Source organism: Aeromonas sp. OTU364 (assembly GCF_038440395.1).
Classification (GTDB): domain Bacteria; phylum Pseudomonadota; class Gammaproteobacteria; order Enterobacterales; family Aeromonadaceae; genus Aeromonas.
This window is the reverse complement of sequence record NZ_JASATR010000026.1, coordinates 1-48,397: the sequence shown is the minus strand read 5'-3', so window position 1 is coordinate 48,397 and position 48,397 is coordinate 1. Positions and strand designations below refer to the sequence as shown.

Sequence of the window (48,397 nt, the reverse complement as noted above, 5' to 3'; positions counted from 1 at the left end):
CCCCTGCCTTGCTCAGGCATCCAGCTCGAAGCGGCTGATGGCCTCGGTCAGCTGGCCCGTCTCCCGGGTCAGCCGGGCGGCGATCAACTCCCCCTGCTGGCTGTGTTCGCTGGACTGGTGGCTGAGTCCGGCGATCTCCTCCACCGTGCCCGCCACCTCCTGGGCCACCCTGGACTGCTGCTCGGTCGCGGTAGCGATGGCGGCGAGCTGGCCGCAGAGATCCTGCACCAGCGCCGACATGGCCGCCAGGGTCTCGGTGGCCGAGGCCACGGCCCCCCTGCCCTGCTCCACCAGCAGGGTGCCGCTGCCCACGGTATCCGCGGTCTGCCGGGTCTGCTGCTGTATGCTGGCGATGGTCTGGTTGATCTCCGCCGTCGACTGGCTGGTGCGGCTGGCCAGCTGGCGCACCTCGTCCGCCACCACGGCGAATCCCCGCCCCTGCTCCCCGGCACGCGCCGCCTCTATGGCGGCATTGAGCGCCAGCAGGTTGGTCTGCTCGGCTATGGTGGCGATCACCTCGGTGACGCGGCCCACCTGCTCGCTCTGGCTGCTGAGCAGCGTCATCGCCTGATTGGCCTGGGTGATCATGGCGGCAATCTGCGCCATGGTGCTCCCCATGCGGGCGAGGGTCTGCTCCCCCTGCCTGGCCTGCTGCTCGGTCTGCCGCGCGGCGCCAGCCGCATCGGCGATGTTGCCCGCCACCTCCCGGGTGCTGGCGGACATCTGCTCTATGGCGGCCGCGACCGTATCCAGCCGCTGATTCTGACTCGCCAGATCGTCCACTATGGCATTGGTGGTCTGGCCCACCTCGCGGCCGGCCCCTTCCACCTGCGCCACCGCCCCCTGGATCTCCCCCACCAGCTGGCGCAGCTGGCTCGACATCCGGTTGATGGAGCCGGTCAGCCCGCCCAGCTCGTCCTGGCGCAGCACCGGCAGGGGCGCACTCGGCAGGCGGCCATCGGCGACCTGCCCGGCACGGTTCACCAGGCTGGCGATGTCGCGGGTCAGGCGGCGGCTGAACAGCAGGGCCACCAGGGTGCCGAGCAGGATGACGCTGGTGGTCGCCAGCAGCAGGGTGCGGTGAATGGCCTGACTGGCACCGGCCAGCTTGCCCGCTATCTTGTCCACTTCTCCCCGGGTCTGGGTCACCTGATTCGCCAGCTGATCGGCGAGCCGGGTCAACGCAGGTTCTATGTCGGTGGCCATCAGGTGGTTGGCCTGATCCCAGTCCGGCGCCTGCCGCCTGGCGATCACCTGCCCCACCAGCTCGGCAAAGGGCGCAGACATCTCCTCAAAGAGCGTCCACAACCCCTTCTGCGCCTCGGTGAAGTTGCTCTGCTGCTGTTTCAGCTCGGCCACCCGCTGCAGATGGAACTGGTAGTAGTCCTGGTACTTGTCGCGATACTCCTTGTCCCCCGAGATGAGGAAGTCCCGCAGGGCGGAGAGGGCATTGGCCAGCCCGTTGTAGGCATCCCCCACCTGCTTGAGCAGCAGGCGGCGATCGCCGGGCAGTGCCTCCTGAGGGGTCGCCACCTCTTCGTTGGCGATGGATTGCAGCTGATCGAGTGCCGCCTCCGCCAGGGGGCCTGCCTCCAGCAGCATCAGGGTGTGGGCCGGCAGGTTATCTTCGGTATGGGCCAGGGCCCACACCTTCTCCTGCGCCCCCTTGAAGCTCTTGAGGGACCGGGTCAGGTCAGGCGTGAATCCCTGCTGCTCTATGGCGTGCCAGGCCTGCTCCCACTCCTGCTTGATGCGCGCACCTTGCGCCGGATCCTTACCGAGGATGAGGTAGGCCCGCAGGGAGGAGACGGTGGCGATCAGGGCCTTCTGGCTCGCCTCGTCCCGTTGCAGGGCGGGTAGGGCCTGGGCCAGCAAGGCCTCCTGGGAGGCTTCAATCCGGCCGAGCTGATGGTAGACAAGGGCGGAGGAGAGAATGATGAGCAGGTTGATAAAACAGAAGCTCAACAACAGCTTGCTTGATATTTTCATGACCATCCTTGTGTCGCAGGGGCATCCTGCCCTTGATTAGCGCCCGATCAATGCGGGCAATCGTTCGCGCCAGGTGTCATGCCAGACGAGCAACTCCTCGCGTGGCATGGGGCGTGCGGAGAAGAATCCCTGGCACTGATCGCACCCCAGCCTGGCCAGTAGCAGCCAGGTGGCCTCGTCCTCGACCCCCTCTGCCACCGATTTTAACCCCAACTTGCGCGCCAGTTCGATACTGGATTCGATGATGGCGAGGCGGGAGGGATCTTCATAGCAGCGATCGACGAAGGATCTGTCCAGCTTCAGCTCGGTGAACGGCAGCAGGGCGAGCTGCTGCATGGAGGAGTAGCCGGTGCCGAAGTCGTCGATGGAGAGGCCGAAGCCGTGCATCCGCAAGCGGGTCAGCACCTCCAGGGACTTGCCGAGATCCTTGACGAAGGCGCTCTCTGTCACTTCCAGGGTGATGAGCTCGGGGTTGATGCTCCAGCGCTGGCAGTGATTGAGCAGGGTATTGCACAGATCCCCCTCGATCAGCGACGTGGTGGAGAGGTTCATCGACAGGTTCAGGGAGAGCCCCGTCTTCTCCCACAGGTGGCCGTCGCGCAGTGACTTGCCGATGATCACCTCGGTCAGCGGATCCATGAGCCCGTTGTGCTCCGCCAGCGGGATGAAGCGGGCCGGCGAGATGAGCCCATACTCGGGGTGCTGCCAGCGGGCGAGCGCCTCCATGCCGACCCACTGACCGTTTTCAAAGCTCACCTTGGGTTGATACCAGGGCAGCAGCTGGTCCTGCTCCAGGGCCCGGCACAGCTCATCCAGACTCAGGCTGTGGCCGTCTTCCTCCTGGCTGCGCGCCTGCTGGGGCTGCCAGGCGCCGATCAACTGGGCGATCTGCTGATGGCTGGCGGGTTTGTCGATGCGCCCCAGCACCTGCAGGCCGTAGGCACGACTCATGCGCAGCACGGCGTCGACCACATCGTCCTCCAGCGCGCTGCACAGCACTATGCCGCCGCGAAAGCCGCCGAGGGAGAGGCGACGCAGCAGGGCCATGCCATCCATGCCCGGCATCCGCAGATCGCAGAACAGGATGTCAACCTGGTGGTGCTGGCACTGGGTCAGCGCCTCCTCCCCGTCCTGGGCTTCCAGCAGGTTGCCGTAGCCAAGCCCGCGGATCTGGTGCATCAGGGCCTTGCGCTGGAAGTTGTGATCCTCCACCACCATGATCGCCAACTCATGCCGTGCACTATTCATCGAGCCATAACTCCATTTCACCTCTGATAGAGTCCATCAATGCCTGTACCGTCTGGACCAGCTCGTCGAGCCTGTCCAGTTGCTTCAACCTGGCCGCCGCCTCCAGCTGGGCGGCCTCGGTCGCCAATGCCTGCTGCCCCACCATGCGGGCGGCCCCCTTGATGCGATGCGCCGTCTCCACCAGCGCCTGGGTATCCTGCCGGGCCAGGGCCTGCATCATGTCTTCGCCATCCTGGCGGTTGGCCTCCAGATATTCGCTGGCCATGCTGCGCGCCACCCCCTCGTCACCAAACAGGGTCAACCAGCATATTCCCGGAGCCTGAACCTCTGCTTGCCGAGGGGCCACTGCCTCCTGTTGCGGGCTGGCCGCCGGTAGCCAGCGAGCCAGGGTCTGGCGCAGGGTTTCCAGGCTGTAGGGCTTGAACAGCATGTCGTTCATGCCGGCCTCCAGCATCTGCTGGCTGGCCTCCTCAGAGGTGTCGGCGGTGACGCCTATAATGGGCGCCTCGTCACCGGCCGCCCGCAGGGTGCGCGCCAGGGTATAGCCATCCATCACCGGCATGTGGCAATCGGTGAGCAGCAGGGCGAACTCCTGCCCTTGCCAGGCGCGCAGCGCCTTCTCCCCATCATCCACCACCTCGGGCTCTATGCCGAGGATGGCGAGCTGGCGGGTCAGCAGCGCGCGGTTGACGGGATGATCATCCGCCACCAGCACCCTGCCCCTGAGTCGCTCGCCCTCCATCTGCATCGGCTGGCTCGACCGCTCGCTCGACAGCTGGCGGCAGGTCTCCAGCAGCAGATCCGGGTAGATGGGGGACTGGCCGATCCGCCACCAGGCGTCACTGCCCATGCGGCCACGCAATGCCTCATGGGGGGAGAGTACTATGCCCTTGAGGGAAGATTGCTGCAAATGCTGCAACCAGCCACTGCCAAGGGCCTGCTCCAGGCGGCTCTCCTGCGCCAGCAGGCAGCCCTCAAGGGGATGACGCCACTGCTCGGCGCTCATGGGGTGGAGCGTGGCGCCGAGCTGTTCCATCACGGCTTGCAGCACCTCGTCCTCCCCGAACCACCACCAGTGCTGACCCGCCAGCGGCGGAGCATCCCAGCGGCACTCGGCCAGGGGGATGGCGAAGGTCACTGTAGTGCCGACCCCCGCCTCGCTCTCCAGCACCAGGCTTCCCCCCATCTTCAGGGTCAGCTGATGGCAGATGGCGAGCCCGAGCCCGGTGCCGCCAAAACGCCGGGTGATGTCGGACTCCACCTGCTTGAACGGGGTGAACAGATTGACCTGCTTATCCCGGGCTATGCCGATCCCCGTATCCCGCACCGTCAAGGTCAGCTGATGGGCCTGATAGCCCACCTGGATGGCAATCTCCCCCGCCTCGGTGAACTTCACCGCGTTGTTCAGCAGATTGGAGATCACCTGACCCACGCGCACCGCGTCCAGGCTGGCCTGATCCGGCACCTCCTGTCCCCACGCCAGCGTCACGTTGAGCCCCTTGCCATAGGCCAGGGTGGCATGACCCCGGATGACGTCGCAGATGACAGAGGTCAACCGGCAGGGATGGGGATTGAGTTGCAACTGCCCCGCCTCCATCTTGGAGAAGTCCAGGATGTCGTTCACCAGATAGAGCAGGTGATTGGTGGAGGTAGAGATGTTGCGCAGCATGTAGCGCTGGTCGTCATCGAGGGCGCTCATCTGCAGCAGCTCCAGCATGCCGTGCATGCCGGAGATGGGGGTGCGCAACTCGTGGCTCATGGTGGCGAGGAACCGGCTGCGCACCTGGGTCGCCTCCTCCGCCACCCGTCTGGCCTCGCGCAGCTCCAGCTCCTGGCGCTTGAGCTTGGTAATGTCCTGCACCACCCCGTTCAGGATGACCCCCTCCAGCCCCTCCTGTCGCACGAAATGGCCCCGGATCTGCAGGTAGCCCGCTTGTCCCTGACGCCTGATCTCCACCTCGAGATCCAGCGGCTGCATGGTCAGGGCATGGCGCTCCACCGTGGTCACGAAGTCATGCAGGGCCTGCCCCGTCAGCCCCAGCAGGGTGTCGTCGGCCGCCTCGGACCCCATCATCTCCTCGAGCCCCTGGGAGGTGTAGAGGAAGCTGCCGTTGCCCGGCCCCAGCCAGTGATACTGATAGACCAGTCCCGGCATGCTGTCGGTGATCTGGGTCAGCCGGGTCTGCGCCTCCTGCGCCGCGGAACGCGCCTGCCTCAGTTCGGTGACGTCGGTCAGTACGGTCAGGATCCCGAGCCGCTTGCCGTCGGGACCGACGAACAGCCGCTTGGTGTAGATCATCTGATGCTCGGCACCGTCGGCGAGCCGGATCTCGCCGCGGCCGTGCAGCTCCTCGCCGCTCTCCCAGACCCTGGCATCCTCCTCGATCACCCTGGCCCGGATGGCCTCCGGCAGCCTGTCCTTGAGCAAGCGCTCGTACGAGCCGCTCAGGTTCTCGCCCCCCAGGAACATCTGCCGGTATGCCAGGTTGGTCATCGCGATTTCATAGCGCTCATTGGTCAGCACCACCTGGTTGGGCAGGGCATCCAGCATCATCTGGACGAACACCAGCTGCTCTTCGAGCCGGCGCTCCGCCTCCCGCCGCTGACTGATCTGGCGGCGCAGGGTCCGGTTCCAGCCCACGAACAGCAGCAGGAAGAGCAGAAAGATCCCCCCGCCCAGGGAGGACCAGAGCAGCACTTTGCGCGGATCCAGCCCCGTCTGTATGGTCAGGGAGAGCCACTTCTTCTCCAGGGCAACCAGCTCCTCCGGGGGGATGGAGAGCAGCACCTTGGTCAGGATCTGCTGCAGCATGGGATCCTGCAGGTGGGCCGCCATGGCGACGGGAACCCGCAACTCGCTGCCGGAGAAGACCACCTGATAGCGATCGCTGAAGCCCCGCTGCAACGACTGCTCCAGGGTGGTCATGCTCATCAGCACATAGTCCACCTTCTGCTGATCCAGAAGCGGCAGCAGCTCGGGATCGCTTGCGACCGTCACGGCCTCGGCTCCCACCTCGCTCAGCAGGGATTTCTCTACCGAGCCCCCCACCATGCCCACCCTGTATCCCTTCAGCTCCCTGGGACTGGTCAGCTCCGCCATGCCCTGCCTGCCCACTATCACCCGGTTGAGAGAGACATAATTGGGCGTAAAGCGGGCAAACTGCTGGCGCTCCATGGTCGGGGTCATGGCCGGGATGAGGTCCAGCTGGCGAGCCTGAAACAGTTCCAGGGTCTGGGCCCAGCTTCGGGTCTGCACCAGGGTGAACTGCAGGCCGGCGCGCTGGTTCAACATCGCCAGCAGATCGGCTACCAGCCCCTTGAGCCGGCCCTTGTCGTCTATCTCGCTCATCCCGGGCCAGTTTGGGGCGATCCCGTACTTGAGCACAGGGTGCTGCTGCAGCCACGCCTGCTCCGGCGCGCTGAAGACGACCTCCTTGCTGCCCTTCACCAGCTCATAGTCAACTATGCCCCCCGCCTCCAGGATGCGGCGGCGCTCGCCGGGCGAGATGTCATCCAGCGCCCGCTCAAGCAGCCCCTGCAGGGGCTCGTTGCCCGGCGCCACCGCCATGGCGAGGGAGGTATCCCTCATCCAGTCCACCGTGGTCAGCGTCATGCCCGCCATGGCCTGCAGGCGGCTCAACATGGGCAGCTCGGCCAGATAGGCGTCCGCCTTCCCCTCCTTGAGCATGAAGATCGCCTCATCCCGGCTGTCCACCGTCACCAGGTTCGAGATGCCAAGGCGCAGCAGCTCATCGCAGGCGCTGACACCGAAGACGCAGACCCAGCGCACCCCGTAGGCCTCCTCCAGGGAGAGGCTCTCCCGCCCCCCGGTCAGCAGCACGGCGCGGGGCAACGCCATCAGCTCCGAGGTAAACAGCATCCGCAGCTTGCGGATCGGGCTGGGGGCCACGCCGATCACCATGTCAATCTTGCCGTCCAGCAAGGCCTGCTGGACCGCCGTATTGTTGGCATAGGTGCGATAACGCAACTCGAGGCCCAGGCTGCCCGCAATCTGCGAGGCAAAGGCATCCAGGGGGCCGGTGAAGTTACCCCGGCCATCGGTATAGATATAGGGGGGCCAGGCCGTCGCCGGCATGCCGACCACCAGCTCATGGTGGGTGAAGAGCCATTGCTGCCCGGATGGCGCGAGGGCGCTCCTGTCCAGCAGCGTCTCGACCGCCGTCGCCCCCTGGCTACAGCAGGCCAGCCAGCACAACAGGATGAGGCGATAGCAGCGGCAAAGCATAGGTGACTCCCGTATGGATAGGAGGGGGATCATAATGTGTCTGGCTCAATGTGCGACAACAAAATTGAGAGAATGCTCATCAGCAAAGAAAAATGGCAGGCCCAGGCCTGCCATCCAGGAGTCGGGGGCCAAGGCCCCTCGCCTCAGGTTATTCGATTCCCGAGTCGGAAACCGGTTTGAAACTCCCGCTCACGGACATGAGCGACCTGCACATTTTGCCCTTCCAGCCCGATGTCCTTGAGCAGGGCGGGAGAGAGATGCAGATAGCTGACGCGACGCTCCAGCCGGGTGATCCGTTTTTGAACCAGGGTTTCGACGCGGCGCAGCAGGGCGAGTTCGATAGACATAATATTCTCCAGTTGAACGTGCGGTTCTCCCGGAGAGAGGCATCACCCTGCGGGACAACCGCGGGTGATGAAAAAGCAGGTGTTACCTGTTCCCTCCACGCGGTAAATAAAGAGCACGAGTCTTCGCGCTGCCATTGCAGCGATCGAACGCAACGTTGAACATGGAATGTTGCATGATCGTCTCCTTACCGTGTGAAAGTTGAACAAGTTGCCACAGTCTAAAAAAACACCGAATTTTACGCAATATCACCCCCACCCATATGGGTGGAATGCGGCCACAACCGGCCCCGGTCAAATCCCGGACAACAGCCTGAACTCCTCAAGCGCATAGGTATCCGTCATGCCGCTGACATAGTCGAGCAGCAGCCGCACCCTGTAGTACCACTCCTGCTCGGCGCCATTGTCAAAGCGCGGATCCCGGCTGACCACCGCCAGCCGGTAGGCCTTGAGGTGGCGGGCCGACAACCGGTGGAACAGCCGCCGGGCGAAGAAGAGCTCGCTCCCGCCGTTGCCCGCCAGCAGTCGCTCGAACTGGGCGGCGGGCAGGGCCAGCAGGCAGGCGTAGGTGGAGAGCACCCCGCGCAGGGCGGCATAGCCCTCCAGCTCCAGCGCCTCGACCTCGGGGCGCATGAAGACCTGCTCCCTCGCCACCCCCTTGAGCACATCCAGCACCCGGGCCGCCGGGGCCTGACCGTGCAGCAGCGCCCTGGGGTAGGCCCCGCTCAGTATGGCCTCGTGGTCGCTCACATAGGTGTGGGCCGCAAGCGCCACCAGATCCCGGGTCAGATGCTGGCGAAAATGGGGGAAGAAGCCCCGACCGGAGGCGAGCGCCTCCTCGAGCAGGCTGGCCATGTAGTCCCCCTCATCGGCACTGCGCAGCGCCGCCAGCAACTCCCCCTGGGTGAGGATGCGCCTGTCCACCGCGTCCTCCAGATCGGCGATGCAGTAGGAGATATCGTCCGCCGCCTCCATGATGTAGACCAGCGGATGCCGGCACCCCGGCGCCAGCCCCAGACTCTGGCCAAGGGCGCGATAGAGGGGTTGCTCGCTGAAGAAGATGCCGCGCTTGCTGGTCCAGCCATGGTGCTGGCCATAGCCCTGGGGACTGTGCAGCAGGGGCTGCTGCGGGTATTTGCACAGGGCCGCCAGCTGGCCCAGGGTGAGGTTCATCTCGTGCAGGCTGTGCACCAGCCGCAGGCTCTGGGCATTGCCGTCAAACACCAGCAGGTCCTGGCGAAGCTCGGCCCACTGCGGGCTCGGCAGCTGATCATGGGCGCTGGCGAACAGCTCATCCAGCGACTGTGCCAGCCACTGGCTCATCACCTGCTCGCCGAAGTGGCCGAACGGCGGGTTGCCGACGTCGTGCAGCAGGCAGGCCATCTCCACCAGGTTGATGAAAGCCCCTTCGCAGACGGTGCCCGCCGGCAGGGCCGCCAGGATGCGCCGGCTGATCTGGCGACCCGTCTCCTGCACCTCCAGGGAGTGGGTGAGACGGCTGCGCACCGAGGCCTTCACATCGAGCGGGAAGACCTGGGTCTTCTGCTGCAGGCGGCGCACCGGCGCCGCCTGTACTATGCGGGCGCGATCCTGCTCGGTCGCCTCCAGCAGCTCCTCGCTGCCCCAGGGGTGAATGCGCGCCGGGGTAATCAGACTGTCATACATGGTGCGGCTCCTTGCCTGCGACGTCCGTCAGGTTCACGACAGCAACCAGCGCCGCAAGCGGGCGATGTCGCCGGGATATTCACGACGCAGCGTCTCAATCCAGTCCTCCACGTTCTCCCACCAGGCGGGGTGATCCGGGCTCTGGATAAGCTGGGCCGTCTGCTGCAGGCGGCGCAGGCCGATGGAACCCGCCGCCCCTTTTATCTTGTGCGCCTCCTCCACCACGCCGGCCTGATCCCTGGCAATCATGTTGGAGTCCAGCACTGCCATGTAGTCCGGCATCATCTTCTCGAACAGATCCACGCTGGAGATCAGCACCGGCTTGCCGACCGTGCTGGCGTAGTCGGTGAGGAAGGGCAGATCCAGCAGCGCATCCTGGTTGCCCGCGTCCGCCTGATCAAAGGCCTCGTCGTCGGCGAGATCCGCAAACAGGTGGCCTATCACCTCCCGCACCGCCTTGGAGCCCAGCGGCTTGTTGATCACATCCTGCATGCCGTGATCCCGGTAGTACTGGCGATCGCCGGTGGCGTTGGCGGTGAGCGCCACCATGGGGGGCAGGCTGTCGCCGTAACGGGCCAGCAGCTGGGCCGCCACGTCGAAGCCGGTCATGTCCGGCAGCTGGATGTCCAGCAGGATGAGGTCGAAGTCATCCGGGTTGGCCATGGCCAGCGCCTGGGTGCCGTCCCGCGCCACCTGCACCTGATGACCGAGCTTGTTCAGCAGGGCGCAGGCGACGGTGACGTTGAGCTCTACGTCCTCCACCAGCAGGATGTCGAGGGAGGGCATCTCGGGCTCAGGCGGGGTCGCCTGCGGCTCGACGCAGTCCACCTCCAGTTCGGCGGTGAAGCAGGCGCCTTCCCCCGGGTCGCTGTCCACATAGAGCTGGCCGCCCATGGCTTGCACCAGCTGGCGGGAGACCGCGAGACCGATGCCGGTGCCGGTGGCGTGCTTCTTGCCCTGCACCTGGTAGTACATGGCGAAGATCTTCTCCTGCTGGGCACGGGGAATGCCGACCCCGGTGTCTTCCACCTCGAAGTGCAGCGCCAACTTGCCCGGTTCATCGGCGGCGTGGGCGAGGCAGCGCACCGTCACCCCCCCCTCGTCGGTGAACTTGACCGCATTGCCCACCAGGTTCCACAGCACCTGGCGCAGCCGGGTGCCGTCCGCCATCACGAACTGCGGCATGTCGCCATCCCGATCGAAGTGCAGGTAGAGCCCCTTCTGCTCCGCCTGGATGCGCGACAGCATCTCCAGCTCGTCGAGGAAGGCGGGCAGGTCCATGGGGGCAGGTGCTATCTCGAGGCGACGGCGATCGAGCTTGTCGAGATCGATGATGTCATTGAAGATGTTGCCGAGCGTCACCGCGCTCAGGTGGATGGTCTTGAGCTGCTGCTGCCGCTTGGCATCCAGCGGCGTGTCCATCAGCATGCGGCTCAGGCCGACGATGCCGTTCAAGGGGGTACGCAGCTCGTGGCTGATGGTGGAGATGAAGGTGGTCTTGTCCCGGCTCGCCTTCTCCAGCTTGTCCTGATACTGCTTGCGCTCTGTGATGTCGCGGCCAAAGCCGAGCAGGCCGAGCCGCTTGCCGAAGCGGTCGAAGAAGGGCACCTTGCGCAGCTCGAAGTAGGCCTTGCGGCCATCGGGGTACTCCAGCCACTGCTCGTAGGTGAGGGGCTCGTTGCTGGCAAAGACCTGCTTGTCGGTCTCCACCACCTTGTTGGCGATCTCCTGCTTGTAGACATCGAACGGGGTCAGCCCGATGAGCTCGGCCTCCACCTTGCCGGTCAGCTCCTCCATGGCGCGGTTGCAGCCGGAGAACTGCTCGTCCTCGTTGCGGTAGTAGACCAGATCCGGGGAGCAGTCGATGAAGGAGCGCAACAGGGCGGTGCGTTCCCCCAGGTGCAGCTGGGCCTTCTCCCGCTGGAACACCTCGTTCTCCAGATCCTCTATGGCTTGCTGGCGCAGGGTCTCGGCCCGGTTGGTCTCGGCGATCTGGGCATTGAGGCGGCTGATGTTCTCCTGCAGCTGGCTGTTGAGCTCGAGGTCGCGCTCGCGCATGTCCTGCAGCTTGCGCACCATGCGGGTCAGCCGCTGGCGGGAGTCCTCCAGCTGATCCACGACTATGGAGAGGAAATAGACGGCCCAGGGGGTCACCAGCAGGCCGAAGAAGACAGAGCGCACCAGGTCGACTATGTCCACGGTGCCGCGCAGAAACAGGGTCACCCCCATCTGGATGGAGACCGCCAGCACTATGATGGCGGTCGCCAGGAACATGCTGAAGCGCACCAGTCCCAGCTTGGTCATCAGGTCGACATAGTATTGCGCCCAGGATTTGATTTGCTTCATCTCGTTGTTTTCTCCCCGTTATTGCGCAAACAGAATACCAGTACGGCGCCCTGAACTCTTGCCCGTTGCACCTTAAATTATTGATTAACGTCACACTCCGACTGGGGTAGCATGCCCGCCTGAGTCAGTCAGCTCCGGTTCAGCAAAGGATCCCGAGCCGCACTGCCACCCTTGTCATCCCTTGTGTCAGGAGCACACCCCATGCGCAATCATGTCCTGTTGAGTCTTGGTCTGCTAGCCGCCAATGCCGCCCACGCCGATCTTGGCGAGATCCCCAGAGAGTCCGGCTGGTCCGGTTTCCTGCTCGGCGGGGTCAATGTGGTCAGCCACGAGTCCAACTTCTATGCCGGCGATGACAGCAACAGCCGCATCCATGATCTCGGCTCTCCCGACAGCGAGAGCGGCCTGACCCCCCTCATCAACGCCGACATCCGCTACACCTTCGCCGACACCCGCACCCAGGTGTTCCTCGGCAACCTGATCCAGGATGCGGTGCGCTTCGACTTCACCCAGCAACTGGGCCTGCGCCAGGAGATGGGCGACAAGGGCATAGTCGCCACCTCCCTGGTGTTCAACGCCATGCCGGTGGAGCTGTGGAGCGATCCCTTCGCCACCGGGGTGGATCGCAGCGCCACCGACGTGAAGTCGAAAGGGGTGCGCTTTGCCTGGGACAAGATCTGGGGCAGCCAGTTCTACGGCAGCCTCACCACCCGGGAGGTGGATCTGGACGAGGAGCGCAGCGGTCAGCAGTATGACCAGGCCCACGGCACAAACTATGCCGCCATGCTGAATCGCAACGGCAAGGTGCACGACATGGAGCTCTCCTACCAGTTCCACTTCGGCGGCAACCAGTTGCTGGAGCCGGCGATCCTCTACAAGCAGGCCAGGCTCGACGGCAGCGCCGAGAGCTTCGACAACACAGGGGTGCAGCTCACTTACGCCAAGCGGGGCCCGCAATGGTCCATCGTCAGCAACCTCTATGCCGGCAAGCGCAAGTATGACGAGGCGAATCCCCTGTTCGGCCGGCGTGCCGATGCAGACGAGTTCGCCATCAACGGCACCTTCTTCTGGCACAACCTGTTCGGGGTCAAGGCCCTGGCCGCGACCTTCACGGCGGCCTACTCAGGGGCCGACTCCGACATCGACTTCTACGATACCCAGGCCACCCGCTTCAGCACCGGCCTGCTCTACAACTTCTAAGTCGAGCCCTGTCGAAAACAGCGAGGCCACCCCAGGGGTGGCCTCGTTTTTTTCGCTTCCTGACGGCCTTAGATCCCGAGGGAGTCCAGCAGATCGTCGTGCTCGTTGCTCGCCGGGGCGACCGCCTGGGCCGGCTTGGTCGCCGCCAGCTTGGCCTGGGCGATCAGCTCGTCCGGATCGACCTCCTCCTGCACACCGCCATCGTGGATCCGGATAAACTCAGTCCTGTCCATGGCCAGCTCCAGATAGAAGATGTTGTTGCTGGCGGTGAAGAAGGTGACCCTGCGGGTCTCGGGGTTGTCGAGGTTGGTGTCGACGCTCAGCATCACCTGCTTGTTGAGTGCCAGCATCTTGGGCTGGTTCTGGGTGATGTGGGTCTGCAGCTCGCGCCCCACCTTGCCGGTGAAGCTGCCGACGATCTGGTTCATCAGCTCGCCCATGACGTTGCTCACCTCATCCGAGGTGTGGGAGATGGCGAGATCCTCCTTGGAGAGCCCCATGCTGAGCATGTAGCTCTGGTAGAGCTCCATGGCCGCGGCGGCGGAGAAGTTGATCACCACCAGCCCGGAGAAGCCACCGTCGAACAGCACGAAGCAGCCGATGTCCGGCTTGAGGCAGGTCTTGCTAATCCGTTGCACCATGCCGGAGAAGCGCACCTGGGTCTGGGTCGCCGCACTCAATACGCTCGTCACCGAATTGCACAGGCTCAGCAGCACGTCCTCTGTGGTCAATACGGCATCATCCTCGGATCTTGTCACTATCATGGAACCTTCCTGCTGATCGAAAAAATAGGCTTGTCTGTCTCACCGCCCATGTCATCACGCGCGCGTCCGATACGCTAACAGATTGCGTGATCCCGGTGTTGAAACCGCGAGCCGCCTCTCACTTGACCGTATTGTCAGTCAGAAACGGCTGGAATCCGCCCAGGGTGGCCAACCGGGCTCGCCAGTTATCGGCCTGCTGTCGCCAATCTTGTGCCTGATAGGGGATAGCGGGGTGAGCTCCCCAGATGGGACCGGGCCAGGCGGCATCCGAGCTGAAGCGGGCGACATGGTGCAGGTGCAGCTGGGGCACCAGGTTGCCGAGCGCCGCCACGTTGATCTTGTCCGGATTGAGCGCGTGCTCCATCAGGGTGGCGACGGCGCAGGACTCCTGCATCAGCTGTTGCTGCTGCGCGGGGGCCAGGTGGTGAATTTCCCGCAGTCCGGCGACCCTGGGCACCAGGATGAGCCAGGGATACTGGCTGTCTTTGGCCAGCAGCACGCGGCAAAGGGGGAGGTCCCCGAGTATCTGGGTATCCGCCTGCAGGCGGGGATGCAATTCGAACATGGGGCCTCGCTGGTCAACATGGGCACGTCAGGAGATGAGTGTGCCCACGTTACTGCAACGGGGGGCAAACTTAAAGCCGGGGCACAGCCCAACCGATGAAGCGCTTGCGAAGTTCGGGGTCCGCCCGCAGGAAGAGTTGCTGCAACTGCCCCTCCAGCTCGCTGGCAGGTACTGACGGGGCCTGGACCGCTGCCATGGTCGCCAGCACCGCCTTGCCCGTGCCGCGGTTGTACTCCATCAGCCTGGCGTGCCAGTCCATGCCGATCTGCATGCCGTTGACCACCAGGGCCTCCTGCTGCACCTGCAGGGGCTTGTCTCCCGCCAGCAGGCTCACGACCGGCGCCTTGGCGTAGCGCTCCATGCCTTTCTCGTCGGTGGGCACCGCGGCCTTCAGGCGTACCGACTGGCCGCTGGCCTCATAGCGGATCACCTGGGGCTCGGAGCGGATCTGGCGATCGTTGTCGCTGCTGTTGCGACTCGGGATCACCCCCTCATAGCGCACCAGCAACTGCTGCGCCCCGTCGGCCAGCACCCCATGCCGCTCGTCCTGCACCTTGCCGTCGCTCACCGCCAGGATCTGGAAATCCCCGGGGACCTCGACCCTGACCTCGGCCTGCACTGAGCTGACACACGACAAGCCGGTACACAACAACATGACCCCAACCCAACCCTGATGACCCTTCATTCCCGTCTCTCTCTGCTCGCTATGATGGGCGCAGGCTAGCAGCCGAAGATGACAGAAAAATAACGCGCGCCAGCCTCTCAGAGCAGGTAGTGGGGCCGCTCGGCAAACCACTGGGCCAGCACCTGCTTGAACAGCCGGATCTTGCGCGGCACCCGGCGCTGCTGGGCATGGAGCACATGCAGCGGGTGCAGACCGGTCTGCCACTCCGTCAGCACGGCCACCAGCTCGCCCCTGGCCAGGCTCGTCTCCACCAGCATCAGCGGGCACTTGGCAAACCCCATGCCCGAGCGGGCCAGCTGCAGCAGGGTGCTGTAGTGGTTGGCCCGCACCTTGCCCTGCACCAGGATGTGGGCCTCCTCCCCTGCCTTGCGAAAATGCCACTGCTCCCAGGCCGGGTTGTGCCCCTGGAGCAGGCAGGGGCGCCCGCCCAGCTCATAGGGGGTGGCAGGGAGCCCCTCCCGGGCCAGCAGGGTCGGGCTCGCCACCACCACGTCTTTCAACTGCCCGAGGGGCAGCGCCACCAGGTTGTCCGGCACCTGATCCATGGCGCGCAGGGCGATGTCATTCTCCCCCTGGCTCATGTCGATCATGGCGTTGGTGAAGTTGAGCTCCACCTCGACCCCTGGGCAGAGCTCGGCGAAGCGCGCCAGCAGCTCGCTCACCATGGCATCCCCCGTGCTGACCGGGCAGGTGAAGCGCAGGCGACCGCTGTCCTCCTCGGTCAGGGCCTGGATGTCCTGCTCCGCCTGACGGGCCAGGGCGGCTATCTGCCCAGCCTGCACATAGAGGGTCCTGCCCGCCTCGGTCAGGCTGAGGCGACGGGTGGTGCGCTGCAACAGTTGCGCATTGAGGGCGGACTCCAGGGCGCTGACATGGCGGCTCAGCATCCCCTTGCTCACCCCCAATGCATCGGCGGCGGCGGAGAAACTGCCGCGCTGCACCACCTCGTAGAAACTGCTCAGATGGGCGATCTCCATCCATTAGCTCCAATATGGAAACAATGGGTTTATCTTAAGCGCTTTTTCTCCCTTTTCATCCAGCTATCATCAACACATCCCAACCAGGAGCGATAGAGATGAAGATTGTGATTGTGGGTGCCTCCGGCACCATAGGTTCCGCCGTCAGCGAGTTGCTTGCCAGAGACCACCAGGTGATCCGGGTCGGCCACAGCCGGGGGGATGCCACCGTCGACATGACGGATGGCGCCTCCATCGCCGCCCTGTTTGCGGGCATAGGCCGGTTCGATGCCCTGGTGGTCGCCAGCGGCAGCGTGGCCTTCAGCGCCCTGACCGAGATGACCGACGAGCAGTGGCAGCTGGGGCTTCAGAGCAAGCTGATGGGGCAGATCAACCTGACCCGGGCCGCCATTCCCCATCTGAATGACAACGGCTCCATCACCCTCATCAGCGGCATACTGAGCGAGGAGCCCATCAACTGGGGGGTGAGCGCGACCACCATCAACGGCGCCATAGAGCACTTCGTGAAGGGGGCAGCCTGCGAGCTGCCGAGGGGCCTGCGCATCAACGTGGTGAGCCCCACCGTGCTGGAAGAGTCCATGGACAAGTACGCCGACTTCTTCCCGGGCTTCGTGCCCGTGCCCGCCGCCAGGGTGGCCCAGGCCTACAAGAAGTCGGTGCTGGGGGTGCAGAGCGGCCAGATCTTCCGGGTCAATGGCTGAGGCCACCCTCCCCCACTGCCAGACGCCAATAAAAACGGGCCCCGTCATGGGGCCCGTCTATTTGTCTGCTTGCTGCCTTCACCGCCGGCAAACGTTTGTGCGCCGGCGGCAAAAAAAGGCGGTCAACCTCAGTCGATCAGACCGTACTGCTCGCGCAGCACCTCGATGATCTCCTGCTTGGGATTGGCACTGCGCACCAGCTTGTGACCGATGACCTTCTCGGCGATCCCCACGTAGGTATGGGAAATGTCCATCATCACCTCGGTGGGCAGCTTGTTGTCCCGGGCCAGGGCGAAGCGTTCCGGCATGCGGTTCTTGTTGAGCAGAATGTCCGGATCCGGGAAGTGGTTCAGCAGCCACTGGCGGAAGCCCTCTTTGGACTTCTCGACGATCTCGCCATTGCGCAGGGCGGCGCCGTCCCAGATGCGGGAGCTGTCGGGGGTGCCTACTTCGTCCATGTAGATGAGCTTCTCGCGACCGGCGGCATCCTGGACATAGCCAAACTCGAACTTGGTGTCGACGAAGATCTGATCGAGCGCGGCCAGGGCCTCGCTGATGACGTTGAAACCCTCCTTGAGCAGCACTTCATAGCGGTCGATGTCCGCCGGGGAGCGGAAACCGAAGGCCTGATGGTGGCGCTCGATGTCGGCACGGGAGACGTTGACGTCGTCCGCTTCCGGCACGCCATCCAGCCCCTTGAGGATCCCCTTGGTGGACGGGGTGATGAGGATCTCGGGCAGCTTCTGATCCTTCTTCAGCCCTTCCGGCAACGTGATGCCGCAGAACTCCCGCTCGCCGTCCTTGTAGGCACGCCACATGGAGCCGGTGATGTACTGGCGGGCGATGGCTTCGATCATCACCGGGCGGGCCTTTTGCACTATCCAGACGAAGGGGTGCGGTATGTCCAGGATGTGGCTGTCCGCCAACCCCTTCTCCTTGAACAGCTTGAACCAGTGGCTGGAGATGGCATTGAGTGCAGCCCCCTTGCCCGGCACGCCGTTCAAACCATCCACACCCTGCCAGATGCAGTCGAAGGCCGAGATGCGGTCGCTGATCACCATGAGGGCGAGGGGCGTATCGGCCGGCACATCATAGCCTTTCTCTCTTATGAGCCGGGCACTGTCTGCGGGGGTCAACCAGTAGACGCTGCGCACTTTGCCGGAATGGACAGGTTTATCGGTACGGATCGGCAAATCGTCATTCACCGCCAATACTTGATCTGCAAGACTCATGGCTAATAACACTTCCTGTTGTGGGACTGACAAGACAGGCGCATCAGGCTCCTGTCTACGAGGGATTCATTCAAGCGAAGCAGCGCCAGGCCTCTCTGCCGGGACAGGCTCCCAAGAGGGCCCTCTGCGCGAACTCCACATAACAAAACAGGGGCACCAGGCCCCTGTTTCTATTCTGCTTTAGCGGCCTGATCGGCCACGCCTTTGGCAAAGGCCTCGGACAGGCTGATATACATCTGGGAGATGACACCGGATGCGACCGGCTTCTTCTCCTTGTCGAACAGGGTGATGGAGGTCTTGCCCCCGGCCATCTCGCCCAGCTGGAAGCGGTACTGGTCTTCCTCCAGCTTGAACGGCTCGGCCCCCTTGGTCTGCCAGAACTCGGCATTGGGCTCGTCATACTCGACGTCGATCCAGCCCAGGGACTGCTGGGTATCCTTGATGGTGAAACCGTAGGCCGGCAGCACCTGGTTGAGACGGCGCCAGACCTGCTCGAAGGAACCATCGGCAATCCAGGCACTCAGCTCGTTGTTGTCCAAACCCAGCTCCAGGCCCATGCCATCGGTGGACTTGTGCTGTTCGCGGGCCTTGAGCTGCTTGTCGTAGTAGAGAGAGAACTGGTTCAGCGCCCGGGTCGCATAGCGCTGGGCATCGGCCGGGGTCAGCACTGTGCTGGTCTCGCCGTCTATGGTCTCTTCATGCTCCAGCACCCGCACCGACATGTTGACGGCATGACGCTGCTGGTCGTTGCTGAGGGTGAACTGGTAGCGTTGACGGATGCGGAAGTCGTCATCCTCCTCCGCCCAGCCATCGAGGGCGGCGGAGTTGTCAAACCAGCCGGTCTGCAACACGCCGGCCTGCTGATCCAGCTTCTCCGTGGTGACCTTGTGCTGGGCCAGGAAGTTCATCAGGAAGGCCCAGGTATCGCGCTCCACGCTCTGACTGGTGCTCAGGGCATAGAAGGCCAGGGTAGGTTCGCTGGCCTTGGCCACCACCTGACTGCCAGGAACCACTGTCAGCAGCTGGGCTGGCGGACGCACGTCCACCTTGGCGCCGATGGCACCTTCGCGGCTGCTTTCCGGCAGGGCCGGAATGTCGAAATTACTGTTAAAGGCGGGGGTACTCAACCCGGCGGGCACGAGGAAGGCGCGACCTTCGAGGCGGCTCTCTTCATACTCGAAGCCACGGTTGGCCATCTTGCGATCCTGGGGTGAGCTACAGGCTGCCAACACGGCAACAGTCGCGACACTCAGCACCAGGCGCACTGCATTTCCCTTTCCATTTGCTTTAAACACTCGCCATCAACTCCGCAGTCGTCAGTGCTCGCGCCATCGCCTGTTCCCCCTCGGGGGTGAGGTCGGTCAGTGGCAGGCGCAAGGTCGCCGTCGCCATCAATCCCAGTCGGGCACAGGCCCACTTCACCGGGATGGGACTCGGTTCGCAGAACAGAGTCTGATGCAACGGCATCAATCGATTGTTGATGTCATGAGCCTGCCCGGCATCACCGGCCAGCGCAGCACGACACATGTCGGCCATCTGGGGCGCCGCAATATTGGTGGTGACCGAAATGACGCCATCGCCCCCTTGCAGCATAAAATCACATCCGCTGGCATCATCGCCACTATAAAGCGCGAAATCCGGCCCGCACAACTCGCGCAGCAGCGGGGTGCGGCTCAAATCACCCGTCGCTTCTTTCAAACCGATAATGCCGGGAACCTTGGCCAGACGAGCCACGGTCTCCGGTTTGAGATCGCAGCAGGTGCGACCGGGCACATTATAGAGAATTTGAGGCAGACCACTAGCCTCGGCGATCGCACAATAGTGACGATAGAGACCTTCCTGGGTGGGTTTGTTGTAATAAGGGGTCACCGAGAGGCCCGCCACCACGCCGGTCTGGGCGAAACGCCGGGAGAGAGCGATGGCATGGGCTGTGCTGTTGGAGCCGCAGCCCGCGATGACCGGAATGCGGCCGGCGGCGAACTCGACGGTTTTTTCCACGACGGCGATATGTTCCTGCTCGCTCAGGGTGACCGACTCTCCCGTGGTGCCCACCGCGACTATGGCACTGGTGCCGGCACCGACATGATACTCAACCAGGGCCGCCAGACTGGTCCAATCGATCTCACCCGAGGCCAGCATGGGGGTAACGAGCGCAACAATACTACCGCGTAACATGGATATTTCTCCCGATTTTCAGGGGCGTAATGGTAAAGCTGCCCCTTTTGAAAAACAAGGGAGGCAAGGGACAAGCCGTGTTACCATCCGCCACAAAACGTATGGATGCACGAGGGCAGGAGAGAGCCCGGAGCAGGGCGTCATGCCCGTCAGGCGCTCGCTCTCACCGCATTCGCTATAAATGGACGAGAGACGATTTATGACTCACTACCTGGTCGTAACGGCCATCGGCACGGACAGGCCTGGCATCGTCAATGAGGTTACCCGTCACGTCAGTGGCTGCGGTTGCAACATTGTCGACAGCCGTCTTGGCATCTTCGGCAACGAATTCACTTTCATCATGCTGTTGTCCGGTGACTGGAACAGCTTGATGCAGCTTGAGATAAGCCTCCCCCTGCGCAGCCAGGAGTGGGATCTCATCACCATGATGAAGCGCACCGAGCGCCACCACTCCCTGCAATATGACATCAGCGCCAGCGCCGAGGTGCTGATCCGGGATCAGCCGGGCATCGTAAGCCAGTGCACCCAGTTCTTCAGCGATCACGGCTGGGATATCCAGGCCATGCAGACCGTCACGCTAGAGCAGCAACCCTTCAACCTGCTCAAGGCCAATTTCCAGCTCAATCAGGCCAAGCAGGGGGAGGCGGCGGACTCGAAGACGGCCTTCGCCGATTTCTGTCGTGAACTGGGTGCCGAGTCATTCGAGTTCATCGTCAATCACAAATACGCCTGACGGCGTTTATCCGAGGAGACCCCATGCAGCCACTACAAGTTGGTACTCAGGCCCCCGATTTTTCCCTCTCCGATCAGGATGGTCAGCAGGTCAGCCTGTCCTCCCTGCGGGGCAAGAAGGTGCTCATCTATTTCTATCCCAAGGCGATGACCCCGGGCTGCACCACCCAGGCCTGCGGCCTGCGGGACGTCAATGCCGAACTGGCCGCTCTCAACGTGGTGGTGCTCGGCATCAGCCCGGACCCGGCCAAGCGCCTGAAGAAGTTCGAGGAGCGCGACAACCTGAACTTCCGGCTGCTGGCCGATGAGGATCACGCCGTGGCCGATGCCTTTGGCGTCTGGGGCCCGAAGAAGTTCATGGGCAAGGAGTACGACGGCATCCATCGACTGAGCTTCCTCATCGATGAGGAGGGCAAGGTGGCCCACCGCTTCGACAAGTTCAAGACCAGCGATCACCATCAGGTGGTGCTCGACCTCGTCAAGGGCTGACCCACGCCAGTTCAGAGATGACAACAGGGCCTGCAGAGGCAGGCCCTGATCATTTGCCCCCTGTTCTGCCGCGCAAGAGCCGGGAATCTCCAGCCAACAGCAGCGCCCCTATTGCGCCCTCCTCCCCGTTTTTCTCGCCAACCTCCCCTATCAGATCAAAAAATTCATCCTGGATATGGGTTAACGTGACCCCAGATTCATTTTCCAGCGAGACAGCCCATGAACATGAGCCATACCGAACGCCTGATCCTGAGCAATCAGTACGAGATCCTGGCCAAACTCAATCCGGAGAAGGCGGCGTTTTACCAGCGGGCCAGCACCATAGTCGAACGTGGCTACTGCCTGCAGATCCTCGAGCTGGAGAAGAGCTTCGGCCACCTGGATCTCGCCACCTGCCAGGAGGTGCTGGACACCCTGGAGCTGCACCATGCGCTGGCCATCTCCTGGGGCAACCTCGACGCCGGTACCCGGGCCGAGGTGAACGAGAGCCGTCTGGCCTTCAACGGCTACAGCCGCAGCCAGGAGCGGGAACTGGCGGATTATGTCTGCTTCCTGCTGGAGGTGGACAAGCGCTTCCCCGAGCTGCCCTGCCCCTGCGACGAGCTCTCCAGCGACATCGCCATGCGCGACAAGTACCAGCGCATGCTGGCGGCCTGGCGTCAGTGCCCCCGTCAGTACAAGCTCTCCATCCAGGAGATCAGCAAGGTGCTGGCCGCCTGAATGTGAAAAAGGCGCCTGATGGCGCCTTTTGCTCCCCTGCCGGGGTTATTCGTAGAGGAAGGATTTGTCCAGCTGCTTGAAGGCGGCGTTGAGGGTATCGGCCAGCTCCTCGTAACGGGGGCGGGCCACCAGCTGACGATGGCCCCCCTGCTCGTTCATCTTGCCGTTGATCTCCCGATACCAGTTGGCGAGGGAAGGCGGAAGGCGGGTATCGGCACGCTGGCCGAGCCAGTAATAGCCTTGCAGCGGCAGACTGAGCAGGAACAACACTGAGGCCATGACGGAGGGCCAGTAGTGCAGCTCGCCGAACTGGAACTGCAGCATGACGCTGAGCACGGCGAGCGCCGGGATGACCCTGAGGGCGAACTCGGTGGCCTTGATCACCCGATTCTCCGGGAACATGGAATTAAGCTCGGGACGGCGCGGCCAAAGAGTCATATAATGACGGCCTTGCTGTAATTTAGTTCCAAAAATGTTCATGCTCATACTACCTCCGAGCTCTTTTTGAACGTATTAACGGCAAAACCTCGACAATATTTGAGAGGCAATAACAAAGGTTGAGGATGACTTTGTTATTTTTCAACAATCAGGTTATCCTTTGTACGCCCAATTTTTACGCCAGTGGTTTGCTGCTGGCCTGTCAGGGACGTCAGAATTCCGGGTCTTGTATCACTATACAAGGGGCAAGCAACAGATTGCCAACCCTCATAAGGATAAGTTGATAGTTTTTGGGCGCACCGCGTCCGGCGCATCCTCCAACCCAATCTGCGATAGGATTTATTCATGAGTAAGCTGGTTCTTGTTCTTAACTGTGGCAGCTCGTCCCTGAAGTTTGCTGTCATTGACGCAACCACCGGTGATGATCTGCTGTCCGGCCTGGCCGAGTGCTTCAACCTCGACGACGCCCGCATCAAGTGGAAGCTCAACGGCGAAAAGGGCAGCGCCGATCTGGGTGCCGGTGCCGCTCACCAGGAAGCGCTGGACTACATCGTCCACAAGATCCTGCCGCTCAACCCTGAACTGTCCAAGAACCTGATTGCCATCGGCCACCGCGTGGTACACGGCGGCGAGCAATTCACTTCTTCCGTGCGGATCTGCAAAGACGTGATCGCCGGTATCGAAGCCGCCATTCCTTACGCGCCGCTGCACAACCCGGCTCACCTGATCGGCATCCGTGCCGCCCTCAAGGTCTTCCCTGAGCTGGCCGAGAAGAACGTCGCCGTGTTCGACACCGCCTTCCACCAGACCATGCCGGAAGAAGCCTTCCTGTACGCCCTGCCGTACAAGCTCTACAAAGAGAACGGCATCCGTCGCTACGGCGCCCACGGCACCAGCCACTACTACATCAGCCTGGAAGCCGCCAAGCAGCTGAACAAGCCGGTCGAAGAGCTCAACATCATCAACTGCCACCTGGGCAACGGCGGCTCCGTCTGCGCCATCAAGAACGGCAAGTCCGTCGACACCTCCATGGGTCTGACCCCGCTGGAAGGCCTGGTGATGGGTACCCGTTCCGGTGACATCGATCCGGCCATCATCTTCTTCCTACACGACAAGCTGGGCATGAGCGTCGCCGAGATCAACACCATGCTGACCAAGGAATCCGGCCTGCAGGGTCTGACCGAAGTCACCTCCGACTGCCGTTTCGTTGAAGACAACTACGACAGCAAGGAAGAAGCCAAGCGCGCCATGGACGTGTACTGCTACCGTCTGGCCAAGTACATCGGTGCCTACGCCGCCGCCATGGACGGTCGTCTGGATGCCGTGGTCTTCACCGGTGGCATCGGCGAGAACTCCGCCCCGATCCGTGAGATCACCCTGAACAAGCTGGGCCTGCTGGGCTTTGACGTCGACCACGACGCCAACCTGAAGGCGCGCTTCGGCAAGGGTGGCGAGATCACCAAGGCTGGCTCCACCAAGGCCCTGGTTATCCCGACCAACGAAGAGTGGGTCATCGCCCACGATGCGCTGGAACTGGTCGGCGCATAAATTTGCTGTAGAGCAAGGCCGCCCCAGGGCGGCCTTTTCCTGATCCCAAAAATGAACAAGGGGTAATAAGTGGCACGCACTATTATGCTCATCCCGGTCGGCACTGGTGTCGGCGTAACTTCCGTGAGCCTTGGCGTCGTTCGCGCCATGGAACGTCACGGTGTCAATGTCAGCTTCTTCAAACCGGTTGCCCAGCCGCGTCCGGGTGAAACCGGTACCGAGCGCTCCACCGCCGTGATCCGCGCCGCCGCCAACATCAACCCGCCCGAGCCGTTCGCCCTCTCCTACGCCGAGAACATGATCACCTCCAGCAACACCGATATCCTGCTGGAAGAGATCGTGGCTCGCTTCGAAGAGCACGTGAAGACCAGCGGTGCCGAAGTGGTGGTGATCGAAGGCCTGGTGCCGACCGACAAGCAACCCTTTGCCAACAAGCTGAACTACGACGTCGCCAAGGCGCTGGATGCCGACATGGTGTTCGTGACCCATCCGGGCAACGACTCCAGCCAGAAGCTCAAAGAGCGCATCGAGCTGGCCTGCTCCAACTTCGGTGGCGTCAGCAACCCGCGCATCGTGGGCTGCGTCATCAACAAGGTGGGTGCACCGGTTGACGAGCACGGCGTGACCCGCCCCGACCTGACCGAGATGTTCGAGGCCCATCACCACACCTCCGACACCGCCCACAACCTGGAAGTGCTGCAGGTGTTTGGCAAGAGCCCGCTGCGCATCCTCGGCTGCATCCCCTGGAACACCCAGCTGATCGCCCCGCGCGCCAAGGATCTCGCCAAGCACCTGGCCGCCAAGATCCTGCACAAGGGGGAGCTGGACAGCCGTCGCCTGCAGACCGTGACCTTCTGTGCCCGCTCCATCCACAACATGATCGAGCACTTCCGTCCGGGCAGCCTGCTGGTGACCTCAGGCGACCGCTCCGACGTCATCGTCTCCGCCTGCCTCTCCGCCATGAACGGCGTCAAGCTGGGTGCCCTGCTGCTGACCGGCAACTACCACCCTGAGCCGCAAGTCATCGCCCTGTGCCAACAGGCCATGGCTACCGGCCTGCCGATCATGATCACCGGCACCAACACCTGGCAGACCGCCGTCAGCCTGCAGAACTTCAACGTCGACATCCCGGAAGATGACCGCGAGCGTATCGAGCTGGTGCAGGACTATGTGGCTGGCCACATCGACAAGCACTGGATCGAGTCTCTCTCTGCCAAGTCCACCCGCTCCCGTCGCCTGAGCCCGCCGGCGTTCCGCTATCAGCTGACCGAACTGGCCCGTCAGGCCAACAAGCGCGTCGTGCTGCCGGAAGGGGAAGAGCCGCGGACCATCAAGGCTGCCGCCATCTGTGCCGAGCGTGGCATCGCCCGTCCGGTGCTGCTGGGCAACCCGGAAGAGATCCGTCGCGTCGCCGAACAGCAGGGTGTGGTACTGACCGATCGCGTCGAGATCATCGACCCGCTGGAAGTGCGCGAGCGCTATGTGCCGCGTCTGGTCGAGCTGCGCAAGAACAAGGGCATGACCGAAGTGGTCGCCCGCGAACAGCTGGAAGACAACGTGGTGCTGGGCACCATGATGCTGGAGCGTGGCGAAGTGGACGGTCTGGTTTCTGGCGCCGTGCACACCACAGCCAACACCATTCGTCCGCCGATGCAGATCATCAAGACTGCCCCGGGTTCGTCCCTCATCTCCTCCATCTTCTTCATGCTGCTGCCTGATCAGGTACTGGTGTATGGTGACTGCGCCATCAACCCGGATCCGAGCGCCGAACAGCTGGCCGAGATCGCCATCCAGTCCGCCGACTCCGCTGCCGCCTTCGGCATCGAGCCGCGCGTCGCCATGATCTCCTACTCCACCGGTACCTCTGGCGCCGGCGCGGACGTCGAGAAGGTGCGCGAAGCGACCGAGCTGGCCAAGGCCAAGCGCCCAGACCTCATCATCGACGGCCCGCTGCAGTACGACGCGGCCATCATGGAGAACGTGGCCAAGTCCAAGGCACCGAACTCACCGGTCGCGGGTAAAGCCACCGTGTTCGTGTTCCCGGATCTGAACACCGGCAACACCACCTACAAGGCGGTACAGCGCTCCGCCGAGCTGGTCTCCATCGGCCCCATGCTGCAAGGCATGCGCAAGCCGGTCAACGACCTGTCCCGTGGCGCCCTGGTAGACGACATCGTCTACACCATCGCCCTGACCGGTATCCAGGCAGCCCAGGCCGAGTAATATCGCCCGCGCTGACCCTGTGAAAAACCCGCCTTCCGGCGGGTTTTTTATGGCGGCGAGATGTTGATCCACAAGATCAAATCAGGATCCTGAGCAGATCCCCCGAGCTGACGCTGGGGCTCATCTGGCAAGGCGCTGGCGATAAGCAAACACTCACATCCGCGCAGGGGGATTGCACAATTGCGATCCAGTCAGGATCAAATCAGAATATCCCTTTAAGATCAGCAAACTAACGCCAGACACACCGCTAATCTACAGAGTTTTCCACAGCTTTTGTGGATAGTTTACCGATCATTTGAAAGAAAATGACAGTTCCGGTCAGCACTTCTCCCCCTCGAGCGACCATGAGAAAGGGGCTCCGAAGAGCCCCTTTGGACAGGTTACCAGCCCCTGATATCAGGGACGCAGGGACTTGTCGGCGCGGGAGATGCCGCAGACCCCAGAGCGCACCACCTCGATGATCTCGTTGGTCTGGGCCGCCGTCTTGATGAAGGCGTCCAGCTTCTCGCTGGTGCCCACCAGCTGCACTGTGTACTGCTCGGGGGTGACGTCGACGATCTGGCCACGGAAGATATCCGCCAGCCGTTTCAGCTCGTCGCGGGCACCACCGGCGGCGCGCGCCTTGACCAGGGCGATCTCCCGCTCGATGTGTTCCCCTTCGCTCAAATCGCACACCTTGAGCACGTCCACCAGCTTGTGCAGCTGCTTCTGGATCTGCTCCAGCACCCGCTCGTCACCCATGGTGACTATGGTCATGCGGGACAGGGTGGGATCCTCGGTGGGGGCCACCGTCAGGGTCTCTATGTTGTAGCCGCGCTGGGAAAAGAGGCCCACCACCCGGCTCAGGGCGCCGGATTCGTTCTCCAGCAGAACGGAAATTATATGTCTCATGATGTTTCCCCCGCCTTGCTCAGCCACATCTTATCCATGGTGCTGAGCTCACTCTTCACCAGTACGACCGAAATGATGATGTGTTGCATCAGGTCCTCTCCGTCTTGCTCAGCCACATCTCGTCCATGGCACCAAACTTGATCTGCATCGGATAGACGTGTTCGTCCGGGTCGACCGAGATATCCATGAACACCAGCCGATCCTTCATGGCGAACGCCTTCTCCATGGCGCTCTCCAGCTCGGCGGGATCGCTCACCGCGATACCGACGTGGCCATAGGCTTCCGCCAGCTTGACGAAGTCCGGCAGGGATTCCATGTAGGAGTGGCTGTGACGGCCGCCGTAGAACATCTTCTGCCACTGCTTGACCATGCCGAGGGCGCGGTTGTTGATGGAGATGATCTTGATGGGCACCCCGTACTGCATGCAGGTGGAGAGCTCCTGGATGTTCATCTGCACAGAGCCATCGCCGGTGACGCAACAGACCACGGCATCCGGGTTGGCAAACTGGGCCCCCATGGCGGCCGGAATGCCGAAGCCCATGGTGCCGAGACCACCGGAGTTGATCCACTGGCGCGGCTTGGCAAACGGGTAGTAGAGGGCGGCAAACATCTGGTGCTGACCCACGTCGGAGGCGACGAAGGCCTCCCCCTTGGTCACCTTGTAGAGCGCCTCTATGACCTGCTGCGGCTTGATCAGGGTGGGGTGGGTCTCGTAGGCCAGGCAGTTGCGGGAGCGCCACTGATCGATCTGGCTCCACCAGTCCGCCAGCGCCTGCTTGTCGTTGTCGAAACCGCACTCGCGGATCACTTCCAGCATCTGCTCCAGCACGGTTTCCACCGAGCCGACGATGGGCACATGGGCCTGCACCGTCTTGGAGATGGAGGTGGGGTCTATGTCGATGTGGACTATGGTGGCGTTGGGGCAGAACTTGCTCACGTTGTTGGTGACGCGGTCATCGAAGCGGGCACCCACGGCGAAGATGAGATCCGCGTTGTGCATGCTCTTGTTCGCTTCGAAGGTACCGTGCATGCCGAGCATGCCGATGAATTGCGGATGGGTACCGCTGAAGGCCCCCAACCCCATGAGGGTGGTGGTCACCGGCAGGTTCAGCAGCTCCGCCAGCTTGGTCACCAGATGATCCGCATTGGCATTGATGGCGCCGCCACCCACGTACATGACCGGACGGCTCGCCTCGGTCAGCAGCTTGGCAGCCCGCTTGATCTGGCCCTTGTGTCCGGCCTTGGTCGGATTGTAGGAGCGCAGGGAAACGGACTCGGGATACTGGTAGGGGAATTTCTCTTTCGGGTTCTGCACGTCCTTGGGCAAGTCCACCACCACGGGCCCCGGGCGGCCACTGGCGGCAATGTAGTAGGCCTTCTTGATGGCCTCTGGAATCTCGCTGGCCTTCTTGCACAGGAAGCTGTGCTTCACCACAGGGCGGGAGATGCCGATCATGTCGGTCTCCTGGAACGCGTCCTCCCCTATCATGCTGGTCGGCACCTGACCGGACAGGATCACCAGGGGGATCGAGTCCATGTAGGCGGTGGCGATGCCGGTGATGCAGTTGGTGGCGCCGGGACCCGAGGTCACCAGCACAGTGCCCACCTTGCCGGTGGAGCGGGCGTAACCGTCCGCCATGTGCACCGCGGCCTGCTCGTGCCGCACCAGGACATGCTCCATCTTGCCGTTTTCGAAGAGAGCGTCATAGATGTCGAGCACTGAGCCACCAGGGTAGCCGAAAACGTGTTCCACTCCCTGATCTTCCAGCGCTCTAACCACCATCTGGGCGCCTGATAACATCTCCATGATAAAGCCCTCCAGGCTTTGCTCCGTTAAGCGAAAGCTACCGACAGTCCGCTGCTTCCCGGCAGCGCCGATCCGTCTCTTGTTGTTGTCTGCATCCAGACCAGGCGAGTTCGGAGCCGTCGGTAGTAGAAAAATAGGTTTTTTCCATCATTCACCCGAAAAGCGGGTGAAAAACCAACTTAACCCGCTTGTGAACGCTTGTCCACGGCTTTGTCTGACCAGAACAGTCATAAATTTCAAACAGCTATTAACATTCAGTGACTTGGTCACCAGACCGGAAACAAAGCGGGGGGTATGGGGGATAAACTAGCGGATCATGCTGCCAATCCGGGCCGGGATGGAAATAAATGGCCCGCCCCCTGGGGGCGGGCCGTCAAAACCATAGCGTCTCAGTGCTCGTCTTCCGGCTCCGCCAGCCAGATCTGCTGATCCGGATCCGTCTCTTCGCAGACCGAGATGCTGACCCCCATGTCGAGCAGCTCATGCAGGGTGAGATTGTCTGCCAGGGTCATGGTGTCGCCGTTTTCATTGGTAAAGCGCATGGTGTCCGTCCTCTCCTTGGTGGGATCAACTCAGTCTAGTCAAAGGCGCTGAGTTGCGATAACCAGGGACGGGCCAATGTCGGGTTGCCCGCCAGTTCGCTGAGGCGATCGCACACCTCCTCCGGGAAGAGGGTCCTGGCCCACAGGCGGCGGGAGAGAGACTCAATATCTTCCTCGGCACCGGCCAGCAGCCAGTCGGCCAGCGCCCCCGCCACGTCGGGGTAATGCACTCTGCCGGGTGCCGGCGCCTCCAGCCAGCTCCGCACCGCATTGGCATCCAGCGTCTCCATCAACTGGGCGAGCCCCATCAACTCCAGGGTCCTGCCGTTGGTCAGCTGCTCGAACTGGCCGCCGAGCGGCTTGACCAACAGCTTCTTGCCCAGAGACAGCGCCTCCGAGGCCAGTTCAAACCCCGCATTGCTGATGACGCCCCGGCAACCGGCCAGCGCCAGCTTGAACCCCTCCCGGGCCGCAGGCTCGAAGCGGATGTTGCGCCATTGACTGGCCTTGCTAAGACCGGGGTGGAAGCAGACGAAGCGCTGCTGGCCAAAGCGCGACAGCAGCGCAGCTATCTGCTCTGTCTGCTCGAAGGGCAGATAGACCAGGATCTGCTGGTTGTCCGGGGCCAGAGTCATGGGATCTATGATGGGGGGCAGCAGCGGCTGACCGAAGTGGAACCAGTGCAACCCCAGAGAGCGGCTCACCGGGGCGAAGTGGCGCATCAGCTGGCGGTTGAAACCACTCTCTCCCCAGCGCGGAATGGGCCAGTCGAAGCTGGCCTGATGGCTGATGGTCAGACTGGGTTTTTGCCAGCGCCGGGCGGCATGGGCACTGAGTGGCTCAAAATCGCTGATCACCAGATCGTAACCCCGGCAATCCAGCGCCCGCATGTCCTGCCAGAAGCGCAGGGGAGAGAGTCCCTTGAGGGTACGCCAGCCCGAGATGCGGCCCTGATGGCTGACGAAACTGATGCCGGGGAAGGTGCGGTACTCCCCGAACTCCCCCATCTCGAAGTAACCGTCGGCGGCGCGGCCGCTGAACAGGTAGTCGACCGCTATACCCCTGCCCTTCAATGCGCGCGCCAGAGTCCTGCTGCGGCTGATATGACCGTTGCCGGTCCCCTGTACCCCGAACAGTATCCTCATCCCAGGCCCCAGCCGAGCGCCCACAGGGCGCAGCCGCCCCCGAGCAGGGCGCCGGCCACCAGATCGCTCAGATAGTGCACCCCGAGCAGCAGGCGCGACGCCCCGACCAATATGGCCCAGAGAAACAGCAGGGGCGCCCAGAGCGGAAAACTTGCCGCCAGCACGGTGGCCATCAGGAAGGCGGCGGCGGTATGGCCGGAGGGCAGGCTGTAGCGATCGGAGGGGGTGATGAAGACCGGCAAGCCCACGGGGCGCTGGCGTCTCAGGGCATTCTTGAGCAGCAGATAGAGCGGCAGCTCGGCGGCAAAGGCCAGCAGGGCCACTTGCACCACGTCCCGCTGCGCCTCCCCCTGCCACCAGAGCAGGGCGGCCAGCACGGCGTAGAGGGGACCGTCACCGGTGCGGGAGACGAGCCGGCTGATCCTGGCCTGCGGCCCGTTGTAGGGATGAAGCAGGCAGACGCGGCACACCCGCAGGTCCCATTGCTGGATCTTGTTCATCACGCCTCCTGCTCTTGAGTCTTGCCTGCAGACTAGGGCGGCGGAGTGACACTTGGTTGAAGGAGAGATAACAGATTTGTGACATGCACCATGCAAAAAAGGGCCATGCGGCCCTTTTTTCAGTTTTTACCCGGGAAGACTCAGTTCAGGGAACCGCGCAGGCCGTTCTCCATCAACTGGCAGTTGTGGGCCGCCAACCGGCTCATGAAGCTCTCGTCCACCGTCAGGCCGAACACCTGTTCGTAGAGATCCTTCATCACGAAGGGCTGCCACATCATGCTGAGGAAGGAGATCTTCAGCATCTCGGGATCCAGGTTGTCACCCAGCTGGCCATTGGAGCGCATGGATTCGAGCAGGGCATCGAACTGGGGCAGTTGGCGCTCCAGCAGACGATTCAATACAAAATCCCGCCCCGGACTCTTCTCGGTTGATAATGCGCTGGAGATGGCGGAAGTCAGCTCGCTGTTCGGCGCCATCACCTGATAGTAGGTATTGAGCAGATCGGTCAGGCTGCGGTTGCTGCTCTCGTCATGCCAGGCCTGATCCAGCGGCTCGGCCACATCCCCCAGCACCGCCTTGTAGAGGCCCTCTTTGCTGCCGAAGTAGTAGTGGATCATCGCCAGATTGGAGCCGGCCAGCTCGGCGATCTCGCGGGTCGTCACCTTGCTGTAGGGGGTGTTGAGAAAACGTTCGCGTGCGGCGGCGAGCAGCTTGTCACGAATGTCGGAACGTCCGACCGGACGGCCAGGTCTGCGCTTTTCCATGGAATACCTCAGATAATTCAGCAAGGGCTGATAAGTCGATCTGATTGTGCGGGTGATCGAGTACAGCAGGAACGACCAGATAATCAGGCATGAACCGAATATGGGACAAGGAAATTTGCACTCCTTTACAATCCGATTAAATAACACAGTGAATTGAACCTGTCCTTTCGAGTTGACACAGCATAAAAATCTCGATATTGGTAGTAGCGTTATCGACTGGAAGGATTGAGTCATCATGCATATTGCCGCTCCGCTACTACTGCTCTCCCTAATCGCGACTCCTCGCGCGGGATCCTTGTAGCCGGGCTAAGGCATAGCCGGAATTTACAAAAACCCGTGCACCCCGCACGGGTTTTTTTATGCCAATGCAGGATGCACGCACCGAACTTAGGAAGAGGGAAGTCACATGTCAGATCGAGTCATCATATTCGATACCACCTTGCGTGATGGCGAGCAGGCGCTGTCGGCCAGCTTGACGGTCAAGGAGAAGCTGCAGATTGCCCAGGCGCTGGAACGACTCGGTGTCGACATCATGGAAGTGGGCTTCCCTGTCTCCTCCCCCGGTGATTTTCAATCGGTGCAGACCATAGCCCGCCACATCAAGAACAGCCGTGTCTGCGCCCTCGCCCGTGCCCTGCCCAAGGACATCGATGCCGCCGGCGAAGCCTTGCGGGTCGCCGAAGCCTTCCGTATCCACACCTTTATCTCCACCTCCTCCATCCACGTCGAAAGCAAGCTGAAGAAGAGCTTCGAAGACGTGCTGGAGATGGGGGTCGGCGCCATCAAGCACGCCCTGCGCTACACAGACGACGTGGAGTTCTCCTGCGAGGATGCGGGCCGCACGCCGATTGACAACCTCTGCCGCATGGTGGAGGCCGCCATCAAGGCGGGCGCCCGCACCATCAACATCCCGGATACCGTGGGCTACACGGTGCCGACCGAATTCTCCGGCATCATCCAGACCCTGTTCAATCGGGTGCCGAACATAGACCAGGCCATCATCTCGGTGCACTGCCACGACGATCTGGGGCTCTCGGTGGCGAACTCCATCGGTGCCGTACAGATGGGGGTCCGCCAGATCGAGTGCACCATCAACGGCATCGGCGAGCGGGCGGGCAACTGCTCCTTGGAAGAGGTGGCGATGATCCTGAAAACCCGCGCCGACCTGCTCGGGGTGCACACCAACATCCGTCACAACGAGATCCACCGCACCAGCACGCTGGTCAGTCAGCTGTGCAACATGCCGGTGCAGCCGAACAAGGCCATCGTCGGGGCCAACGCCTTCTCCCACAGCTCCGGCATCCATCAGGACGGCGTGCTCAAGGCCAAGAACACCTACGAAATCATCACTCCCGAGAGCATCGGCCTCACCCAGAACAACCTCAACATGACCTCCCGCTCCGGCCGCCACGTCATCAAGCACCGCATGGAGAGCATGGGCTACGCCGAGAGCAGCTACGATCTCGACCACCTCTACGGCAAGTTCCTGGTCCTGGCCGACAAGAAGGGGCAGGTGTTCGATTACGATCTCGAGGCACTGGCCTTCTTCAGCCAGATCCACGAGGAGCCCGAGCACTTCAAGCTGGAGTACCTCGGGGTGCAGAGCGGCAGCTCTGTGCTGGCCACCGCCTCGGTCAAGCTCAAGGTGGGTCAGGATCTGATCTGCGAAGCGGCCACCGGCAACGGCCCTGTGGATGCTGTCTACCAGTGCATCAACCGCATCACCGGCTACGAGATCCGCATCGACAAGTACGAGCTCAAGGGCAAGGGAGAAGGCAAGAATGCCCTCGGCCAGGTCGACATAGTCGCCGAATACAAGGGCCGCAAATTCCATGGCATGGGGCTGGCCACCGACATCATAGAGTCCTCGGCCCAGGCCCTGGTCCATGTCATCAACAGCATCTGGCGCGCCGATCAGGTCGCCGAGCAGATGGAACGCAATAACAACATCAAATCGGAAACCGTCTGAACAGTGAGTGATGGCTCAGTGAGCAGATGGGACATAAAAACAACACCAAATCGGAAACCGTCTGAGCAGCGATCGGCTCGCTGAGCAGATGGGATATAAAAACAGCACCAAATCGGAGACCGTCTGAGCAGCGAACGGCTCGCTGAACGGATGGAATACAATCACAACATCAGGACGGAGACAGTCTGAACAGGCATAGGCTCGCAGTATCGGGTCACTGGGCAGATGGAACTCAAGACAACATCAGGACGGAGAGAGTATGAGCAGTTATCGGATCGCAGTATTGCCGGGGGACGGCATTGGCCCGGAAGTGATGGCCGAGGCCATCAAGGTACTGGAAAAGGTGCAGACCAAATTCGGCTTCTCCCTCGACTATGATCGCCACGACGTGGGTGGCATCGCCATCGACAACCACGGCACCCCGCTGCCCCGAAGCACCATAGCGGGCTGCGAAGCGGCCGATGCAGTGCTGTTCGGCTCGGTCGGCGGCCCAAAATGGGAACATCTGCCCCCCAACGATCAGCCGGAGCGCGGCGCCCTGCTGCCCCTGCGCGCCCACTTCAAGCTGTTCTGCAACCTGCGTCCGGCCCGCATCTACACCGGCCTGGAGCAGTTCTCGCCGCTGCGTGCCGACATCTCGGATCGCGGTTTTGACATCGCCTGCGTGCGGGAGCTGACCGGTGGCATCTACTTCGGCCAGCCCAAGGGGCGCGAAGGGGAAGGGGCCATGGAGAAGGCATTCGACACCGAGGTGTATCACCGCTTCGAGATCGAGCGCATCGCCAAGATAGCGTTCGAATCCGCCCGGGTGCGCAAGTCCAGGGTCACCTCCATCGACAAGGCCAACGTGCTCGCCTCCTCCATCCTGTGGCGCGAGGTGGTGACGCAAGTTGCCAAGGATTATCCCGATGTCGAACTGAACCATATGTACATCGACAACGCCACCATGCAGCTCATCAAGGATCCGTCCCAGTTCGACGTGCTGCTCTGCTCCAACCTGTTCGGCGACATCCTCTCCGACGAGTGCGCCATGATCACCGGCTCCATGGGGCTGCTCCCCTCCGCCAGCCTCAACGAATCCGGCTTCGGTCTGTTCGAGCCGGCCGGTGGCTCGGCCCCGGACATCGCCGGCAAGGGCATTGCGAACCCCATCGCCCAGATCCTCTCCGCCGCCCTGATGCTGCGCTACAGCCTGGGCCAGGAAGCCGCCGCCCAGGCCATAGAGCAGGCCGTGGCCCAGGCTCTGGCCGAGGGTTACTTCACCGCCGATCTTCATCAGGGTAACGCACAGCACCCGGTGCAGAGCACCGCCGAGATGGGCAGCCAGATAGCCGCACGGATCTGAGCCACGCAGCACATAACAAGGAATACAGAGCAATGTCCAAGACCCTCTATCAGAAAGTGTTCGACGCCCACGTGGTCCGGGAAGTGGAAGGGGAAACCCCCCTCATCTACATCGATCGCCACCTGGTGCACGAAGTGACCAGCCCCCAGGCGTTCGACGGCCTGCGCGCCATGAAGCGCCCGCTGCGCCGCCCGGATCTGACCTGGGCCACCATGGATCACAACGTCTCCACCACCACCAAGGACATCGCCGCCTCCGGCGAGATGGCCAGAATCCAGATGGAAACCCTGGCAGCCAACTGCAAGGAGTTCGGGGTTCGTCTCTACGATCTGAACCACAAATACCAGGGCATAGTCCACGTGATGGGCCCCGAGCTCGGCATCACATTGCCCGGTACCACCATAGTCTGCGGCGACTCCCACACCGCTACTCACGGCGCCTTCGGGTCGCTCGCGTTTGGCATTGGCACTTCCGAAGTGGAACACGTGATGGCGACCCAGACCCTGAAGCAGGGCCGGGCCAAGACCATGCGTATCTCTGTCAACGGCAAGCTGGCCGAAGGCATCAGCGCCAAAGACGTGGTGCTGGCCATCATTGGCAAGGTCGGCGCTGCCGGTGGTACCGGTTACGTGGTGGAGTTCGCAGGCGATGCCATCACGGGTCTCTCCATGGAAGGGCGCATGACGGTGTGCAACATGGCCATCGAGCTCGGCGCCAAGGCGGGCATGATAGCCCCGGATCAGACCACCATCGACTACATCCGCGGCAAGGTATTCGCCCCCACCGGCGAGGCGCTGGCGCAGGCCATCGCCCATTGGCAGAGCCTCAAGAGCGACGAGGGCGCGACCTTCGATGCCGAAGTGGTGCTGGACGCCGCCGCCATCGCCCCTCAGGTGACCTGGGGCACCAACCCGGGCCAGGTGATCGCCGTCAATGAACCCATTCCGGCGCCGGAATCCTTCAGCGATCTGATGGAGCAGCAGTCCGCCCGCAAGGCACTTGCCTACATGGACTTGCAGCCGGGCCAGAAGCTCTGTGACGTCACCATCGACAAGGTGTTCATCGGATCTTGCACCAACAGCCGCATCGAGGATCTGCGTGCCGCCGCCGCCATCGCCCGTGGCCGCAAGGTGGCCGCCGGGGTACAGGCCCTGGTGGTGCCGGGCTCCGAGCAGGTGAAGGCCCAGGCCGAAGCCGAGGGGCTCGACAAGATCTTCCTCGAGGCGGGTTTTGAGTGGCGCCTGCCCGGCTGCTCCATGTGTCTGGCCATGAACAACGACCGGCTGCAACCGGGGGAGCGCTGCGCCTCCACCAGCAACCGCAACTTCGAAGGGCGCCAGGGCCGTGCCGGCCGCACCCACCTGGTGAGCCCGGCCATGGCCGCCGCCGCCGCCGTCACCGGCCGCTTCGCCGATATTCGTGCGCTGTAATTACGAGGAGAACAAGATGACAGGCTTCAAGCAACACAAAGGGATCGTCGTTCCCCTCGACAGCGCCAACGTCGATACCGACGCCATCATTCCGAAGCAGTTTTTGCAGAAGGTGAACCGCATCGGTTTTGGCAAGCACCTGTTCCACGACTGGCGCTTCCTTGACGATGCCGGGGAGCAGCCCAACCCCGAGTTCGTGCTGAACCAGCCGCAATTCGCCGGTGCCAGCATATTGCTGGCCCGGGAGAACTTCGGCTGCGGCTCGAGCCGCGAGCACGCCCCCTGGGCGCTGGCGGACTACGGCTTCAAGACCATCATAGCCCCGAGCTTTGCCGACATCTTCTACGGCAACGCCATCAACAACGGCATGGTGCCGGTACGCCTGAAAGAAGAAGAGGTCGAGGCCCTGTTCCAGCTGGTCGCAGCCAATCCGGGCATAGAAATTGAAGTGGATCTGGAGGCGAACCAGGTGCGCGCCGGCGCGCTCACGTTCGGCTTCGAGATCGACGAGTTCCGCCGCTACTGCCTGCTCAACGGGTTGGATGCCATCGGCCTGACCCTGCAACACGAAGCAGCCATCAGCGCCTTCGAGGCGAAGCAGCCGAGCTGGATTTAAGTACACTCAAAACCAGTATCGGCGCCTTCGAGACAACCCAAGGCAGCCGAGCTGGATTTGACGAGCCTGCGATAAGAAAGCGAGTAGAATCAACAGGGAGCCCAGGCTCCCTGTTTTATTGTCGGGTCGCTGTACAAGGCCCGCAACCTCTGCATGTCCGACAGGAGACACCTATGTCCGCAAGGGGCGCCCTTTCAATGCTCTGCCTGCTGCTCAGCCTCCCGGCCCTGGGCGGGCAGACCTATTTCAGCAGCAACGGCGGCCAGCTCGACGTCGGCTGGCAGGACAGGGATGGCAAGGCCCAGCAACTCAGCTACCGGCTGGAGGCGGGCAAGCTGCCGCCGCTCATCGCCTATCGCCCGGCCAGGATGCAGGAGGAGGTGCTGCAGAGCTTGCTGCGGCAGGCGGAGCTTGAATTCCCCGAGGTGCAGTTCTCCCTCTCTCGCCCCAGCCTCGCCCTCAGCCTCAAGAGCCGCAACGCCGACAAGGCCAGGGAAGCCTCGCTATGGGTCAAGCCGGAGCAGGCCAGACTGGAGGCCGAGTGGCTCAAGCAGCACTACTTCCAGCCCTTCACCCCGCCCGACGGCGCCCCCGCCATCAAGCAGGATCATGTGCGCATCGCCCTAGAGAGCCGTGCCGAACTGGCGCCCCTGGCCGAGCAGCTCAAGCAGGAGGGCGCCACAGAGACAGAGGCGCGCCAGAAGACGGTGGCCCATATGCTCGACTTCATCCAGGCCATCCCCTATCAGCTGCTCGACAGCCAGTCGGGGCGCTCGGGCAAGGGCTTTCTGAGCCCGCGCCAGGTGCTGGAGCAGAACCGGGGGGATTGCGACAGCAAGGTCACTCTGATGGCGGCTCTGCTGGCCCAGCGATTTCCCGAGCTGAAGCAGGCCATGGTGTTCGTGCCGGGCCATGCCCTGCTGGGGGTGGCGCTGCCGGCCGGCCCGGGTCAGGCGACCCTGAACTGGCAAGGGGAGACCTATCTGCTGCTGGAGCCGACCGGCCCAGCCCAGCTCCCCATGGGCCAGCTCGCCGCCACCAGCAAGACGCTGGTCGACAGCAAGCAGTTGAGCGTCCAACCCGTGCTGGCCAGCAACTGAGCCGCACCCGGTGCGGCGATCCGGGCGGGGAGGCAAGGTTGGCCCGGGCCGAAAATGCATCGACCAGCCGGTGGCTGGTCGATGGAACAGGGTGGCGTGCGGACTCAGGTCAGAGGCAGGAACTCCAGCGCCAGCAAGAGCCCGCCCTCCTCCTCCAGCACCCGCACTATGCGGGCCCGGGCCTCGAAGGGGGGCAGCAGGTTGCTGCTGGTGGCCAGGCTCACCCGGATGGGTTGGGCCAGATCAAATCCGTGTTCGTTCACCTCGACCCCCATGCCATTGGCGCTGAGATCCCGGCAGACACCCTCAAGCACCTGCTGGTGCTGGAACAGGGTGACAGGGGCGTTGATGACCATGCGCTGGAAGGCACGTCTTTCCTTGGTGCTGGTGATCACTGGGGGCATCCTCCTTGGTGGTGGCTCGCACGGCGCGGCCCGTGAAACATAGTGCTGGCCTCCCCCAAAGAAGGTCAATACAATGCGGTTCGTTGCTCAAACGGGGTGCGGTTTACCGCTGAGATTATACCCGTGAACCTGATCCAGATAATGCTGGCGGAGGAATTTGAGGCATGGCGCGCGTTTTTTGCGCCCTCATCCGCTGGCCCTCACCACAAGAGAGGTGCCATTGATGAGCAGACCGCTGCCCATGGCACCTCAGTACCCACAGGAGTGCCATTGATGAAGACCCTGCTGCTGCTCGCGACCGGCCTGCTCTCTGCCCAGGCATTTGCCGCCGACACCCTCACCGTCTACACCTACGGCTCCTTCGCCGCCGAATGGGGCCCGGGTCCCAAGATCAAGCAGGCCTTCGAGAAGGAGTGCGGCTGTACCCTCAATCTGGTGGCCCTGGAAGACGGTGTCGCCATCCTCAACCGGCTGCGGCTGGAAGGCCAGCACAGCAAGGCCGATCTGGTGCTGGGGCTGGACGATGCCCTGGTCAGCGAGGCCAAGCAGAGCGGCCTGTTCGCCCCCCATCACACCAGACTCGACGCCCTCAAGGTGCCGGGTGGCTGGCAGGATGACACCTTCGTCCCCTATGACTACGGTTACTTCGCCTTCGTCTACGACAAGGACAAACTCAAGCAGCCCCCCAAGAGCCTGAAAGAGCTGGTGGAACGCCAGGATCTCAAGGTGATCTATCAGGATCCCCGCACCTCCACCCCTGGCCAGGGGCTGATGCTCTGGATGAAGTCTGTCTATGGCGATCAGGCCCCCGCCGCCTGGGAACAGCTGGCCAAAAAGACGGTCACCGTCACCAAGGGCTGGTCCGAGGCCTATGGCATGTTCCTCGACGGCGAGGCGGACATGGTGCTCTCCTATACCAGCTCCCCCGCCTATCACCTGATCGCCGAGAACAAGCCCCAGTACCAGGCGGCCGCCTTCGCAGAGGGGCATTACCGTCAGGTGGAAGTGGCCGCCAAGCTGAAAAGCGCTGTCCAGGACAAGCTGGCGGATCAGTTCCTGCAGTTCATGGTCAGCCCCGCCTTCCAGCAGGAGATCCCTGCAGGCAACTGGATGTACCCGGTGATCGACCAGCCGCTGCCCAAGGGCTTCGAGCAGATGATCACGGTCGCCAAGCCGCTGAGCTTCACCTCTGATGACGTGGCCGCCAATCGCAAGAACTGGATCCGCGAATGGCTGCAAGCCGTCACCCAGTGAACGCAGGCTCTCGTCCCCTCTGGTGGCTGCCGGGCAGTGCGGCCACCCTGCTGATCCTGCTGTTGTCCCTCGGGCCGCTCGCGGCCCTGCTGTGGCAGGCGGGCACCTTGTCTCCCCGCACCCTGCTGGCCGATCCCTATCTGCGCCATGTGCTGGGCTTCAGCCTGGGGCAGGCCCTGCTCTCCACCCTGCTGAGCCTGGGGCTTGCCATTCCGGTGGCCCGTGCCCTGGCGCGGCGCCGCTTCCCCGGCAGGGCCTTGCTGCTCAAGCTGTTCGGCCTCTCCCTGGTGCTGCCCGTCATCATCGCCATCTTTGGCATGGTCGCGGTGCACGGTCGCCAGGGCTGGTTGCCACAGCTGCTGCGCGGTCTGGGGCTGGATCCCGGCAACTACCTGTACGGCCTGTTCGGCATACTGCTGGCCCATGTGTTCTTCAACATGCCGCTGGCGGCGCGCCTCATACTGCAGAGCATAGAGAGCGTCCCCGAGACCTCCTGGCGCCTCGCCAGCCAGCTCGGCATGCGCTCATCCCACATCTTCCGGCTGCTGGAGTGGCCGCTCATCCGCGGCATACTGCCGGGGCTCGCCAGCCTCATCTTCATGCTCTGCTTCACCAGCTTCACCACAGTGCTGGCGCTGGGCGGCGGCCCCAAGTCCACCACCCTGGAAGTGGCCGTCTATCAGGCACTGCGCTTTGACTTCGATCTCGCCACCGCGGGCGGACTGGCGCTGGTACAGCTGCTGCTGACCGTCGCCCTGCTCCTGCTGCAACACAGGCTGCAGACCACCCCGGCCAGCCGTCTCACCAGCCGCCGCCCCTGCCTGAGGCCGGATCGCCATCAGCCGGCGACAGGCCTGGTGGATGCCGTGGCGCTCTGCACCGGGCTCGCCATCTTCCTGCCGCCCCTGCTGGCCATAGTCGTGGCCGGTTTCAACCCCGGCCTGCTGACGGCTCTGGCATCCCCCGCGCTGTGGCAGGCGGGCGGCCAGTCCCTGGCCATCGCCCTGGCGGCCGGGTCGCTGGCGACCCTGCTCGGCGCCGGTCTGCTGCTCACCAGCCGCCACCTGAGGGTGCGCGGGCGCAAGCGGCGGGCCGCCGCCCTGTGGGAGGCCAGCGGCTCCATGATCCTGATGATCCCGGCAGTGGTGCTCTCCACCGGTCTCTTCATCATGTTCATGCCCTTTGTCGACGTCTTTGCCCTGGGCCCCTGGCTGGTGGTGCTGGTCAACGCCCTGATGGCGCTGCCCTATGTGCTGCGTACCCTCAGCGCCCCCATGCAGCTGGTGGTGCGCCAGTACGATCGGCTGGCGGACAGCCTTGGGGTGCGCGGTCTGCATCGCCTGCGACTGGTGGAGTGGCCTCTGCTGCGCCGCCCGCTGGCGCTCGCCATGGCGCTCTCCATGATATTGTCCCTCGGGGATCTCGGCGCCATCGCCATGTTCGGCAGCCAGGCCCTCACCACCTTGCCCTGGCTGCTCTATCAGCAGCTCGGGAGCTACCGGCTGACCGAGGCTGCCGCCACCGCCCTGCTGCTGCTCACGCTCTGTTTCTCCCTGTTCTGGCTGGTTGAGCGGGGTCTTGGAGGAAAGAATGGTGAGCATTGAGGTACAAACCCTGCGCTACCGTTTCTGCGGCTGTTCTGGCTGGTCGAACGGACTCTTTGAGAGGAAAACATGCTGAACATCGATGAACTGGTCACCAGCTACCCGGATTGGCGCGTCAGCTTCAGCGCCACCCTGCCCAGGGGGGAGATCACCGCCCTGATAGGGCCGAGCGGTGCCGGCAAGTCCACCCTGCTCGGCATGATCGCCGGCTTCGTGCCGGTGGAGTCCGGCCGTCTCAGTTTCGATGGCGTCGATCTGCTGCCGCTCGGTCCCGCCGAGCGGCCGGTGACCACCCTGTTTCAGGATCACAACCTCTTCCTGCATCTGTCGGTGTTCGACAACATCGCCATCGGCCTGCACCCTGGCCTGCACCTGAGCGAGGCCCAGCGCGAGCAGGTGAGACAGGGGGCAGAGCGGGTCGGTCTTGGGGACATGCTGAGCCGCCTGCCGGAGCAGCTCTCCGGCGGCCAGCAACAGCGGGTGGGGCTGGCCCGCGCTCTGGTACGGGGAAAACCCCTGCTGCTGCTGGATGAGCCCTTCTCGGCCCTGGATCCCGCCCTGCGCCGGGAGATGCTGGCCGAGGTGGCCCGCCTCGCCTGCGAGCAGGGCATCACTGTGCTCATGGTGTCCCACAACCCGGAAGATGCCCAGCTGATTGCCGATCAGGTGCTGTTCGTGGACGAAGGCCGCATCGCCCTGCAGGGCAAACCCGACATACTGCAAGACAGCGAACACCCCGGGCTGCTGCGCTACCTTGGTCGCGCTCTATCTCCATAGTGGATGGCCAACAAGTGGATGGTCTCCCCCTGGCATAACCCCGGAAGATGCCCAGCTGATTGCCGATCAGGTGCTGTTCGTGGACGAGGGCCGCATCGCCCTGCAGGGCAAACCCGACATACAGCAGAACAGCGAGCACCCCGGGCTGCTGCGTTACCTTGGTCGCGCTCTATCTCCATAGTGGATGGCCAACAAGCTGATGGTCTCCCCCTGGCATAACCCCGGAAGATGCCCAGCTGATCGCCGATCAGGTGTTGCTCGTGGACCAAGGCCGCATCGCCCTTCAGGGTAAACCGAACATACTGCAAGACAGCGACCCCCCCGGGCTGCTGCGCTACCTTGGTCGTGCTCTATCTCCATAGTGGATGGCCAACAAGCGGATGGTCTCCCCCTGGCATAACCCCGGAAGATGCCCAGCTGATCGCCGATCAGGTGCTGTTCGTGGACGAGGGCCGCATCGCCCTGCAGGGTAAACCCGACATACTGCAAGACAGCGAGCACCCCGGGCTGCTGCGCTACCTTGGTCGTACACAAGGGCAATGACGGCAACGGGATCAAAAAAGGGGAAGCCGTCCGGCTTCCCCTTTCTCATGCAGAGATTGCGTTGAATCAGAGATTTTCCTCGGCGAACGAAGCCAGCCGGCTGCGCACCACGCCGTTCAGGAAGATGTTGGCACTGCCGTCGAAGTCCTTGAAACGCTCGACTATGTAGGTCAGACCCGAGGTCACCGGGCTCAGGTAGTTGGAGTCTATCTGGGCCAGGTTGCCGGAGCAGACGATCTTGGTCCCCTCGCCGCAGCGGGTGATGATGGTCTTGATCTGGGAGGCGGTCAGGTTCTGGCACTCGTCCAGCAGCACGAAGGTGTTCTGGATGCTGCGCCCGCGCATGAAGTTGACGGATTTGAACTGGATGTTGGCCTTCTCCATGATGTAGCTGAGGGACCCGCTCATGTTCTCGTCCTGCTTGTGCAGCACCTCCAGGGTGTCGGTCACCGCCGCCAGCCAGGGCATCATCTTCTCCTCCTCGGTGCCGGGCAGGAAGCCGATGCTCTCGGCAATCTCCGGGGTGTTGCGGGTGACGATCACTTTCTCGTAAATCCCCTTCTCGATCACCAGCTCCAGGGCCGCCGCCATGGCGAGCAGGGTCTTGCCGCAGCCCGCCGGGCCGGTCAGGATCACCAGATCGATGTGCGGATCCAGCAGGGCGTCCAGCGCCATGCCCTGATAGATGTTCTTGGGATGCACCCCCCAGGCCTTGCGTGACATCAGCCGCTCGCGGCCCAGATCCTTGAGGCGGATCTTGTTGCCGTCGTGGCTCAGCACCCTGGCTGCAAAGAAGTTCTCCTCGTCCAGCAGGTACTGGTTGACGTGCACCCCCTCCAGCAGGTTCGAGTCGATCACGTGAACTGTGTCGCGGCCATGGGTCTCGCTGTCGCACTCGCCAACCCGCTCCCAGAAGCTGCCTGGCACCACCTGGAAGCCCTTGGCCAGCAGGCGGATGTCGTCGATCAGCTGGTCGCTGCGATAATCCTCCACATGGGCAAGGCCCGCCCCCTTGGCCTTGAGGCGCATGTTGATGTCCTTGGTCACCAGCACCACCTGGCGTTTCATCTCGTGCTTTTGCAGGTAGAGGGCCGCGTTGATGATGCGGTTGTCCGCCTCCTTGTCGGTGAACACCTCGGCATCCTGGGGCAGATGGTGATCGCTGAAGATGGAGATGCGACCGCTCGCCTCGCCGGCCAGCGCCACCCCTTGCACTATCTGCTCCGGGGTCGCATCGCGGAACACGTCTTCCAGGGCTCGGATGGCGATGCGGGCATCACGGCTGACGTCCTTCTGGCGATCCTTGATGTTGTCGAGCTCTTCGAGCACCGTCATGGGGATGAGCACGTCGTGCTCTTTGAAGGAGTAGATGGCGAGGGGTTCGTGAAGCAGAACGTTGGTATCCAGGATAAACAGCTTTCGGTCCGTGTTGTCCATAAGCATCCTCCTTGGCACTGAAGGTGCCACGTGTGTGAATCTCAGATGTCATTGAAACCACACGGCCGTGACAGTTTTATTACCCCTCACGCTACGCCCGAATTTACCAGCGTGCAACAAATCCCTTTGGCTCCTGCGACTGACTGAACAGAAAACACCCAACAGAAAAGACCGGCCCACAGGCCGGTCTTTTAAGCTGATTTATGCCCCTGTTGGCCCCATTAGCCACACTTGGAATCGCCGCAGTTGAGGCAGGTCATGCAACCATCCTTCTGCACCAGCGCCTTGGTGTGGCACTTGTAGCAGAGCGCCGCACTGGCCGGGAAGCCGCTGCCTGCCTGCTGGACGTCAGCCTCCTGTTCGGCCTGGATCTGTGCCTGCTTCTCGGCCAGAAACGCCTGCTGGTGCTCATCCAGCCCGGTGGCCTTGAGCATGCCTATCTCGGTGAGATGAGTCTCGATCACGTTGCCAATTTCGGCGATGAGCGACGGCACATACTTGCCCTTGTTCCAGTAACCCCCCTTGGGATCGAACACGGACCTCAGCTCCTCCACCAGGAAGGTGACATCCCCGCCCTTGCGAAACACCGCCGAGATGATGCGGGTCAGCGCCACTATCCACTGATAGTGCTCTAGGCTCTTGGAGTTGATGAAGATCTCGAACGGACGGCGCGTCTCGTGGACCGTACCCTCGTTGAGAATGATGTCGTTGATGGTGATGAACAGCGAGTGCTCGGAGACATGCTCCGGCGTCTTCAGCTTGTAGGTGGTGCCCATCAGCCGCTCCGGACGCAGTACCGTCTCGTGCATATGCACCACGTCATCCTGAGGAGCCGGCGCTTCTTGCGGCTCATCCCGGGTTTTCACCTTGTAGGCGACGATTTTCCTGTCGATCTTCTTGACCATAATCTGTTCTCAGAATTTACCGTAATAGCCTTCTTTCAAGGCGTCGTAGAGGTTGGCGGCGGTGTGCAGCTCGCCATCGTATTCGATCTCTTCGTTCCCCTTCACCGTGATGACGGAGCCATCCTCCAGAGTGAACTCGTACTGAGTGTTCTCCAGATCCTTCTCCTTCACCAGCACGCCCTGGAAGGCCTCGGGGTTGAAGCGGAAGGTGGTGCAGCCCTTGAGGCCTGAGTCCGAGGCATACATGTAGATGTCCTTGAACTGCTCGAACGGGAAGTCGGTCGGGACGTTGGCCGTCTTGGAGATGGACGAATCTATCCAGCGCTGGGCCGCGGCCTGGATGTCCACGTGCTGGGCCGGGCTGATGTCGTCGGCGGTGATGAAGTAATCCGGCAGACGGCAGGCCTCATCCTCGGTGTAGGGCATGGCGCCGGCGTTGATGAGCTCCCGGTAGGCCAGCAGCTCGAAGGAGTAGACATCCACGCTCTCCTTGCTCTTCTTGCCCGCCTTGATGACGTTGCGGCTGTAGTGATGGGCGAAGCTCGGCTCTATGCCGTTGCTGGCGTTGTTGGCCAGCGACAACGAGATGGTGCCGGTCGGCGCTATGCTGCTGTGGTGGGTGAAACGCCCACCCACCTCGGCCAGCGCGGCCACCAGGGCGAGATCCACCTCGGCCACCTGCTGCATGTAGCGGCTGTAGCGTGCATGCAGCACCTTGCCCTTCACCTTGTCGCCGAGCTTGATGCCATCGGCCGCCATCTCGGGGCGCAGCCGCAACATCTTGCCGGTCACCTCGAACTCCTGCTCCATGATGGGGGCAGGGCCCTTCTCTTTCGCCAGGGCCAGGGACTCCTGCCAGCCGGTCATCGCTAGCTCCTGGGAGACCTGCTCGGTGAAGGCGACAGAAGCGGCAGAGCCGTACTTTATCTGCAGCATGGTGAGGGTCGACCCCAGGCCGAGGAATCCCATGCCATGGCGGCGCTTGGCGGTGATCTCCTCGCGCTGCTTAGGGAGCGGCAATTGATTGATCTCCACCACGTTGTCCAGCATGCGGGTGAAGATGGCCACTACCTTGCGAAACGCCTGCCAGTCGAAGGCGGCACGCTCGGTGAAGGGCTCGCGGACAAACTTGGTCAGATTGACCGACCCCAGCAGGCAGGCGCCATAGGGGGGCAAGGGCTGCTCACCACAGGGGTTGGTGGCGCGGATCTCCTCGCAGAACCAGTTGTTGTTCATCTGGTTGACCTTGTCGATCAGGATGAAACCGGGCTCCGCATAGTCATAGGTGGAGGTCATGATGACGTTCCACAGCTTGCGCGCTGGCAGGGTCTTGTAGACCTTGCAGGCCACCTGCCCCAGCGCGTTGATCACCACTCCTTCCTTGTTCGGCCAGTCGGCCCAGAGCACCTGAGTGGGATCATCCAGGGCGATGCCGTCCTGCTCCACCTCCTTGGCGGTGTAGGGGAAGATGAGCCGCCAGGGCGCATCCTCCTTCACTGCCTTGACGAACTCTTCGGTGATCAGCAGGGAGAGGTTGAACTGGCGCAGGCGACCATCTTCCCGCTTGGCCTGAATGAACTCGATCACGTCGGGATGCCGGATATCCATGGTGCCCATCTGGGCGCCGCGACGGCCGCCTGCCGACGAGACGGTGAAACACATCTTGTCGTAGATATCCATGAAGGAGAGCGGGCCCGAGGTATAGGCACCGGCGCCGGAGACGAAGGCACCGCGCGGACGCAGGGTCGAGAAGTCATAGCCGATGCCGCAGCCCGCCTTCAGGGTCAGGCCGGCCTCGTGCACCTTGCCAAGAATGTCATCCATCGAATCTTCGATGGTGCCGGAGACGGTGCAGTTGATGGTCGAGGTGGCCGGCTTGTGCTCGAAGGCCCCTGCATTGGAGGTGATACGACCCGCCGGGATGGCGCCATTGCGCAGGGCCCACAGGAAGGGCTCATACCATGCATCGGGCTCGCTCTCCTGGGCCGCCAGCGCACGGGCAACCCGCTGATAGGTTTCATCTATGGTGCCGTCGATGGGCGCCCCATCCTTGCTCTTGAGGCGATACTTGCTGTCCCAGATCTCGAGGGAGGTTTCCTGCATGGGGATGAGGGCAGAGTTGGGTCCACTCTCCAGAACAGGGTTGGATTTAGCCATTTTCAAGCCACCTTATGTGAATGCAATAACGTCATGACAGAATCAAAAACACAACCAATAGGTTTAATGTCAACCATATAGCACTATATATAGTATCTCTCTCACGGGGCGCCGATTCTATCCTAAAAAAATGCCCCGGCCAGCAGATATTTGGGCCAGGGCATTTAACCGGTTCATTTCCCGATGAATTTAACGGGAGGAGGAATCTCAGGGCTTCTTGACGTACACGCTCGGCGTCTCACCCGCCATATTCAGATAGAACTCGTAAACACCGTCGGCATCCGGCGAGAACTTCATATCCTCATACTTGGAGCAGGGGTTGACCGGCACAGGCTCTCCGCCCAGCACGGCGACGCCGTCACTCGGACTCTTGTAGCCGAAGTTGGTGCCACAGCTCCAGCCGGAGTCGGCGAACTTGAACTTGTAGGGCGCCCACTCTTTCTTGAGCGTCCCCTTGGCCATGTAGAGTTTGTCGGCCACCTTGACCACCTTGCTCTCATCGGTCGCCATCCAGTCGTTCATCTCCCCCCGCAGGTAGATGGACTTGCCACCGAAGTCGCTGTTGTCTGCCGCCTGCTCTGCACCGCCATTGGATGCGCAACCGCCTAATACCAGGGTTCCCGCCGCCAGCATCATCGTTACTGTTCTTTTGAACATGTGTCCATTCCTCAGATTATTGTGATTCCTTGGCCCATCGAACGTGGGCAGACGAATTAAAGCAGAGCAGGCATCACAAGAAAGGTAGAGTCATCACATTCTGTGCTTTTTATATCCAGCACGTCGCGCCGATGGATAAATATCGAACAGAAAAGGGGAGCGGTTTTGGGAGAGGAGGGAGCTCATCGTCAAACTGCAGGAGTGTTAAAGCTTAATTATTAGTCAATGCACTGATTCTCAGGCAATAAAAAACCCCGCTCATC

The 48,397-nt window shown here is 62.5% G+C and carries 40 protein-coding genes, 3 pseudogenes and 1 riboswitch; of the genes and pseudogenes, 18 read left to right on the top strand and 25 right to left on the bottom strand.

Features of this window, described 5'->3' with window-relative positions; all coding sequences use genetic code 11:
* Positions 1-12: 12 nt before the first annotated feature.
* From AAHB08_RS19830 to arcB, 6 genes are all read right to left on the bottom strand, one after another.
* Positions 13-1,989, bottom strand: coding sequence for a methyl-accepting chemotaxis protein (locus tag AAHB08_RS19830; RefSeq protein ID WP_342059865.1), 1,977 nt, complete (start codon positions 1,987-1,989; stop codon positions 13-15).
* A 36-nt stretch (positions 1,990-2,025) separates the two neighbouring features.
* Complete coding sequence (locus AAHB08_RS19825) at positions 2,026-3,237, bottom strand: EAL domain-containing response regulator (protein ID WP_139435051.1); 1,212 nt, start codon at positions 3,235-3,237, stop codon at positions 2,026-2,028.
* Positions 3,230-7,483 (bottom strand): transporter substrate-binding domain-containing protein, encoded by a 4,254-nt coding sequence (locus AAHB08_RS19820; protein WP_342059864.1) that lies wholly within the window; start codon positions 7,481-7,483, stop codon positions 3,230-3,232. The genes AAHB08_RS19825 and AAHB08_RS19820 overlap by 8 nt, the downstream gene beginning before the upstream one ends.
* Before the next feature lie 143 nt (positions 7,484-7,626).
* Complete coding sequence (locus AAHB08_RS19815; RefSeq protein WP_342059863.1) at positions 7,627-7,830, bottom strand: hypothetical protein; 204 nt, start codon at positions 7,828-7,830, stop codon at positions 7,627-7,629.
* Positions 7,831-8,121: 291 nt separating this feature from the next.
* Positions 8,122-9,492 (bottom strand): dGTPase, encoded by a 1,371-nt coding sequence (gene dgt / locus AAHB08_RS19810; protein ID WP_342059862.1) that lies wholly within the window; start codon positions 9,490-9,492, stop codon positions 8,122-8,124.
* Positions 9,493-9,525: 33 nt separating this feature from the next.
* Positions 9,526-11,838: an aerobic respiration two-component sensor histidine kinase ArcB gene (arcB, locus tag AAHB08_RS19805; RefSeq protein WP_342059861.1), complete on the bottom strand. Its 2,313-nt coding sequence runs from the start codon at positions 11,836-11,838 to the stop codon at positions 9,526-9,528.
* 201 nt (positions 11,839-12,039) lie between these two features.
* On the opposite strand from arcB, the gene AAHB08_RS19800 reads away from it, so the two are divergent.
* Entirely contained in the window at positions 12,040-13,038 is a 999-nt protein-coding gene (locus tag AAHB08_RS19800; protein WP_247627209.1) for a DUF2860 family protein, read from the top strand.
* A 68-nt stretch (positions 13,039-13,106) separates the two neighbouring features.
* Here AAHB08_RS19800 and AAHB08_RS19795 read toward each other — a convergent pair whose 3' ends face one another.
* The 4 genes from AAHB08_RS19795 to AAHB08_RS19780 all read right to left on the bottom strand — a co-directional run bounded on the left by AAHB08_RS19795 (position 13,107) and on the right by AAHB08_RS19780 (position 16,029).
* The gene (locus tag AAHB08_RS19795; RefSeq protein ID WP_202047112.1) at positions 13,107-13,802 is read right to left on the bottom strand and encodes a DUF3334 family protein; all 696 of its coding nucleotides are present in this window, start codon (positions 13,800-13,802) and stop codon (positions 13,107-13,109) included.
* A gap of 118 nt (positions 13,803-13,920) precedes the next feature.
* Positions 13,921-14,367, bottom strand: a complete 447-nt coding sequence (locus AAHB08_RS19790) for an HIT domain-containing protein (protein ID WP_342059860.1) — start codon at positions 14,365-14,367, stop codon at positions 13,921-13,923.
* A gap of 70 nt (positions 14,368-14,437) precedes the next feature.
* The gene (locus tag AAHB08_RS19785) at positions 14,438-15,052 is read right to left on the bottom strand and encodes a DUF2057 domain-containing protein (protein WP_342059859.1); all 615 of its coding nucleotides are present in this window, start codon (positions 15,050-15,052) and stop codon (positions 14,438-14,440) included.
* Between the two features lie 77 nt (positions 15,053-15,129).
* Positions 15,130-16,029, bottom strand: coding sequence for a LysR family transcriptional regulator (locus tag AAHB08_RS19780; RefSeq protein WP_202047115.1), 900 nt, complete (start codon positions 16,027-16,029; stop codon positions 15,130-15,132).
* Between the two features lie 98 nt (positions 16,030-16,127).
* On the opposite strand from AAHB08_RS19780, the gene AAHB08_RS19775 reads away from it, so the two are divergent.
* Entirely contained in the window at positions 16,128-16,730 is a 603-nt protein-coding gene (locus AAHB08_RS19775) for a short chain dehydrogenase (RefSeq protein ID WP_342059858.1), read from the top strand.
* A gap of 128 nt (positions 16,731-16,858) precedes the next feature.
* Here the strand turns inward: AAHB08_RS19775 and AAHB08_RS19770 are convergent, their stop codons facing one another.
* The 3 genes from AAHB08_RS19770 to dapA all read right to left on the bottom strand — a co-directional run bounded on the left by AAHB08_RS19770 (position 16,859) and on the right by dapA (position 20,137).
* Complete coding sequence (locus AAHB08_RS19770) at positions 16,859-17,962, bottom strand: phosphoribosylaminoimidazolesuccinocarboxamide synthase (RefSeq protein WP_342059857.1); 1,104 nt, start codon at positions 17,960-17,962, stop codon at positions 16,859-16,861.
* 170 nt (positions 17,963-18,132) lie between these two features.
* On the bottom strand, positions 18,133-19,257 hold the full coding sequence (gene bamC / locus AAHB08_RS19765; RefSeq protein WP_342059856.1) for an outer membrane protein assembly factor BamC: 1,125 nt from the start codon (positions 19,255-19,257) through the stop codon (positions 18,133-18,135).
* Positions 19,250-20,137, bottom strand: coding sequence for a 4-hydroxy-tetrahydrodipicolinate synthase (gene dapA, locus AAHB08_RS19760; protein WP_247627214.1), 888 nt, complete (start codon positions 20,135-20,137; stop codon positions 19,250-19,252). The genes bamC and dapA overlap by 8 nt, the downstream gene beginning before the upstream one ends.
* Positions 20,138-20,336: 199 nt before the next feature.
* Between dapA and AAHB08_RS19755 the strand changes: the two genes are divergently transcribed.
* The 3 genes from AAHB08_RS19755 to AAHB08_RS19745 all read left to right on the top strand — a co-directional run bounded on the left by AAHB08_RS19755 (position 20,337) and on the right by AAHB08_RS19745 (position 22,078).
* A complete protein-coding gene (locus tag AAHB08_RS19755; protein WP_025328154.1) occupies positions 20,337-20,870 on the top strand; it encodes a glycine cleavage system protein R in 534 nt (177 codons plus the stop codon).
* 23 nt (positions 20,871-20,893) lie between these two features.
* Positions 20,894-21,358, top strand: a complete 465-nt coding sequence (gene bcp, locus AAHB08_RS19750; RefSeq protein WP_025328155.1) for a thioredoxin-dependent thiol peroxidase — start codon at positions 20,894-20,896, stop codon at positions 21,356-21,358.
* 219 nt (positions 21,359-21,577) lie between these two features.
* Positions 21,578-22,078: a YfbU family protein gene (locus tag AAHB08_RS19745; RefSeq protein WP_005323826.1), complete on the top strand. Its 501-nt coding sequence runs from the start codon at positions 21,578-21,580 to the stop codon at positions 22,076-22,078.
* 45 nt (positions 22,079-22,123) lie between these two features.
* Here AAHB08_RS19745 and yfbV read toward each other — a convergent pair whose 3' ends face one another.
* Positions 22,124-22,564, bottom strand: coding sequence for a terminus macrodomain insulation protein YfbV (yfbV, locus tag AAHB08_RS19740; RefSeq protein ID WP_025328157.1), 441 nt, complete (start codon positions 22,562-22,564; stop codon positions 22,124-22,126).
* Positions 22,565-22,861: 297 nt separating this feature from the next.
* Between yfbV and AAHB08_RS19735 the strand changes: the two genes are divergently transcribed.
* Both AAHB08_RS19735 and pta read left to right on the top strand, forming a co-directional pair.
* The gene (locus AAHB08_RS19735; protein ID WP_025328158.1) at positions 22,862-24,064 is read left to right on the top strand and encodes an acetate kinase; all 1,203 of its coding nucleotides are present in this window, start codon (positions 22,862-22,864) and stop codon (positions 24,062-24,064) included.
* 69 nt (positions 24,065-24,133) lie between these two features.
* Positions 24,134-26,287, top strand: coding sequence for a phosphate acetyltransferase (gene pta, locus AAHB08_RS19730; protein ID WP_025328159.1), 2,154 nt, complete (start codon positions 24,134-24,136; stop codon positions 26,285-26,287).
* Between the two features lie 396 nt (positions 26,288-26,683).
* On the opposite strand, the gene ilvN is transcribed toward pta, so the two are convergent.
* From ilvN to AAHB08_RS19700, 6 genes are all read right to left on the bottom strand, one after another.
* The gene (gene ilvN, locus AAHB08_RS19725; RefSeq protein ID WP_025328160.1) at positions 26,684-27,178 is read right to left on the bottom strand and encodes an acetolactate synthase small subunit; all 495 of its coding nucleotides are present in this window, start codon (positions 27,176-27,178) and stop codon (positions 26,684-26,686) included.
* Between the two features lie 88 nt (positions 27,179-27,266).
* Positions 27,267-28,985 (bottom strand): acetolactate synthase 3 large subunit, encoded by a 1,719-nt coding sequence (locus tag AAHB08_RS19720; RefSeq protein WP_005323836.1) that lies wholly within the window; start codon positions 28,983-28,985, stop codon positions 27,267-27,269.
* A gap of 389 nt (positions 28,986-29,374) precedes the next feature.
* Positions 29,375-29,527, bottom strand: coding sequence for a hypothetical protein (locus AAHB08_RS19715; protein WP_005323837.1), 153 nt, complete (start codon positions 29,525-29,527; stop codon positions 29,375-29,377).
* Positions 29,528-29,562: 35 nt separating this feature from the next.
* Positions 29,563-30,672 (bottom strand): MJ1255/VC2487 family glycosyltransferase, encoded by a 1,110-nt coding sequence (locus tag AAHB08_RS19710; protein ID WP_342059855.1) that lies wholly within the window; start codon positions 30,670-30,672, stop codon positions 29,563-29,565.
* Positions 30,669-31,172 carry a phosphatase PAP2 family protein gene (locus AAHB08_RS19705; RefSeq protein WP_342059854.1) on the bottom strand — a complete coding sequence of 168 codons (504 nt, stop codon included), beginning with the start codon at positions 31,170-31,172 and terminating at the stop codon, positions 30,669-30,671. Before AAHB08_RS19705 ends, AAHB08_RS19710 begins: the two co-directional genes overlap by 4 nt.
* A gap of 140 nt (positions 31,173-31,312) precedes the next feature.
* Positions 31,313-31,936 carry a TetR/AcrR family transcriptional regulator gene (locus AAHB08_RS19700; RefSeq protein WP_005323843.1) on the bottom strand — a complete coding sequence of 208 codons (624 nt, stop codon included), beginning with the start codon at positions 31,934-31,936 and terminating at the stop codon, positions 31,313-31,315.
* A 406-nt stretch (positions 31,937-32,342) separates the two neighbouring features.
* Between AAHB08_RS19700 and leuA the strand changes: the two genes are divergently transcribed.
* The 5 genes from leuA to AAHB08_RS19675 all read left to right on the top strand — a co-directional run bounded on the left by leuA (position 32,343) and on the right by AAHB08_RS19675 (position 38,396).
* The gene (leuA, locus tag AAHB08_RS19695) at positions 32,343-33,905 is read left to right on the top strand and encodes a 2-isopropylmalate synthase (protein WP_342059853.1); all 1,563 of its coding nucleotides are present in this window, start codon (positions 32,343-32,345) and stop codon (positions 33,903-33,905) included.
* Between the two features lie 259 nt (positions 33,906-34,164).
* A complete protein-coding gene (gene leuB / locus AAHB08_RS19690; protein WP_319913020.1) occupies positions 34,165-35,250 on the top strand; it encodes a 3-isopropylmalate dehydrogenase in 1,086 nt (361 codons plus the stop codon).
* Between the two features lie 32 nt (positions 35,251-35,282).
* The gene (gene leuC / locus AAHB08_RS19685) at positions 35,283-36,680 is read left to right on the top strand and encodes a 3-isopropylmalate dehydratase large subunit (RefSeq protein WP_342059852.1); all 1,398 of its coding nucleotides are present in this window, start codon (positions 35,283-35,285) and stop codon (positions 36,678-36,680) included.
* Positions 36,681-36,696: 16 nt separating this feature from the next.
* Entirely contained in the window at positions 36,697-37,296 is a 600-nt protein-coding gene (gene leuD / locus AAHB08_RS19680; RefSeq protein WP_163149573.1) for a 3-isopropylmalate dehydratase small subunit, read from the top strand.
* Positions 37,297-37,469: 173 nt separating this feature from the next.
* Positions 37,470-38,396: a transglutaminase domain-containing protein gene (locus AAHB08_RS19675; RefSeq protein WP_342059851.1), complete on the top strand. Its 927-nt coding sequence runs from the start codon at positions 37,470-37,472 to the stop codon at positions 38,394-38,396.
* A gap of 104 nt (positions 38,397-38,500) precedes the next feature.
* Here AAHB08_RS19675 and AAHB08_RS19670 read toward each other — a convergent pair whose 3' ends face one another.
* Positions 38,501-38,791, bottom strand: coding sequence for a PilZ domain-containing protein (locus AAHB08_RS19670; RefSeq protein ID WP_342059850.1), 291 nt, complete (start codon positions 38,789-38,791; stop codon positions 38,501-38,503).
* A gap of 91 nt (positions 38,792-38,882) precedes the next feature.
* A riboswitch (TPP riboswitch) is annotated at positions 38,883-38,973 on the top strand.
* 100 nt (positions 38,974-39,073) lie between these two features.
* Here AAHB08_RS19670 and thiB point away from each other — a divergent pair.
* From thiB to AAHB08_RS19640, 6 genes and pseudogenes are all read left to right on the top strand, one after another.
* Positions 39,074-40,054, top strand: a complete 981-nt coding sequence (gene thiB / locus AAHB08_RS19665; protein WP_342059849.1) for a thiamine ABC transporter substrate binding subunit — start codon at positions 39,074-39,076, stop codon at positions 40,052-40,054.
* Positions 40,030-41,658, top strand: coding sequence for a thiamine/thiamine pyrophosphate ABC transporter permease (gene thiP / locus AAHB08_RS19660; protein WP_342059848.1), 1,629 nt, complete (start codon positions 40,030-40,032; stop codon positions 41,656-41,658). Before thiB ends, thiP begins: the two co-directional genes overlap by 25 nt.
* A gap of 69 nt (positions 41,659-41,727) precedes the next feature.
* Positions 41,728-42,435 (top strand): thiamine ABC transporter ATP-binding protein, encoded by a 708-nt coding sequence (gene thiQ, locus AAHB08_RS19655; RefSeq protein WP_342059847.1) that lies wholly within the window; start codon positions 41,728-41,730, stop codon positions 42,433-42,435.
* A 40-nt stretch (positions 42,436-42,475) separates the two neighbouring features.
* Positions 42,476-42,616 (top strand): annotated as a pseudogene (locus AAHB08_RS19650) (thiamine ABC transporter ATP-binding protein); the annotation flags it as partial.
* 40 nt (positions 42,617-42,656) lie between these two features.
* Positions 42,657-42,797, top strand: a pseudogene (locus tag AAHB08_RS19645) (thiamine ABC transporter ATP-binding protein); the annotation flags it as partial.
* Positions 42,798-42,837: 40 nt separating this feature from the next.
* Positions 42,838-42,978: pseudogene (locus AAHB08_RS19640) on the top strand (thiamine ABC transporter ATP-binding protein); the annotation flags it as partial.
* Between the two features lie 66 nt (positions 42,979-43,044).
* On the opposite strand, the gene AAHB08_RS19635 reads toward AAHB08_RS19640, so the two are convergent.
* From AAHB08_RS19635 to AAHB08_RS19620, 4 genes are all read right to left on the bottom strand, one after another.
* Positions 43,045-44,415, bottom strand: coding sequence for a PhoH family protein (locus AAHB08_RS19635; protein ID WP_139435097.1), 1,371 nt, complete (start codon positions 44,413-44,415; stop codon positions 43,045-43,047).
* A gap of 221 nt (positions 44,416-44,636) precedes the next feature.
* Positions 44,637-45,320, bottom strand: coding sequence for a TSCPD domain-containing protein (locus AAHB08_RS19630; RefSeq protein ID WP_005323870.1), 684 nt, complete (start codon positions 45,318-45,320; stop codon positions 44,637-44,639).
* A 9-nt stretch (positions 45,321-45,329) separates the two neighbouring features.
* Entirely contained in the window at positions 45,330-47,477 is a 2,148-nt protein-coding gene (locus tag AAHB08_RS19625) for an adenosylcobalamin-dependent ribonucleoside-diphosphate reductase (RefSeq protein ID WP_342059846.1), read from the bottom strand.
* Positions 47,478-47,684: 207 nt separating this feature from the next.
* On the bottom strand, positions 47,685-48,134 hold the full coding sequence (locus AAHB08_RS19620) for a pullulanase (protein ID WP_025328176.1): 450 nt from the start codon (positions 48,132-48,134) through the stop codon (positions 47,685-47,687).
* Positions 48,135-48,397: the final 263 nt, after the last annotated feature.

Excerpts from the sequence above, each read along its gene's own strand:
- AAHB08_RS19775 (WP_342059858.1), top strand. The coding sequence starts at position 16,128 with ATGAAGATTGTGATTGTGGGTGCCTCCGGCACCATAGGTTCCGCCGTC.
- ilvN (WP_025328160.1), bottom strand. The coding sequence starts at position 27,178 with ATGAGACATATAATTTCCGTTCTGCTGGAGAACGAATCCGGCGCCCTG.
- bcp (WP_025328155.1), top strand. The coding sequence starts at position 20,894 with ATGCAGCCACTACAAGTTGGTACTCAGGCCCCCGATTTTTCCCTCTCC.
- AAHB08_RS19790 (WP_342059860.1), bottom strand. The coding sequence starts at position 14,367 with ATGTTCGAATTGCATCCCCGCCTGCAGGCGGATACCCAGATACTCGGG.
- AAHB08_RS19635 (WP_139435097.1), bottom strand. The coding sequence starts at position 44,415 with ATGGACAACACGGACCGAAAGCTGTTTATCCTGGATACCAACGTTCTG.
- arcB (WP_342059861.1), bottom strand. The coding sequence starts at position 11,838 with ATGAAGCAAATCAAATCCTGGGCGCAATACTATGTCGACCTGATGACC.
- AAHB08_RS19825 (WP_139435051.1), bottom strand. The coding sequence starts at position 3,237 with ATGAATAGTGCACGGCATGAGTTGGCGATCATGGTGGTGGAGGATCAC.
- AAHB08_RS19770 (WP_342059857.1), bottom strand. The coding sequence starts at position 17,962 with ATGAGTCTTGCAGATCAAGTATTGGCGGTGAATGACGATTTGCCGATC.
- AAHB08_RS19715 (WP_005323837.1), bottom strand. The coding sequence starts at position 29,527 with ATGCGCTTTACCAATGAAAACGGCGACACCATGACCCTGGCAGACAAT.
- AAHB08_RS19735 (WP_025328158.1), top strand. The coding sequence starts at position 22,862 with ATGAGTAAGCTGGTTCTTGTTCTTAACTGTGGCAGCTCGTCCCTGAAG.
- AAHB08_RS19780 (WP_202047115.1), bottom strand. The coding sequence starts at position 16,029 with ATGGAGATCGCCCATCTGAGCAGTTTCTACGAGGTGGTGCAGCGCGGC.
- AAHB08_RS19745 (WP_005323826.1), top strand. The coding sequence starts at position 21,578 with ATGAACATGAGCCATACCGAACGCCTGATCCTGAGCAATCAGTACGAG.
- AAHB08_RS19630 (WP_005323870.1), bottom strand. The coding sequence starts at position 45,320 with ATGGTCAAGAAGATCGACAGGAAAATCGTCGCCTACAAGGTGAAAACC.
- AAHB08_RS19830 (WP_342059865.1), bottom strand. The coding sequence starts at position 1,989 with ATGAAAATATCAAGCAAGCTGTTGTTGAGCTTCTGTTTTATCAACCTG.
- thiP (WP_342059848.1), top strand. The coding sequence starts at position 40,030 with ATGGCTGCAAGCCGTCACCCAGTGAACGCAGGCTCTCGTCCCCTCTGG.
- AAHB08_RS19705 (WP_342059854.1), bottom strand. The coding sequence starts at position 31,172 with ATGAACAAGATCCAGCAATGGGACCTGCGGGTGTGCCGCGTCTGCCTG.
- leuD (WP_163149573.1), top strand. The coding sequence starts at position 36,697 with ATGACAGGCTTCAAGCAACACAAAGGGATCGTCGTTCCCCTCGACAGC.
- AAHB08_RS19675 (WP_342059851.1), top strand. The coding sequence starts at position 37,470 with ATGTCCGCAAGGGGCGCCCTTTCAATGCTCTGCCTGCTGCTCAGCCTC.
- AAHB08_RS19800 (WP_247627209.1), top strand. The coding sequence starts at position 12,040 with ATGCGCAATCATGTCCTGTTGAGTCTTGGTCTGCTAGCCGCCAATGCC.
- AAHB08_RS19720 (WP_005323836.1), bottom strand. The coding sequence starts at position 28,985 with ATGGAGATGTTATCAGGCGCCCAGATGGTGGTTAGAGCGCTGGAAGAT.
- AAHB08_RS19710 (WP_342059855.1), bottom strand. The coding sequence starts at position 30,672 with ATGAGGATACTGTTCGGGGTACAGGGGACCGGCAACGGTCATATCAGC.
- dapA (WP_247627214.1), bottom strand. The coding sequence starts at position 20,137 with ATGTTACGCGGTAGTATTGTTGCGCTCGTTACCCCCATGCTGGCCTCG.
- leuC (WP_342059852.1), top strand. The coding sequence starts at position 35,283 with ATGTCCAAGACCCTCTATCAGAAAGTGTTCGACGCCCACGTGGTCCGG.
- thiB (WP_342059849.1), top strand. The coding sequence starts at position 39,074 with ATGAAGACCCTGCTGCTGCTCGCGACCGGCCTGCTCTCTGCCCAGGCA.
- leuB (WP_319913020.1), top strand. The coding sequence starts at position 34,165 with ATGAGCAGTTATCGGATCGCAGTATTGCCGGGGGACGGCATTGGCCCG.
- AAHB08_RS19700 (WP_005323843.1), bottom strand. The coding sequence starts at position 31,936 with ATGGAAAAGCGCAGACCTGGCCGTCCGGTCGGACGTTCCGACATTCGT.
- thiQ (WP_342059847.1), top strand. The coding sequence starts at position 41,728 with ATGCTGAACATCGATGAACTGGTCACCAGCTACCCGGATTGGCGCGTC.
- yfbV (WP_025328157.1), bottom strand. The coding sequence starts at position 22,564 with ATGAGCATGAACATTTTTGGAACTAAATTACAGCAAGGCCGTCATTAT.
- AAHB08_RS19785 (WP_342059859.1), bottom strand. The coding sequence starts at position 15,052 with ATGAAGGGTCATCAGGGTTGGGTTGGGGTCATGTTGTTGTGTACCGGC.
- dgt (WP_342059862.1), bottom strand. The coding sequence starts at position 9,492 with ATGTATGACAGTCTGATTACCCCGGCGCGCATTCACCCCTGGGGCAGC.
- AAHB08_RS19755 (WP_025328154.1), top strand. The coding sequence starts at position 20,337 with ATGACTCACTACCTGGTCGTAACGGCCATCGGCACGGACAGGCCTGGC.
- AAHB08_RS19620 (WP_025328176.1), bottom strand. The coding sequence starts at position 48,134 with ATGTTCAAAAGAACAGTAACGATGATGCTGGCGGCGGGAACCCTGGTA.
- AAHB08_RS19815 (WP_342059863.1), bottom strand. The coding sequence starts at position 7,830 with ATGTCTATCGAACTCGCCCTGCTGCGCCGCGTCGAAACCCTGGTTCAA.
- AAHB08_RS19625 (WP_342059846.1), bottom strand. The coding sequence starts at position 47,477 with ATGGCTAAATCCAACCCTGTTCTGGAGAGTGGACCCAACTCTGCCCTC.
- AAHB08_RS19795 (WP_202047112.1), bottom strand. The coding sequence starts at position 13,802 with ATGATAGTGACAAGATCCGAGGATGATGCCGTATTGACCACAGAGGAC.
- AAHB08_RS19820 (WP_342059864.1), bottom strand. The coding sequence starts at position 7,483 with ATGCTTTGCCGCTGCTATCGCCTCATCCTGTTGTGCTGGCTGGCCTGC.
- leuA (WP_342059853.1), top strand. The coding sequence starts at position 32,343 with ATGTCAGATCGAGTCATCATATTCGATACCACCTTGCGTGATGGCGAG.